Here is a 57,671-nt window from a genome sequence, read left to right as displayed (position 1 = left end):
CAGGTCGCGCAGCTCGTCACGTCGCTGCAGACGTCGCAGACGCTCGTCGCGCAGCAGCAGGATGCGGTCGCGGCCGCGCAGAAGATCGTGCAGATCGCGACCGACCGCCACCGGCGCGGCGTGCTGATGCAGAAGGACGTGGATGTCGCGGATCTCACGCTGATCGACGAGCGCGCGCAGTTGATCGCGCTGCTCGGCCGGCAGCGGACGCTGCGTGTCGGGCTGGTCGGCGCGTTGGGCGGCGGGTTCGATGCGGGCGCGGCGGTGGCGTCGGCACCGGCCATGCATCAGGCGCGCAGCGGGGCGGCAAGGCGCGGTGTGGCGACTGCTGCGGCTGCGAGCCGGGCGGCGGCCGGACCGTCGGCCGATGCGCGTCCGGGGAGCGGTGTCGTGCCGCCGGCCGCCGGCACGGCGAGTGTCGGACCCGCACGGCGCGACGAGGCAGTGCATCCGCCGACGGTCGGTGCGACGAACCCCGGCGCGACGTCTCGCGGTACCGCTGTTCTCGCGCGCCCGGCATCGGTGAGCCCGGCGCCGGGCTCGTCGGTCATGCCGGCGATACCTGTCCTCCAGCACGATCGTCTGATCGTCACGCAAAGCGACTGATGCACCACGACAACCTCCATACCGCCGCGCCGCCGGCCGCACTGAACGATCCTGCACTCGACACGCGCCGCGCGACGCGTCGCAAGCGCTTCATCGTGTTCTTCGTGGTCGTGCTGGCGGCCGCGCTTGCATGGATCGCATACTGGTTGCTGAGCGATCGCTATTACGAAGACACCGACGACGCGTACGTCGCCGGCAGCGTCGTCCAGGTCGCCGCGCAGATCCCGGGATCGGTGACCGACGTCGTAGTCGCCGATACGCAGGCCGTGCGCGCCGGCCAGACGCTCGTGAAGCTCGACGACACCGAGGCGTCCGTCGCGTTCGCGCAGGCGAAGGCGCAGCTCGCACAGGCCGTGCGGCAGGTCGCGAACGCGAAGATCTCGAACACGATGTACGTCGAGGCCGTGAACGCGCGGCGCGCCGACCTGTCGCTCGCGCAGCGCGCGTTCGCCGCGCGCTCGGGTGCATCGGTCGAGATCGTCGCACCCGAGGAACTCGCCCGTGCACGGGCGGCGGTCGCCGGTGCGCAGGCAAATCTCGCGGCCGCGCAGGCGCAGCTCGACGCGGCACGCGCGCTCGGCACCAGGCTGCCCGTCGACGAAAGCCCGGCCGTCGTGCAGGCGGCCGCGCAGTTCAAGCTCGCGTACCGCAACCTGAAGCGCACGACGATCGTCGCGCCCGTCGACGGCACGATCGGGCAGCGTTCAGTGCAGGTCGGCCAGCAGGTCGGGCCCGGCGTGCCGCTGATGTCGATCGTGCAGCTCGACCGGCTGTGGATCGAGGCGAATTTCAAGGAAGGGCAGATCCGCCACATGCGCATCGGGCAGCCTGTCGAGGTCGTGTCGGATCTCTACGGCTCGCGCGTGACCTATCGCGGCCGCGTGCAGGGCTTCTCGGCGGGGACGGGCAGCGCGTTCTCGATGCTGCCGTCGCAGAACGCGGCCGGCAACTGGATCAAGGTCGTGCAGCGCGTGCCGGTCGTGATCGCGCTCGAGCCGCGCGATCTCGCCGCGCATCCGCTGCGCGTCGGGCTGTCGATGCGCGCAACGGTCGACACGCACGACCGCAACGGCCACGCGCTCGACAGCGAGCCGCCGACGCCGGCCGTCAGCACGCGCGTGCACGACGGGGTGGCGAGCGATGCGGAGGCGGCGGCCGCGGCGGTTGTTCGCGAGAATCAGGGCGGGTAATGGGGGGTAAGGGGCGGGCGGTGGCGCGCCCCGATCGTGCAGGCGTTGCACGCGGGGCCGTTCGCGCCACCGCTGATGCGCGGGGGAACGGACGAGCGTATCGTCGCTCCCCCGCGCGCAGGCGGTCAGACTGCCCGCCTGCGCCGGGTCATGGTCAGAAGAACGCGAACTGGCCGCCGACGAGCGGCACCCGCGCCGCGTCGCCGGACGCCGTATTGCCCTTCATCGACGTCATCGCGAAACCTGCGAGTCCGCCATATCGCTGACCGTAGCCCTGCGTGTAGGCGATCCGGCTGGTGGTCGACGATGCTTGCGTCGTTCCGAAGTCCATTCCCACGATGCCGCCGAGCGTTGCATTCAGGCCGCCGCTCACGGTGCCTGACGACGACGATCGGTCGATCGTGCCGCCGTTGACGCCGACCAGGCCGCCGACCTTGGCGCGTGCGCCGCCGTTGACGCTGCCGCTTGCGTCGGACAGCACGATCGAGCCGTGCGTGTGGTTGCCGACGAGCCCGCCCGCATTGCTGTCGGCGCCGGCGGAAACGGCGCCTTGCGCATGCGACGAGGCGACCGTTCCGGTGTTGCGGCCGATCAGGCCGCCGGCGTCGCTATTGGCGAGAACCGATACCGTGCCGGACGCGTTGCCGTACTCGACGCGGCCGCCGTTCAAGCCGACGAGGCCGCCTGCGGTGCCGTTCGCGCCGACGGAAGCGCTGCCGGATGCGCTGGACCCCGACACACGACCGTCGTTGCGGCCGACGAGCCCGCCCGCCGTCGCATCGTTGCCGGCGACGGCGACCGTACCCGTGGCATTCGATTTGTCGATCGTACCGACGGCGGTGTTGATGCCGACGAGGCCACCCACCGTGCTGCGCGCACCGCCTGCGACGCCTCCGCTCGCGCGCGATGCGGCGATGGCGCCCGCGTTGACGCCGACCAGCGCACCGGCGGCGCTGGCCGTGCCGGCGGTGACGCGGCCGGACGCATCGGACCCGCCGACTGTGCCGGTGTTGCGCCCGACGAGACCGCCGACGGTTGCGCCCACGGTCGCGACCGACACGGCGCCGTGGCTCGACGAATCGCGGATGTCGCCGCTGTTGAAGCCGACGAGCCCGCCGAATCCGTTTTGTCCGTTGCTGGGCGACGTGCTGGTGGCCTGGATCGAGATGCTCGCGTCGGCACGGCTGCGGGCGATCGTCGCGGTGCCGAGCCGGCTGTCCGGCGACGTGATGTTTTCGCCGACGAGCCCGCCGAGCGCGGTCGTGTAGCGGTTGCCTTCGACGCGGCCCGACACCGATGCGCGGTCGATCGTGCCGCTCAGGTTCGTGCCGACGAGACCACCGGCGATGTTGGCGGCCGAGCCGCCGCTCGTCACGACGACATTGCGTGCATGCACGTTCGACAGCGTGCCCTGGATGTTCGCGCCGACCAGCGAGCCGACCATCACGGGCCCGATACCGTAGTTCGCCGTGCCGCGCGCCGACACCGAATCGAGCGTCAGGTTGGCAATCGTGCCGAAGTTTCCGGCGAACAGGCCCACGAACGGTCCGTCGTTGTAGACGGACAACCCGGAGATCGTATTGCCGAGGCCGTCGAACGTGCCGGTGAACGCCGCATCGCCGCCGATGCTGCGGAACGCGCCGCTGCCCTTGATCGTGTTGCCGAGCACGTAGCGGCCGTTCAGGTTCGTATCGACCGCGCGCAATTGGTCGACGTCATGGATCACGCGATAGGCCTGCCCGTTCGCGCTGAACGACGCATTCGCGCCCGACAGCGTGACGGTTGCGTTGTCGTTCAGCACATGTCCGTTACCCGAGTTCAGCGCGAGGGCAGCGTTCACGCCGGTCAGCGCGAGCGGACCGTCGATGTCGATGCGCTTCGCGGCGTTGACCTCCAGCCAAGCGCGGCTGCCGCGCGCGTTCAACGCGCGTTGCAGCTTCACGCCGCCGCGCTGCGACGCGAGCGACAGCGTGTGGTCGCTGCTCCAGTTGACGGGGCCCTCGATCGACAGATCGCCTGCCGTGTCGGTCAATGTGACGTGGGTGGTACCGAGGTTGCGCGACAGCGAGGCCGCGCCGATCGTCGCATTCGCGTCGTCGGCGACGCGCGCGTTCGCCGTATCGATCTTCCACGTGCCCGAGCGGCCGTTCGCGCCGCGCGTGTCGACCGTTGCATCGTCGGCAATGCGCACGTGCGTGCCGCGTGTCGCGACCTCGCCGCCCTGGCCGGCCGTGGCGCTCGCGTCGAGCGTGCCGCCAGCCAGCACGGTGCCGCCGTCGAGCGTGATGCGCCCGCCGCGGTTGCTCAGCCCGCGCGCCTCGATGGTGCCGGTGTTGTTGACCACCGCGTTCAGCAGGTCGCCCGCGGCGCGCGCGGTCATCAGCACCTCGCCGCCGTCGGCCTTCAGCAGGCCGCCGTTGCTCGCTTGCGCATCGACGGCGCCGCCTTCGACCTGCACGCTGAGCAGGTCGCTGCCGTCGAAGTTGACCTTGAACGCGTGGCCGGCGCCGAGCGCGATGCGGCCCATCTTCGCGTGGATCACGCCGGTGTTCGACACGCGCGCGCCGAGCAGCGCGACGCTGCCGCCGTCGGCGGCGGTGATGTTGCCGGCGTTGGCGACGGTAGCGGCGGAGGTGCCGGCGAAGCGGTAGTTGCCGGCGAGGAAGTCGGCGTCGGTGAGGTTCTGGGTGGACGCGACGAGACTGCCGACGTTGACCTGCGACCCGGCGCCGAACATCACGCCGTTCGGGTTGACGAGGAACACCTTGCCGTTGGCGTCGATGCGGCCGTCGATCTGGCTGCCGTGGGTGCCGATCACGCGGTTCAGTGCGATCGACGTGCTATCGGGTTGATGGAACGACACGCGTTCGCCGCCGGCGACGCCGAAGTCCTGCCAGTTGGTGATGAGCTTGTCGGAGTGCTGGTTGATGGACATCGTCCTGCCGTCGACCGACGTGGCGATGTCGGCCTGGCCGGCGACGACCGCGTGGCCGGTGGGCAGTGCGTGGGCGGGCAGGGCGGCGAGGCCGAGCAGCGACACGGCGCCGGCCGCGACGAGCTTGCTGCCGCCCGCCTTGCCGCGGCGGCGCGCGGTTTCCCCGACCGCGTTCCAGCACCCTTGTGCGTGATTCCATACCAATGCGTAGGTCTTGTTCATCGTTTTCGTTTCCTCGGTGATGAGTATATTGAGTTCATCAGTAAACCTAATAACCTGACTGATGAACCATGGCGCGGAATGAATTTCCGCTTCAAGCGGCGGACGATCATGCTGCCCGCCGCCGTGTGCCGGCGCAGGCGGTCAGACTGCCCGCCTGCGCCGGGTCACAGTCAGTGGATGCCGAACTGGTTGCCGACGAACGGCACGTTCATGGCTTCGCCCGATACCGTATTGCCCTGCATCGACGTCTTCGAGAAGCCCGCGATGCCGCCGTATTGCTGACCACGGCCAAACTCGTAGGCGACCCGGCTGCTGGTCGACGACGCTTGCGCGGTGCCCTGGTTCGTCCCGATGAGGCCGCCGAGGTTCGCGTACAAGCCGGCGCTCACGGTGCCGGACGACGACGACTGGCTGATCCTGCCGCCGTTGAGACCCACCAGGCCGCCGACGTTGGCGTTGCGGCCGCCCGTCGCGTTGCCGGTCGCGTCGGACAACTCGATCGTGCCGCCCGCGTGGTTGCCGACGAGCCCGCCGACATTGCTCTTGTTGCCGGCGACGACGGCCCCCGACGCATGCGAGCTTCGTACCGTGCCGCTGTTGAAGCCGACCAGTCCGCCCGCCTGGTTTGCACCGTCGGCCGTGACGGTGCCGCTCGCCCATGACGAATCGACGGTTCCGGTATTCCGGCCGATCAGGCCGCCGACCTCGCCGTTTTCGTCGGCCCGGACCGTGCCGGATGCGCTGACGTTCGTGACGCGGCCGCCGTTGGTACCGACGAAGCCGCCGACGCGGCTGGTCGCTTCGCCACGCACCGAGCCGTGTGCGGACGACGTGCTGATCGTCGAATTCGCGTCGGTGACGCCCGCAAAGCCGCCGATCGATTCGGTATCCATACCATCCACGTTGCCGCGTGCGCTGGATCCGTCGATGATGCCGCCGGCCGCGTTGCGGCCGACGAAGCCGCCCGCTGGCGCGCTTGCAAAGGTCATCACGTCGCCGCTTGCGTTCGACGCGTCGATTCTCCCTCGGTTGATGCCGACGAACCCGCCCGCGGCGCCGGCAGCGCCGCGCGCCGCCACGTAGCCATGTGCGTCCGATGCATGGATGCGGCCAGCGTTGGTGCCGACGAGCCCGCCAACCACGCCGTTATCTCCCGCGAAAACCTCGCCGGTCGCATTGGAGCGGTCGACGTGCCCGTCGTTCACACCGACGAGGCCGCCCGCGATGCCGTTTGTCGCGGCTTCGACGTTGCCGGATGCGTAGGAGCTCGTCACCTGGCCGCTGTTGCGACCGACGAGGCCGCCGGCCGTGCCGCGCACGCCGGCCGTGAGACGGCCGCTTGCACGCGATGCGGCGATGGCGCCCGAGTTGACGCCGACCAGTGCGCCGGCAGTGCTTGCTGTGCCGGCGGTGACGCGGCCGGCCGCATCGGAGCCGCCGACCGTGCCGGTGTTGCGCCCGACGAGACCGCCGACAGCTGCGCCGGCGCCTGCGACGTACACCTGCCCCTTGCTCGACGAATCGCGGATATCGCCGCTGTTGAAGCCGACCAGGCCGCCGATCCCGGTTTTCTCGTTGTTGGGAAGCGTGCCGGCGACATCGATGGAGACGCTCGCGTCGGCGTGGCTGCTGGTGATCGTCGCGGTGCCGGAGCGGGCATCGGGCGACGTGACGTTCTCGCCGACGAGCCCGCCGAGGGCGGTCGTGTAGCGGTCGCCGGCGACGCGGCCCGACACCGACGCGCGGTCGATCGTGCCGCTCAGGTTCACGCCGACGAGGCCGCCGGCGACGTTGGAGGGCGCGCCGCCGCTCGTGACGGTGACATTGCGCGCGTGCACGTTCGACAGCGTGCCCCGGACGTTCGCACCGACCAGCGAACCCACCGCCACGGGCGCCCCACGGTAGTTCGCCGTGCCGCGCGCCGACACCGAATCGAGCGTCAGGTTGGCGATCGTGCCGCTATTGACGGCGAACAGGCCGACGAACGGCGCGCTGTTGTAGACGGACAGCCCGGAGATCGTATTGCCGAGGCCGTCGAACGTGCCGGTGAACGCCGCATCGCCGCCGATGCTGCGGAACGCGCCGCTGCCCTTGATCGCCTTGCCGAGCACGTAGCGGCCGTTCAGGTTCGTATCGACCGCGCGCAATTGGTCGACGTTGTGGATCACGCGATAGGCCTGCCCGTTCGCGCTGAACGACGCATTCTCGCCCGACAGCGTGACGGCTGCGTTGTCGTTCAACGCATGCCCGTCGCCCGAGTTCAGCGCGAGGCCGGCGTTGCGGCCCGTGAGCGCGACCTTGTCGTTGACGTTGATGCGTCGCGCGGCGTTGACGGCGATCCGAGCGTTCGCGCCGCTGGCCGTCAGCGACTTGCCGAGATTCACGTCGCCGTGCAGGGACGTCAGCGTGAGGTCGTGATCGCTGTTCCAGCCGATCGCGCCGTCGGTCGTCAGCGCACCGTTGGTGCTCGTCAGCTCGACCGCGGTCGTGCCGAGGTTGCGCGACAGCGAGGCCGCGCCGATCGTCGCGTTCGCGTCGTCGGCGACGCGCGCGTTCGCCGTGTCGATCTTCCACGTGCCCGAGCGGCCGTTCGCGCCACGCGTATCGACCGTTGCATCGTCGGCAATGCGCACGTGCGTGCCGCGCGTCGCGACCTCGCCGCCCTGGCTGGCCGTGGCGCTCGCATCCAGCGTACCGCCGGCCAGCACGGTGCCGCCGTCGAGCGTGATGCGCCCGCCGTGGCTGCTCAGTCCGCGCGCCTCGATCGTTCCGCTGTTGTTCACCACCGCGTCCAGCAGCCCGTTCGCCGCGCGCGCCGTCATCAGCACCTCGCCGCCGTCCGCCTTCAGCAGGCCGCCGTTGCGCGCCTGCGCATCCACCGCGCCGCGCTCGACCCGCAGGTTGAGCAGCCCGCTGCCGTCGAAGTTGACCTTGAATGCGTGGCCGGCGCCGAGCGCGATGCGGCCCATCTTCGCCTGGATCACGCCCGCGTTCGACACACGCGCACCGAGCAGCGCCACGCTGCCGCCGTCGGCGGCGGTGATGTTGCCGGCGTTGATGACGGATGCGGCCGACGTGCCGGCGAAGCGATAGTTGCCGGCGAGGAAGTCGGCGTCGGAAAGATTCTGCGTGGATGCAACGAGGCTACCGACGTTGACCTGCGATCCGGCGCCGAACACCACGCCGTTCGGGTTCACCACGAACACCCTGCCGTTGGCGTCGATCCGGCCGTGGATCTGGCTGCCGTTCGTCCCGAGCACGCGGTTCAGCGCGATCGACGAACTGCCGGGCTGGTGGAACGACACGCGTTCGCCGCCGGCGACGCCGAAGTCCTGCCAGTTGGTGATGAGCTTGTCGGAGTGCTGGTTGATGGACATCGTCTTGCCGTCGACCGACGTGGCGATGTCGGCCTGGCCGGCGACGACCGCGTGGCCGGTGGGCAGTGCGTGGGCGGGCAGGGCGGCGAGGCCGAGCAGCGACACGGCGCCGGCCGCGACGAGCTTGCTGCCGCCCGCCCTGCCGCGGCGGCGCGCGGTTTCCCCGACCGCGTTCCAGCACCCTTGTGCGTGATTCCATACCAATGCGTAGGTCTTGTTCATCGTTTCCTCGGTAACGAATGAGTTTGTGATTGATCAGTTAACCTAATCGATCGATCGCGAAGCAGAACGGCTTCCCGCTTCATGCGGCGGACGGTCATGCGGCCCGCCGTCGGGTTGCCGGCCCGCGGCGCTGCCGGGCCGGCCGTTGGCGCCGGGCGACTCAGAAATACTGGGTCGCCTGGAGCCAGACTCCTGGCGACCGCGTGATCGCGGCCACGTCGTCGGACCTGCCGAACGGTTGCGAGACCGCGACGTTGACCTGCCGGCTCGCGCCGTACCAGCCGACGCCGACTCCGGCCGACGACAATTGCAGCGTGTTGCGTTCCCGGTTCCACGGCTGCTTGTTGAGCTGAACGCGTCCCGTATCGACGAAGGTGCTGACCTGCCACCCCGGCGCGGCGAGATAGCGCAATTCCGCGCTGGCCTGCCAGCCCTGGTCGCCGCTGCCTTCGCCCAGCGCATAGGCGCGCACGCCATACGGGCCGCCCAGGCTGAATTTTTCCGACGAGTCGAGATTGCGCGATGCGAGTTGCGCGCTGAGCTGGACGTAGAGCTGCAGCCGCGCGGTGAGGGCCTGCAGCCGCAATGCACTGATGTTCAGCTTGGCGAAGCGGCCGTGCGTTTTCGCGAGCCAATCGGATTCGAGCGGATCGTTGCCGCTCATCCGGCCGATGCCGAACGTCACGGACGCGCTGCTGCGGCCGCCGCCCAGCCAGTCGTCCTGGTTATTGCCGGTGAGGCTGAGAGACCCCATGTGGATGCGCTTCGCGCCGTGCACGTCGAATGCGTCGTAGTCGTCGCGCAGCCGCTTGTTTTCGTAGAGAAGCTGCGCGCTGACGTTCGCGCGACGGCTGCGCAGCAGCGGTTGCGCGACGAACGCGCTTTGCACCGACGCACGGCCGTGATAGTCGAGATCGTCGAAGCTCCCGCCGACCCGGTAGCGCATGTCGGAATACGCGACGCCGAGCCGCGTCGACGCGGGGCCGACGGGCAACTGATAGGCCGCGCGGTAATAGCGCTGACGCGCGTCGCTGGTCAGCCCGCGCAGCGTGAACTGATCGCCGAGCCGCAGCGGCGCCTCGACGTCGACGCTGCCGGTGGCGCGATAGCGGCCGGTGAGCGCGTCGCCGTAGTTGTCGAGATCGAGCGAGCCCGACGCGAACGGGCCGCGCTCGACGTCGACGGAGAGGTCGGTCGTGCCGGCTTCGGCACCCGGGCGCAGCGTGCCTTTCGCCGCGACGCCCGCCAGATCGTCGAGCAGCAACAGGCTGCGCTCGAGCGCGTCGCCCTGCACGGCATCGCCGTGCCGGAGGCCGGCGAGCGGCCGGCGCAGGACACTGTCCAGCACGCGCGAGCGATTGTTCAGCTCGACGGCGCCGTAGCGCCCTTCGAGCACGTCGATGCGCACGGTGCCGCCCTCGATGTCCTGCCGCGGCAGATAGGCGCGCGCGAGCACGTAGCCGTGTTCGCGGTAATACATGGAGATCCGGTCGGCGGCTTGCCGGAGTTCGTCGAAGCTCAGTTCGCGGCCGACGAGATCCGCGAGGAGCGGTTGCAGGTGTTCGGCATCGAACGCACGATTGCCGCCGATCACGAATGCATGCACCCGTACGCGCGGCCCCGCGTCGCTGGCCGGCGGTGGCTTCGCGTCGGGCGGCGGCGGGATGGCGAGATCAGGCGGCGTGTCGGCGGGGAGGGTGGGGCGTGTGGCCTCGATGTCGCGCATCGATTGCCCGGCGCTCGGCGGCAACGCGTGCGCAATGCCCGGCAGCAGCAGTGCGGCGCCGATGCGCCAGATCGAGAGCCGCTCCCATTGTGTCGTGCGGACGGCGCGGCCGGCTCGATGCCGTGGATGAGATGTGTTGCGTAACGGCAGCCGCCGGCCTGACGCCGCCGGTACGGCGGCGGCATCGGAATCGGCGTGCTGGGGGATGCTGCGGAAAGGACGAATTTTCACCCTCGACTGATTGGCGCCAATGGCGCGTTGAGCGTCGGGGATACTACGGAACGTCGCCGCCTATTCATATTGGATAAGTACTAGGCACGCGGCGTAATCGATTTGTCTCGTCAGATTTTGTCGAAAACGGGGTGCGCCGCGCCGGATGCGCGTGCAGACGCCGTCCGGCGCGCCCATGTCGGCCCGAATCAAACCCATGTCGCGTTTGAGACATCGGCGCCCCTGTCTCCGGGACTACTCTCGAACAGCACGCTGTCGCGTGCGGCAGCGCCATCCAACGAGACATGGAGACAATACGATGAGCAGCAATCGAGGTGTCGTCTATCTTGGGCCGGGCCAGGTCGAAGTTCAGAAAATCGATTATCCGAAGATGGTCGATCCGAGCGGCCGCGCGATCGGCCACGGCGTGATCCTGAAAGTGGTCAGCACGAACATCTGCGGTTCCGACCAGCACATGGTGCGCGGCCGCACGACCGCGCCGGTCGGCCTCGTGCTCGGCCACGAAATCACGGGCGAGGTGGTCGAGATCGGCCGCGACGTCGAGACGCTGAAGCTCGGCGATCTCGTGTCGGTGCCGTTCAACGTCGCGTGCGGCCGCTGCGCGATGTGCAAGGACACGCATACGGGCGTGTGCCTGAACGTGAACCCGTCGCGTGCCGGCGGCGCCTACGGTTACGTCGACATGGGCGGCTGGATCGGCGGCCAGGCCGAGTACGTGCTCGTGCCGTATGCCGATTTCAACCTGCTGAAATTCCCCGACCGCGACCAGGCGATGGCGAAGATCCGCGACCTGACCTGCCTGTCCGACATTCTGCCGACCGGCTATCACGGCGCGGTGAGCGCGGGCGTGAAGCCGGGCTCGACGGTCTACATCGCGGGCGCGGGCCCGGTCGGGATGGCGGCGGCCGCATCGGCACGCCTGCTCGGCGCGGCCGTGACGATCGTCGGCGACATGAACGCGGAACGTCTCGCGCACGCGCGGGCGATGGGCTTCGAGACGGTCGACCTGTCGAAGGACGCGTCGCTCGGCGAGCAGATCGAGCAGATTCTCGGCGTGCCCGAGATCGACTGCGCGGTCGACTGCGTCGGCTTCGAGGCACACGGCCACGGTTCGTCGGGCCACGCGGAAGAGGCACCGGCCACGGTGCTGAACTCGCTGATGGAAATCACGCGGCCGGCCGGCGCGATCGGCATCCCGGGCCTGTACGTGACGGACGATCCGGGCGCGAAGGACAAGGCCGCGCAGCACGGCAGCCTGAGCATCCGCTTCGGCCTCGGCTGGGCGAAGTCGCACTCGTTCTTCACGGGCCAGACGCCGGTGCTGAAGTACAACCGCAACCTGATGCAGGCGATCCTGTTCGACCGTCTGCCGATCGCGAAGATCGTCAACGTCGAAGTGATTTCGCTCGACCAGGCGCCGGAAGGCTACAAGAAGTTCGACGGCGGCGCGCCGCGCAAATTCGTCATCGACCCGCACGGGCTGCTGGCGGCGTAACGCGGCTGAAGGCACGGTAGACGAAGAGGGCCGGGGCGGTCGAACGCTCCGGCCCTTCGTGCATGCGGACCTAATGCCCGTGATAGAGCCGGGTAGCGTGCATCCCGTTCGACGCTTGCTGTTGCCGCGCCTGCTGTTGCCGCGCCGGCTCGGGGCGCGCGTCGACGGGGCGGATCATCGGCGGTGCGGGATGTGTCACGGAGGGCCTGTTCCGCAGTTCCGCGGTGCGGATCGGCGCGGCATGCGCCCGTGCGCAGCCGGGTGCGGCATGGGCCTTGCACGGCCGCGCGGCAACCGTCGTGCCCGGCGCGCGCGCGGCGCTCGCATGCCGCATGCCGGCCGGCGCCGCGCTTGCGATCGTCCGGTCCGCGGGTTGATCCACGCTTGGGCCGACGGCCGCGTCGGCCACGAGTTGCTCTTCGTCGAGCGCATGAAACGGATAGGCCGGCAGCTCCAGCGGCAGCACCGGATCGCCGGGCAGCGACACCAGCGGTGACGCCAGGTCCGCCGGCGTGCGCAAATCGCCGATGATCGCCGATGCACTCGGCAGGTTCGGTGCGCGGCAGGCGGGGTCCGCCTGGCACATCCTGTCGAGCGCGACGTAGCCGCCGAACACCAGCACGAGCGTCGCGAGGCTCAGCATCGGCGCCGACGACGCGCGCGGCTGATGGATCGCGGCGTGATGCAGAAAACGTGCGATGCGCGCAGGCCAGCTGTCGAACGATGGCCGCGCCGGGCCGCCGGCACGCGCATCGAACGGCCAGTTCCACTTCCCGCATACGGGGCAATGCTCGAGCGCGCGGAAAGCGACGAAGCCGCACTGACTGCAGCGATAACCGGCCGCCTGTCGCGATCTGGCATGCGCGTTCAGCGCACCCTTCAGGGTGTCGCGCGCGATGACTTTCCGGCTGAGCAGGACTTGCATCGTTCGACGAGGACGGACCCGCCCGACTGACCGAACGCAATCCGCCCGAATCCATTCATGCCGCGCGCTCCATGGCGGCGTCGTACCGACCGCGACAGGCCGCACCGTTCAGGCGCGCGCGCAGGAGCAGCGCTTGCTGCGCGTCGCGCACATTGGCCGCCTGTCCCTTCCAGGCTGCAAGCGGCGGTTCCTGCAGCGCGCGTCCATAGGAAAAGCTCAACAGCCACGGCCGTCCGGAGAGGCGATTCATCGCGTCGAGATTGGCCGTCGCTTCCTCGGGCGTCTGCCCGCCGGACAGGAAGAAGATGCCGGGGACTTCGGCCGGCACGACGCCGCGCAACAGACGGACCGTCGCGTCGGCAACCTCGGCGGGCCCTGGCTGCGCCGCGTGCTCCTTGCCCGGCACGACCATGCTCGGCTTGAGCAGCATGTGCGCCAGCACGACCCGATGCCGATGCAGCGCGTCGAACACCGCGTGCAGCACCGCGTCGGTCACGGCTGCGCATCGCGCGATCGAATGATCGCCGTCGATCAGCACTTCCGGCTCGACGATCGGCACGATGCCGGCTTCCTGGCAGATCGCCGCATAGCGTGCCAGCGACTCGGCGTTCGCCTCGATCGCGAGGCGGCTCGGCAGCGTGTCGGACACGTTGTACACCGCGCGCCATTTCGCGAAACGCGCGCCTTGCTGCTTATAGCGATCGACGCGAATCGCGAGCCCGTCCAGCCCTTGCGTGATTTCGTCGCCGGGCGCGTGCGCGAGCGGTATCTTGCCCGTGTCGACCTTGATGCCGGGCACGATCTGCTGGCGCTCGGCGAGTTCGGGCAACGGCGTGCCGTCGTCCGCGCGTTGCCCCAGCGTCTCTTCATACAGGATGACGCCGCTGATGAATTCGCCGAGGCCCGGCGTCGACAGCAACAGGCTGCGCCACGCGCGGCGGTTCTCCTCAGTCGATTCGAGCGCAATCGTCTTGAAGCGCTTCGCGATGGTCGGGCCGCTTTCGTCGGCGGCCAGCAGGCCCTTGCCGTCCTGCACGAGCGCGTCGATCGTCGCCTGGAGTTCGCTGTCGGTGCTCATCTGATCGCCTCCATGAAGACCGCGATGCAGCGCCACGCGGCCGGGTCGCTTCCACGTTGCGCGTCGCAACGTCAGTGCTCCGATCTTCATTTTTTGTCGCGCGTCGAGCAGAACGCAAGGCGCGCGATGATTTTGATTTACGCGCGATGGGCGAGGCACGTCCCGTGCTACTGCCGCTGCCGCGCCGCGAGCGCGCCGATGGTCTGCATCGCGTGCTCGACGGCCGGTGTCCACGGCCGGCCGTAATTGAGCCGAAGATAGCGGCGGAATCCGCCGGTCGCGGAAAAGATCGGCCCCGGCGCGATGCTGACGCCGTTTTCCATTGCATCGCCGAACAGGTGCATCGCGTCGACGCGCGGCGGCAGTTCGATCCACAGGAAATACCCGCCGCGCGGCGCGAACACTTCGGTGCCGTCCGGAAAATACGTGCGCACGGCCGCCAGCATCTGCGCCTGGTGCGCGGCGAGATTGCGGCGCAGCTTGCGCAGGAAGCGGTCGTATCCGCCGTCCTGCAGATAGCTCGATATCGCCAGTTGCGCCGGCACGTCGGCCGACGGCGCCGCGACGCATTGCGCGTGCCGGATCTGATGCACGTAGCGTCCGGCCGCGACCCAGCCGATCCGGAACCCGGGCGCGAGGCATTTCGAGAACGAACCGCAATGCAGGACGAGCCCGCTGTCGTCATACAGTTTGGCCGGGCGCATCGGCGCGGACCCGAAATACAGCTCGCTGTAGACGTCGTCTTCGATCAACGGCACCTGATACGCGGTGAGCAGGTCGATCAGCGCGCGCTTGCGCTCGTCGGTCAGCGTCGCGCCGGTCGGGTTGTGGAACGACGTCATGAACCAGCAGGCGCGAATCGGATGCTGGTCGAGCGCTTCGGCGAGTGCGTCGAGATCGAGGCCGGTGCGCGGGTCGACCGGAATCTCGACGGCCTTCAGGTGCAGGCGTTGCACGGCCTCCAGCGCCGCGTGGAATGCCGGTCGTTCGATCGCGACGATATCGCCCGGGCGGGTCAGTGCCTGCAGGCTGAGCGTCAGCGCTTCGAGCGCGCCGGTCGTGATCACGATCTCGTCCATCGGCAACGCCGCGCCTGCCTTCAGGTAGCGCAGCGCGATCTGGCGGCGCAGCCCTTCGTCCCCGGGCGGAAAACCGGACAGCAGCGCCGTGCGATCCATGTTGCGGGCCGCCGACGCCATCGCACGCCACAGGCCGCTCATCGGGAACAGCGAATAGCTGGCGAATGCCGACCCCAGCTGAACGATGTGCTGATCCTTGATGGAATCCATGAGCCTGGCGAGCGCATCGTCGACGCCGCTGCGTGCAGCGGGCGGCTTGCGCGGCGGGCCGTGGCTCGGGCGCGCGCGCTTATCCCCGACATCCGAAACGAAATAACCGGATCGCGCCCGCGCGACGATCAGACCCTCGCTTTCGAGCGCGTAGTACGCGCGAAACACGGTCGTCGGGCTGACCTTGAACGCCTTGCTGGCGTCGCGAATGGTCGGAATGCGCGCACCGGGCACCAGATCGCCGCGCCGAATGGAATCGGCTATCGTCTGCGCCAGCGCCGCATATCGCTTCATGCGTGTCCTCTGCCGATCCGTGCCTCGTTGAAAAAAAGAGTAGCACGGGGCATCTCGCGCACCATCTGGTCCTCATATCTGATCCGCTTGTTTTTTCAAGGCCCTGATCCTTTTCATTTGCACGGTTCACGGGCATCCTCTCGGCACCTTTTTTCATCCGGTGTCCAATCCATACGGAATTCACGCTGCCCGACGGCTGATCCGTGGTCCTGCGCGTTCGCGCGGGGCCTTGTCTGCCGGCGTCTCCACCTCTCACCCAGGAATACCCAGCGTGAAATTGAAGACTCTCGTCGCCGGCCTCGTGGCCGGTATCGCCCTCAATCTTTCCGGCGGCGCGGCCGAAGCGGCCTGCATCAGCAATCCTCCGGCCCAGTCCAACGCGTCGTTTCCGAGCGCACTGACCGGCAAGCTCGTCTATCACAGCTACGTCAAGTACGGCGACGGCACGAGCCAGCTGTTCCTCTACGACTTCTCGGCCCATACGCTGACGCAACTGAGCAAGAGCGCGTGGGGCATCACCGATCCGATGAACGGCGTGTTCAGCCCCGACGGCAAGTGGCTCGCGTTCATGGGCATCAGCAACGGCGCATGGAACGTGTTCATGCTGCAGCTCGGCGCCGGCACGCCGCCCGTCAACCTGACGAACAGCACGGGCGCCACGCGCAACGAGGATCCGAAGTTCAGCGCCGACGGCAAGACGCTCGTGTTCAAGCAGAACGGCGACGTCAAGCAGGCGACGCTGTCGTACACGAGCGCGGGCCCGGTGTTCACGTCGGTCGTGAGCCTGACGAACGCGCCGGCCGGCGCCGAATACTCGATGCCGTATCTCGCGCCCGATTCGAGCGCCGTGTACTACGCGACGGGCACCGGCGCGAACATGGGGCTGATGAAGCGCACGCTCGCGACCGGCGCGACCGCGACGTTCGACAATCCGGCCGGGCTGCAGACGTACTACCCGATCGTGCGTGCGGACGGCATGGTGTTCTACGCGCGCTGGAAAGACAGCGGCCAGGCCGACCAGATCTATACGAAGACCGCGGATCCGGCGTCGACGCCGAACGCGCTGCCGATCAACGACTGCGTGAGCAACAACTCCGATCCGGCGCCGGTGAACGGCACGAACTACGTGTTCTTCTCGTCGACGACGGCGGGCGGCTATCAGCTCTACGTCGGTGACGTGACGACCGGCCAGCGCTGGAGCCTGTCGCAATTCGGCGTGAACGCGGACACGACGAAGGCCAAGCTCGGGTCGAGCTATTACGGCGGCCCGGCCGCCGCGCAGCCGACGCTGCTGTCGCAGGGGCGCCCGGCTGCCGCGTCGGCGAGCTACAACGCGTCGCTCACGCCGGACAAGGCGTTCGACGGCAACACGACGGGCACGCGCTGGGATTCGCCGGAAGGCGCCGGTGTCGGTTCGCAATGGATCTCAGTGGATCTCGGTTCCGTGAAGACCATCAACGGCGTCGATCTGTACTGGGATGCGGGCGCGCGCGTTTATCAGATCCAGACATCGAACGACAACGTCAACTGGACGACGATCTATTCGACGAGCAACGGCGTGGCGTGGGGTCATGTCGCGATCCCGAATCTCAACGGCAGCGGTCGTTACGTGCGGATGCTCGGCACGCAGCGCGCGACGCAGTGGGGTTACTCGCTCTACGAAATGCAGGTGTGGGGGTATTGAGCGTCCAGCGCAAACGAAAAAGCGACCCGACGGGTCGCTTTTTTTACGTCATGCGATGCAGGCGTCACGCATGCATCGCGAGCGACGCCGGGAAGGCCGAACCCACGCCGCCCACCCCCTGCGCGAGCGGCGCGACCTGCTTGCGGCGTTCGCGGGTCGGCGCGACGCCGAACGCGTCGCGATAGCTCTTGCTGAAATGGCACGCCGACTGGAACCCGCACGCCATCGTGATGTGCATGATCGACATGTCGGTCTGCAGCAGCAGTTCGCGCGCGCGGCGCAGCCGCAGCGTCAGGTAGTAGTGGGTCGGCGTCATGCCGAGGTGTTCGCGGAACAGGCGCTGCAGTTGCCGCTGCGACATGTTCGCGAGCCGAGCGAGTTCCTCGCGCGACAGCGGCTCCTCGATGTTGTTCTCCATCAGCGAGATCACTTCGAACAGCGACTTGTTCGCCGAGCCGAGGCGCGCGACGAGCGGCATGCGTTGCTGCGCGCTCGTGTCGCGCACGTGTTCGACGATGAACTGCTCGGCGATCTGCGTGACGCGCGCGGTGCCCACGCGCGCGGCGATCAGGTTCAGCATCATGTCGAGCGGCGCGACGCCGCCCGTGCACGTGATGCGGTCGCGGTCGATCACGAACAGTTCCTTCAGGAAGCGCGTGTCCGGAAACTCTTCCTTCAGCGCCGACATGTTCTCCCAGTGGATCGCGCACGCGTAGCCCGCGAGCAGCCCCGACTTCGCGAGTGCATAGGTGCCCGTGCACAGGCTGCCGAGCGGGATGCCCGCGCGTGCGAAGCGGCGCAGCGTCGACAGATGGGCGGGCGTGGTCGCGCGCTGCACGTCGACGCCGCCGCACACGAACACGATGTCGGGCTGCCCCACGCATTCGGCCGGGCCCGTATCGACCGTCAGGCCGTTGCTCGCGGTGACCGGGCCGCCGTCCGGGCTGATGACCGACCAGCGGTAGAGCGGCTGGCCGCTCAGGTAGTTCGCCATCCGAAGCACCTCGATCGCATTGGTGAACGCGATCATCGTGAAATTCGGTAACGGCATGAACGCGAAGTGGGACAGCGACGCTGTGCGGTCGGGCGACATGGGGAGCTTCCTGAAATCTCTAATAGCTATAGGCCCGGGGCACGGATCGGGCTGCGGTATTGTGTGAGCCAGCGCAACAAGCGTGCCATACGGCTAAACCCTAGCTCCATACGTTGATTTGGCTCAAACGCGTTGCTGCACTGCACCGAATCCGTGACCGGCTGCACCCGCCGCGGGCGGCGGCGGCACCGCGGCAGTGCCTGCCGGCCGTTGCCGCGCTGCGGCGGCGCTGCTTGGCGATCCGAAAAAGCACGACCGGTCACTTGTATAAAACGGACGCGGATGGCGGAAAAGGCAAAGAACGCGTCTAAATTCATCAATCCGCCGAAAATCCGAACGACAAGAATAGAGCCGTCGGCAGCCTTGTACGGGACGAGCGGGAAACCCAGGCACGGCGGGCCTCAAGCATTGATTGCCGCCCACTATTCTTCGTCACGGACGCACTATGTCGAACACCCAGCCTTTCTTCTCGCAGTCCCTTGCCGAGCGCGACGCGCCGGTGCGCAGCGCCATCCTGAAGGAACTCGAGCGTCAGCAGTCGCAGGTCGAGCTGATCGCGTCGGAAAACATCGTGTCGCGTGCCGTGCTCGAGGCGCAGGGTTCGGTGCTGACCAACAAGTACGCGGAAGGCTATCCCGGCAAGCGCTACTACGGCGGCTGCGAGTTCGCGGACGAAGTCGAGGCGCTGGCGATCGAGCGCGTCAAGCAGATCTTCAATGCCGGCTACGCGAACGTGCAGCCGCACTCGGGCGCGCAGGCGAACGGTTCGGTGATGCTCGCGCTGGCCAAGCCGGGCGACACGGTGCTCGGCATGTCGCTGGACGCGGGCGGCCACCTGACGCACGGCGCGAAGCCGGCGCTGTCGGGCAAGTGGTTCAACGCGGTCCAGTACGGCGTGAACCGCGACACGATGCTGATCGACTACGACCAGGTCGAAGCGCTCGCGCACGAACACAAGCCGAACCTGATCATCGCCGGCTTCTCGGCGTACCCGCGCGCGCTCGACTTCGCGCGCTTCCGCGCGATCGCCGACAGCGTCGGCGCGAAGCTGATGGTCGACATGGCGCACATCGCCGGCGTGATCGCCGCGGGCCGCCACGCGAACCCGGTCGAGCATGCGCACGTCGTCACGTCGACCACCCACAAGACGCTGCGCGGCCCGCGCGGCGGCTTCGTGCTGACCAACGACGAGGACATCGCGAAGAAGATCAACTCGGCCGTGTTCCCCGGCCTGCAGGGCGGCCCGCTGATGCACGTGATCGCCGGCAAGGCGGTGGCGTTCGGCGAAGTGCTGCATGCGGACTTCAAGACCTACATCGACAACGTGCTCGCGAACGCGCAGGCACTCGGCGAAGTGCTGAAGGCAGGCGGCGTCGATCTCGTCACCGGCGGCACCGACAACCACCTGCTGCTGGTCGACCTGCGCCCGAAGGGCCTGAAGGGCGCGCCGGTCGAACAGGCGCTGGAGCGCGCGGGCATCACCTGCAACAAGAACGGCATTCCGTTCGACACCGAGAAGCCGACCGTCACGTCGGGCATCCGCCTCGGCACGCCGGCCGGCACGACGCGCGGCTTCGGCGTCGCGGAATTCCGCGAGGTGGGCCGCCTGATCCTGGAAGTGTTCGACGCGCTGCGCGCGAACCCGGAAGGCGACCACGCCACCGAACAGCGCGTGCGCCGCGAGATCTTCGCGTTGTGCGAACGCTTCCCGATCTACTGATCCGACCGACCCGACAATACTGGAGCCACTCATGAGCACGCTGCATCAAGACAGCATCATCATCGACGGTCTGAACATCTCGAAGTTCGAGAAGCCGGTGTTCGAAGACATGCGCCGTGGCGGCATCACGGCCGCGAACTGCACGGTGTCGGTCTGGGAGAACTTCACGAAGACCGTCGACAACATCGGCGTGATGAAGAAGAAGATCCGCGACAACAGCGAGCTTCTGACGCTGGTGCGCACGACGGAAGACATCTTCCGCGCGAAGAAGGAAGACAAGACCGGCGTGATCCTCGGTTTCCAGAACGCGCATGCGTTCGAGGACAACATCGGCTACATCGAGGCGTTCGCCGACATGGGCGTACGCGTCGTGCAGCTCTGCTACAACACGCAGAACCTGGTCGGCACCGGTTGCTACGAGCGTGACGGCGGCCTGTCGGACTTCGGCCGCGAAGTGATCACCGAGATGAACCGCGTCGGCATCATGGTCGACCTGTCGCACGTGGGCGGCAACACGTCGTCGGAAGCGATCGCGTTCTCGAAGAAGCCGGTGTGCTATTCGCACTGCCTGCCGTCGGGCCTGAAGGAGCACCCGCGCAACAAGAGCGACGAACAGCTGAAGGAGATCGCCGACGCGGGCGGCTTCGTCGGCGTGACGATGTTCGCGCCGTTCCTGAAGCGCGGGATCGAGGCGAACATCGACGACTACATCGAGGCGATCGACTACGTCGTGAACCTGATCGGCGAGGACGCGGTCGGCATCGGCACGGATTTCACGCAGGACTATGCGAAGGAATTCTTCGACATGCTGACGCATGACAAGGGCCGCTATCGCCAGCTGACGAATTTCGGCAAGGTGATCAACCCGGACGGCATCCGCACGATCGGCGAATTCCCGAACCTGACCGCCGCGATGGAACGCCACGGCTGGAAGGAGTCGCGCATCCGCAAGATCATGGGCGAGAACTGGGTGCGCGTGTTCAAGGACGTGTGGGGCGCGTAAGCGCCGCGCACGCCGCACCGCCTCACCCGCAGCAACTCAACAACAAGAATCGGGACGTGCCCGCGCAAGCCGCGCGGGCGCGCGGACGATGTCGCGCCTGCGCGCCGAGCCGCGCGGCCAATTTCCTCACGGAGTCACCACGATGCAACCGCAACTGCCGATCAACGTCGATCCCGATACCGGCGTCTGGACCACCGACGCGCTGCCGATGCTGTACGTGCCGCGTCACTTCTTCACGAACAACCACGTCGCGGTCGAGGAAGCGCTCGGCGTCGAAGCGTATGCCGAAATTCTCTACAAGGCCGGCTACAAGTCCGCTTACCACTGGTGCGACAAGGAAGCCAGGCTGCACGGCCTGACCGGCATGGCCGTGTTCGAGCACTACCTGAAGCGCCTGTCGCAGCGCGGCTGGGGCCTGTTCTCGATCATCGAGGCCGATCCGGCCGGCGCGCGCGCGCGAAGATCGAGCTGCGCCACTCGTCGTTCGTGCTCCAGCAGCCGGGCAAGGAAGGCAAGCTCTGCTACATGTTCGCGGGCTGGTTCGCCGGCGCGATGGACTGGGTCAACGACACGACGCCGGAAGGCAAGGGCGCACCGCGTGCGCAATCGAAGGAAGTGCAGTGCGCGGCCGAGCATCACGACCACTGCGTCTTCGAAGTGTCGCCGATCGCGCACTGATGCACTGATTCACCGCTACAGAACAACACCCGCAACACGAGACATTCGAACGCCAGAGGTCGCCAGCGATGCGTTATCCCCACCTGTTCAAACCCATGCAGCTGAACCAGCTGACGCTGCGCAACCGGATCGTCAGCACCGCGCATGCGGAGGTGTATGCCGAGCCGGGCGGCCTGCCGGGCGACCGCTATATCCGCTATTACGAAGAGAAGGCGAAGGGTGGCGTCGGCCTCGCGATCTGTGGCGGGTCGAGCCCGGTGTCGATCGACAGCCCGCAGGGCTGGTGGAAATCGGTGAACCTGTCGACCGACAAGATCATCGATCCGCTCACGCGCCTTGCCGACACGATGCACAAGCACGGCGCGAAGATCATGATCCAGGCGACGCACATGGGCCGCCGCTCGTCGTTCCACGGCGAGCACTGGCCGCACCTGATGTCGCCGTCGGGCGTGCGCGAACCCGTGCACCGCGGCAACGCGAAGATCATCGAGATCGAGGAAATCCGCCGCATCATCGGCGATTTCGCGGCGGCCGCGAAGCGCGTGCAGGCCGCGGGCATGGACGGCATCGAGATTTCGGCCGCCCACCAGCACCTGATCGACCAGTTCTGGAGCAAGCGTTCGAACCACCGCACCGACGAATGGGGCGGCAGCCTGGAGAACCGCCTGCGCTTCGGCATCGAGGTGCTGACGGCCGTGCGCGAGGCGGTCGGCAAGGATTTCTGCGTCGGCCTGCGCATGTGCGGCGACGAATTCCACGAGGACGGCCTCGATCACGAAGCGCTGAAGGAAATCGCGCAGGCGATGTCGGAGACGGGCCTGATCGACTACCTGAGCGTGGTCGGCTCGGGCGGCGATACGCACAACACGATCGCCAACTGCATGCCGCCGATGGCGCTGCCGCCGGAGCCGTTCGTGCACCTCGCGGCCGGTATCAAGTCGGTCGTGAAGATTCCGGTGATGCACGCGCAGAGCATCCGCGACGCAGGCCAGGCCGAGCGCCTGCTCGCGACCGGCATGATCGACCTGGTCGGCATGACGCGCGCGCAGATCGCCGATCCGCACATGGTGATCAAGATCCGCGACGGTCGCGAAGACGAAATCAAGCAGTGCGTCGGCGCGAACTACTGCATCGACCGCCAGTACAACGGCCTCGACGTGCTGTGCATCCAGAACGCGGCGACGTCGCGCGAAGCGACGATGCCGCACATCATCGAGAAGTCGCGCGGCCCGAAGCGCAAGGTCGTGGTGGTCGGCGCGGGCCCGGCGGGCCTCGAGGCCGCACGCGTCGCGAAGCTGCGCGGCCACGACGTCGTGCTGTTCGAGAAGAACGCCGAAGTGGGCGGCCAGGTGATGATCGCCGCGAAGGCGCCGCAGCGCGAACAGATGTCGGGGATCATCCGCTGGTTCGACATGGAAACGAAGCGCCTCGGCGTCGATCGCCGCCTCGGCGTGGCCGCCGACGAGAAGACGATCATGGCCGAGAAGCCGGACATCGTCGTGCTCGCGACGGGCGGGTCGAGCTTCACGTGGCAGGTGCCGGGCTGGGGCGTGGCCGAGGGCCTCGCCGTCAGCTCGTGGGACATCCTGACCGGCAAGGTCGAGCCTAAGCAGAACGTGCTGCTGTTCGACGGCGTGAGCACGCATGCCGGCGCGGGCGTGGCCGACTTCATGGCGAGCCGCGGCTCGAAGGTCGAGGTCGTCACGCCGGACGTGAAGGTCGCCGACGACTGCGGCGGCACGACGTTCCCGATCTTCTATCGCCGCCTGTATGCGTTCGGCGTGATCCCGACGCCGAACACGATGCTCGATCGCGTCTATGAAGAGGACGGCAAGCTGATCGCCGTGCTGCGCAACGAGTACACGGAAGAACTGGAGGAGCGCGCGGTCGACCAGGTGGTGATCGAGAACGGTTCGTCGCCGAACGACGAACTGTACTGGAAGCTCAAGCCGGAATCGGTGAACCGCGGCCAGATCGATCCGCACACGCTGTTCGCGGCCGAGCCGCAGCCGTGCCTGTCGGAAGAACTCGGCAACGGCCGTTTCCTGCTGTTCCGTGTCGGCGACTGCATCTCGATGCACAACGTCCACGGTGCGATCTACGACTCGCTGCGTCTCGTGAAGGATTTCTAAAAGATGAACCCGTCCTTCCTCATTACCGCCCTGTTGTGGCTGTCGGTGGCGGGGCTCGCGTTCGCGGTCGCGAAGCGCTCGTCCTACTGGCGGCTCGGCCGCGCCACGGCGCCCGGCGCGTTCGGCGTCGCGAACCTGTTCGCGATTCCGAAACGTTATTTCGTCGACCTGCACCACGTGGTCGCCCGCGATCCGTACATCGCGAAGACCCACGTCGCGACGGCCGGCGGCGCGATCGGCGCGCTCGCGCTGGTGTTCATCAACTACGGCCTCGCGATCTACTCGCCGTGGCTCGACAAGCTGATCTTCCTCGCGGCGCTCGCGATGCTGGTCGGTGCGGTGTTCGTGTGGCGCCGGCGCGCGGCGAAGGAGGACGTGCCCGCACGGTTGTCGAAAGGCCCGTGGAATACGCTGCCCTGGCTGCTCGGCTCGTTCGCGCTCGGCCTCGTGCTGTTCATGCTGGTGCCGACCGGTGCGATGTCGGGCGCGTTCGCGGTGCTCTGCGCGCTGCTGATCGGCATCGGCGCATTCACGATGACGGTCGGCGCCGCGAAGGGCGGCCCGATGAAGCATGCGATCGCCGGCCTGCTGCACCTCGCGTTCCACCCGCGCCAGGAACGCTTCGCGGCCACCCGCGAATCGTTCACGGGCAACGGCACGGCCACGCCGCCGACCGCGCTGAAGCTGCCGGACATCGAGCATCAGGAGTACGGCGTCGAGAAGCCGGTCGAATTCCGCTGGAACCAGCTGCTGAGCTTCGATGCATGTGTGCAGTGCGGCAAGTGCGAAGCCGCGTGCCCCGCGTTCGCGTCGGGCCAGCCGCTGAACCCGAAGAAGCTGATCCAGGATCTCGTCGTCGGGATGGCGGGCGGCACCGATGCGGCATACGCGGGCAGCCCGTCGCCGGGCCTCGCGGTCGGCCAGCATCGCGGCGAGCCGAACGGCCCGATCGTGTCGGGCCTGATCGAGGAGCAGACGCTGTGGTCGTGCACGACCTGCCGCGCGTGCGTGCAGGAATGTCCGATGCTGATCGAGCACGTCGATGCGATCGTCGACATGCGCCGCAACCGCACGCTCGTGCACGGCACGGTGCCGGGCAAGGGCCAGGAAGTGCTCGCGAACCTGCGCGAGACGGGCACGATGGGCGGCTACGACACGGCCGCGCGCTACGACTGGTCGGTCGACCTGAGCGCGCCCGTCGCGCAGCCCGGCAAGCCGGTCGACGTGCTGTTCGTCGCGGGCGAAGGCGCATTCGACATGCGCTACCAGCGCACGCTGCGCGCGTTCGTGAAGGTACTGAACAAGGCGGGCGTCGACTACGCGGTGCTCGGCTCTCGACCGAAACCGACACGGGCGACGTCGCACGCCGGCTCGGCGACGAAGCGACGTTCCAGCAGATGGCGAAGCGCCTGATCGGCACGCTCGGCACGCTGTCGTACAAGCAGATCGTGACGGCCGACCCGCACGTGATGCACAGCCTGCGCAACGAATACCGTGCGCTCGGGCTGCGTGTGACGGTCAAGCATCACACGACGTATCTCGCCGAACTGGCCGACAGCGGCAAGATCGCGCCGAAGGCCGTCGAGGCGCTGCAGGACAAGCGCACCACGTATCACGACCCGTGCTATCTCGGCCGCTACAACGGCGAGACGGAAGCGCCGCGCAAGCTGCTGAAGACGATCGGCATCCAGGTCGTCGAGATGGAGCGCAACGGCATGCGCGGACGCTGCTGCGGCGGTGGCGGCGGTGCGCCGCTGACCGACATCCCCGGCAAGCAGCGCATTCCCGACATCCGCATCGCCGACGCGCGCACGATCGGCGCGGACGTGGTCGCGGTTGCCTGCCCGAACTGCACGGCGATGCTCGAAGGCGTCGTGGGCCCGCGCCCCGACGTGCTCGACGTGGCCGAACTCGTCGCCGCCTCGCTGGAATCGATGAACACGATCAAACGAATCGATCCGCGCCGGCCGTTCATCATCACGGCCGCCGGCCTGAAGCGCATCACGCTCGGCGAGGAAGGCAGCGCCGATGCGAGCGCCGCGCACTGGTCCGCGCATGGTCATGGCGCGGCGGCCGCGAAGCCGCGCCGCGCGGTGCAGGATCCGAAGCACGTGATGCTGGTGGTCGCGCACGGTGAACGCGGCGCGCTCGACGATCATTCGCGGCAGGCGATCGCCGCCGCCGCATTGCTCGCCGACGCGCAGACCGAAGTCGCGCTGCTCGCGTTCGGCGAACTGAAGGACGACGTGGCCGAACTGGGCGTCGACAAGCTGCTCGAGTTGACCGCCTTCGATCGCCGCACGTTCGATCCTGAAAGCGAACTGCAAGCATTGCAGGCCTGCGTGGCCGCACTCGCGCCGAAACACGTGTTCGTGCCCGACAACGCGACGGGCGACGGCGATCTCGGCCGGCGCTACGCGGCAGCGGCCGGCGCGAGCGTCGCGACCCACGTCGTCGAGATCGACGCGAAGCATGTCGGCGCGTATGCGCAGGCCGGGCGCGCCTTTGCCACCCGTGCGCTGCCCGACGTGATCCTGCTCGCGCAGAACGCGGTCGACGCTAAGCTGCCGTTCGTCGGCGCGGGCGAGCGTCTCGCCGCCGACTTCATCCGCCCGGCGCACGACGCCGCGCAGCCGTATCGCGATCTCGGCCTCGACGAAATCGACGCGGCCCAGGTCGCGCTCGAGGAAGCCGATTTCATCGTGTCGGCCGGCAACGGCGTATCCGACATCGGCGCGTTCGAGCGGCTGGCCGGCGTGTTCGGCGCGGCGATCGGCGCGAGCCGCGTTGCGGTCGACAACGGTCACTTCACGCGCGACAAGCAGGTCGGCGCGACCGGCAAGACGGTCGAGGCGAGCGTATACATCGCGTTCGGGATCTCGGGCGCGGTGCAGCACCTGCAGGGGATCAAGGACTGCCGCCACGTGATCGCGGTGAACCTCGACGGCAGCGCGCCGATCGCGAAGCGCGCGAACCTGACGGTGGTGGGCGATGCGCAGGCGACGATCGCCGCGCTGATCGAACAGGTGCAGGCCGCGCGCGCCGCGCGTGGCGAATCGCCGGCCGCGGTCGGCACCCGTGAACCGGAAGGAGTCGCCGCATGAACGCCCCCCGCCCCTTGCAACGCATCGCGGTGCTCGTGTCCGTCGGCCGTCATCCGGTCAGCGGCGTTCGCGCGCTACAGCCGCAACGACGCGGCCGCGCTCGAAACCGGCCGCCAGCTCGCGGAGCGGCATCGCGCGAAGCTCGACGTAATCCATGCGGGCGATCCCGCGAACGCGGCGCTTGCCGAATATCTCGCGCTCGGCGCACGGGAGGTCGAGGTGCTGGCCTGCCGCGATGGCGACGATGCCGTGCATGCACTCGCCGCGCGTATCGACGGCTACGACCTCGTGCTGACCGGCACGCGCGCCGAGGGCGCGTACGACACCGGCATGCTGCCGTACCGCATCGCAGCAGCGCTCGGCTATCCGCTGGTCGGCTCGGCCGTCGACGTGACGGTCGAGGGCGGTCGTGCGGCGGTCCGGCAATTTTTGCCGAAGGGGCTGCGGCGGCGCGTGGACGCCGCCCTGCCGGCCGTCGTCGCCGTCCATCCGCTCGCGAATGCCGAGCCGCGTTATGCGTATGCACGGCTGCGCGCCGGCGCGATCCGGCCCGCGCTCGCGGCGCCCGGCGCGGACGCCGACGCGGCCGCGTGGACGGTCGGCCCGGTCGAGCGTAAACCCGTCAAGCTGGTCGCCGCCGAGAAGCGCTCCGGGCATGCCCGGATGCTGTCCGCGACGACGACCGAAAGCCGTGGCGGCAACGTCGTAAATGAAGGGAGTTCGGTCGAAAAAGCACAAGTGATCCTCGCGTATTTGCGCGAGCATCAGCTCATCGACTACTGATTTTGATGCCTGTCGGCAAGAACCCAGGGATGCAAGGAATCCGGAGCAAACGATGAAAGTATCGGCAGACATTCGTGCATTGATCGAGCGGCGCAAGGAAGGTTACAGCCTCGAAGCGCCGTTCTATACGAGCGAGGACATCTTCGCGCTCGACATGGAGGCGATTTTCCGCCAGCACTGGATCCAGGTGGCGATCGAGCCGGACATTCCCGAGCCGGGCGACTACGTGACCGTGGAGCTGGGGAGCGATTCGATCCTGATCGTGCGCGACGACGACATGGCGATCCGCGCGTTCCACAACGTGTGCCGTCACCGCGGCGCGCGCCTGTGCAACGAGGACAAGGGCTCGGTCGGCAACATCGTGTGCCCGTATCACAGCTGGACCTACAACCTGACGGGCCAGCTGATGTTCGCCGAGCACATGGGCGAGAAGTTCGACCGCTGCAAGCACAGCCTGAAGTCGGTCCACGTCGAGAACCTCGCGGGCCTGATCTTCATCTGCCTCGCCGACGAGCCGCCGGCCGATTTCGCGCAGCTGCGCGCCGAGATGGAGCCGTACCTGCTGCCGCACGACCTGCCGAACACGAAGATCGCCGCGCAGATCGACATCATCGAGGAAGGCAACTGGAAGCTCACGATGGAGAACAACCGCGAGTGCTATCACTGCGTCGCGAACCATCCGGAGCTCACCATCTCGCTGTACGAATACGGTTTCGGCTACCAGCGTTCCGACGCCAACGCCGAAGGCATGGATGCGTTTGCGGAAACCTGCGTGCGGCGCGGCAAGGAGTGGGCCGAGATGGGCCTGCCGTCCGCCGAGATCGAGAAGCTGCTCGACGTGACGGGTTTCCGCACGCAGCGCCTGCCGCTCGATCGCCACGGCGAATCGCAGACGCTCGATGCGAAGGTCGCGTCGAAGAAGCTGCTCGGCGGCTTCGACAAGGCCGACCTCGGCGGGCTGTCGTTCTGGACGCAGCCGAACTCGTGGCACCACTTCATGAGCGATCACATCGTGACGTTCTCGGTGATCCCGCTGTCGGCCGGCAAGACGCTCGTGCGCACGAAGTGGCTCGTGCACAAGGACGCGAAGGAAGGCATCGACTACGACGTGAAGAACCTCACGGCCGTGTGGAACGCAACCAACGACCAGGATCGCGCGCTCGTCGAATTCTCGCAGCGCGGCGCGACCAGCAGCGCGTACGAGCCGGGCCCGTATTCGCCGTTCACGGAAGGTCTCGTCGAAAAATTCTCGGCCTGGTACATCGGCCGGCTCGCCGAAAAAACCGGCGAATAGTATCGAGCAGCGTACAAGCGGAGTCACTGATGAAACAACCCCCACGCTCACTTCGTTCGCTGCCCCCCAAGGCGGCGGTCAGCCACATTGGGGCGGCCCTGCGGAGGCTGACATGATGCGAGATGCAGCCAACTTCGAGCCGGCGGACAGCCGGGTGACGCGCCCGGCGTTCTGGAACGCCCTTCCCGAGCGCTGGACGAGCGACGTCGAGGAAACGCTGGTGTGTTGCCACGTGCGGCAGGAAACGCACGACGTGAAGAGTTTCTTCTTCCGTTCGCCGCAGGGCCGCTCGTTCTCGTTCGAGCCCGGGCAGTTCCTCACGCTCGAACTCGACATCGACGGCGAAACGATCAACCGCTGCTACACGATCTCGTCGTCGCCCGCGCGGCCGCACACGGTGTCGATCACGGTGAAGCGCGTGCCGGGCGGCAAGGTGTCGAACTGGCTGCATGACAACCTGCAGCCGGGCGCGCCGGTGCGCGTGCTCGGCCCGGCCGGCGAATTCACGTGCGCACGGCATCCGGCGCGCAAGTACCTGTTCCTGTCGGCGGGCTCGGGCGTCACGCCGCTGATGTCGATGAGCCGCGCGCACCACGATCTCGCGGAGGATCGCGACATCCTGTTCGTGCACAGCGCACGCACGCCGGACGACATCATCTTCGCGCGCGAGCTCGACCTGATCGCGTCAAACCACACGAATTTCCGCACGTCGTTCGTCGTCGAGCGTGTCGGCGCGCGCACCAACTGGCCGGGCGTCACGGGCTTCCTGACGCTGCCGCTGCTGAAGCTGATCGCCCCGGATTTCATGGAGCGCGAGATCTTCACCTGCGGCCCCGCGCCGTACATGAAGGCCGTGCGCGACCTGCTCGACGAAGCCGGCTTCGATCGCAAGCAATATCACGAGGAGAGCTTCTCGTTCGAAACGCTCGCGCAGACCGCAAGCGACGAACTGGCGGCCGACCTTGCGCCCGCCACGAACGGCGACGGCACGGGCAGCGACAAGGCGGCGACACAGTTCACCGTCAGCTTCGCAAAGAGCAATCGCGAGATTTCATGCGGCTCGGAGCAGCACGTGCTGGATGCGGCACGCCAGTCCGGCGTGCGGCTGCCGGCCTCGTGCACGCAGGGCATGTGCGGCACCTGCAAGGTGAAGCTCGTGTCGGGGCAGGTTGAGATGAAGCACAACGGCGGCATCCGCCAGCGCGAGATCGACCAGGGGATGGTGCTGCTGTGCTGCAGCAAGCCGCTGTCGGATCTCGTGATCGACAAGTAGCCGCCGGCGTCGCAACTGGACAAGCGCGCGTCGGAAAACAACGATACCGCGGATTTGTGGTTGAAGAACCTAGAGAGGCATGGGGGCATTCGCGCCCGATTCAAAGGAGATCGACCATGAAGCTGTTCGGAAAACTGATGTGGACCGGCGCACTGTCGGCGATGGTGGCACTGAGCGCATCGGCGCTCGCCGATACGAAGCCCACGCTGAAGATCGGCTACGTCGAAGGCTGGGACGACAGCGTGGCGACGTCGAACGTCGCGGCGCGCGTGATCGAGAAGAAGCTCGGTTACCAGGTCCAGCTCGTACCGGTGGCGGCCGGGATCATGTGGCAAGGCGTGGCGCGCGGTGACCTCGACGCGACGCTGTCCGCGTGGCTGCCCGTCACGCACGGTTCGTACTGGGGGGAGTACAAGACCAAGGTCGTCGATCTCGGCGCGAACTTTCCCGACGCGAAGATCGGCCTGATCGTCCCCGACTACGTGAAGGCGAAGAGCATCGACGACCTGAATGCCGAAAAAGGCAGCTTCGGCGGCCGGATCGTCGGCATCGATGCGGGCGCGGGCGTGATGCGCAAGACCGACGAAGCGATCAAGAACTACGGCCTGAGCTATACGCTGATGCCGAGTTCGGGCAGTGCGATGACGGCCGAGCTGTCGCGCTCGGTCGGCGCGAACAAGCCGGTGATCGTGACCGGTTGGGCGCCGCACTGGATGTTCGCGAAGTGGAAGCTGCGCTTCCTCGAGGATCCGAAGAAGGTGTTCGGCGGCGCCGAGCACGTCGACAGCGTCGTGAATCCGGGGCTCGAAACCAAGGCCAAGCCGGTCGTCGCGTTCCTGAAAAAATTCCAGTGGAAGCCGGGCGAGATCGACAGCGTGATGCTCGCGATCCAGAACGGCTCGAAGCCGGAAGCGGCTGCCGATGCATGGATTGCAGCGCATGCGGACCGCGTGAATTCGTGGACGGAAGGCGCGCAGTAATTCGTCGCAAAAAAACATAAAAAAGACCTCCGGGAGTGATGCGCAGGATTCCGAATAAATTCGGTGTGACTGGCGTCATATCCCGGAATTGTTTTTCTGATTCTGCAGAAAAGTGCGTAAGTTGTTACACTAGCGCCCTTGTGCGGAGTCATCACAGGAGGAATTGGATGAGTCAGGCAGGACTGCGTGCGAATCGCACCAGTGATGTTGAGGCAACCATCTCACATGATTCGACGGGCCACACGCTGCATCGTGGCCTGACTTGGAAAGACGCTTTTTGGGTAACGAGCGGCGTGCCGGCAGGCGTGCTGTTCACGATCGGCGGCGTATGCGCGACGATCGGCCAGCCCGCGTGGGCGATCTGGATCGCCGCGATCACGATGGGGCTGGTTCAAAGCGCGACTTATGCGGAAATATCGGGGCTATTTCCCCATAAATCGGGCGGCGCGTCCGTATATGGCGCGATCGGCTGGGTCCGTTACAGCAAGCTGATTGCCCCGGTTTCCGTGTGGTGCAACTGGCTCGCGTGGTCGCCGATGCTCGCGCTCGGCTGCGGCCTCGCGGCGAGCTATGCGCTCACGAGTCTCTTTCCCGCCGACGCGGCGGTGCTGCACTGGCAGCTCAAGGTTGCGGATCTCGGGTTCATCAAGCCGGGTCTGTCCCTGCGGATCAATGCGACGTTCATCATCGCGACGATCCTGCTTCTCATCACGTTCAAGCTTCAACACAGCGGTGCATCGAAGGCGGCGCGCACGCAGCGCATTCTCGGCATCGCGTCGCTCACGCCGCTGTTGATCGTCGGCATCGTGCCGTTCGTCACGGGCGACGTGCCGATGTCGAACCTGCTCCCGCTGCTGCCGCTCGGTCACGACGCGCACGGCAATCTCACGACCGCGACGTTCGGCGCGTGGAACGGGCAGGGCGTCACGATGGCGCTCGGCGCGATGTTCATGGCCGGTTGGGCGTCGTACGGCTTCGAGACGGCCGTCTGCTACACGCGCGAATTCCGCGACCCGCGTCGCGATACCGCCAAGGCGATCTTCTGGTCGGGCGCACTGTGCCTCGTCGTGATGACGCTCGTGCCGATGGCGTTCCAGGGTGCGCTCGGCACGCAGGCGATGCTCGATCCGTCGATCGGCGACGGCACCGGCGTCGCGGCCGCGATGGCGAAGATCGTCGGCGGCGGCGCGTGGGTCGCGAACGCGGTCGTCGTGATGCTGATGCTGTCGATCCTGCTGATCGTGATGACGTCGATGATGGGCTCGTCGCGCACGCTGTACCAGGCATCGGTCGACGGCTGGCTGCCGAAGTACCTGTCGCACGTGAACGAGCACGGCTCGCCCACGCGCGCGATGTGGACCGATCTCGGCTTCAACCTCGTGTTGCTGATGATGTCGGACTACATGACGGTGCTGTCGATCTCGAATGTCTGCTACATGCTGTTCGTATTCCTGAATCTTCAGTCGGGCTGGATTCACCGGATGGACCGCGGCAACTGGGATCGCCCGTTCCGCTGCCCGACCTGGCTGCTCGTCGCCGGCTCGATCTGCGGCTACGCGAACCTCGTTTATGTCGGCGCGGGTGCGAACCTGCAAGGCGAAGGCACGCTGCGCAACGGGCTGATCGCGATGCTGCTGATCGTGCCGGTGTTTCTCTACCGCCACTACTGGCAGGATCGCGGCCGGTTCCCCGCGCAGATGCAGCGCGACATGGAACTCGAAGTGCCGAAGCGCGCGATGTGGCTCAACCTGATGCCGTATGCGGCGCTGGTCGGGGCAGGGTTGACGATCTGGTTGTCGTATTACTTTGCGTGGGTAAAGTGAGCGGCTGACGTTTCGATCGTCGGGACGACGCTGTATCGTCAACGAAGCCCGGTCGGCCGATGCCGCCGGGCTTTTGTCATTCGACGGCGGGCGTATCGCACGCGGCGGTCATGCGCCGCGCGTTTCGTCGAGCGCGGTCGTATCGTCGTCGAGCGTGCGCATGAAGCGCGTCGGCACCATGATGGTCGGATGCGGCGTCGTGTCCGGCGCATCGAGCAGCGCGAACGCTTCCGCGATCATTTTCTGCACGTCCTGACGCAGCATCGTCACGTCGAACGGCAGTCGTGCGGCGAACGGATCCCAGTCGAAGCAGCCGACGGCCGTGCGCTGCCAGATGTCCCACGGCAACCCCGACGCGAAGCGCACGAGCCCCTCGAACGCCGTGATCGAATTCATCAGCATGCCAGCCGGCAGCCGGCCGAGAGTCGCATAACGTCTCGCGAGCGCCTGTCGCGCCGCGTCGGGGCTATAGCCGCAGCATTCGATCGCGTGCGCGGCCGGCGGCTTCAATCGCCGCGCGTCGAATGCGTCGCGAAACCCGGCGATGCGCATCTCCGTCGCGTATTCGCCGTCGATCCCGCCGAGCAGAATCAGCTCGGCTAGCGACGCGCCGCGCGCGAGCATCTTGTCGATCAGTCGGTCGGTCAACGCGCGAGCCCCGCCGCGGTTGTCCGACACGATCGACGGCGCACCGGGGCCGGGCAGGTCCAGATTGATCGACGGCACGCCGGCCTTGTCGCACAGCGCGTTCAACGGTGCGGGGTCGCGCACGCCGGCGACGAACAGCCATTCGACCCGTTGCGCGAGCAACGTTTGCGTGACGCTCAGTTCGACGGCCGGATCGCGCTGCGTGCCGACGACGATCGGACACAGGCCGCGGCGACGCGCTTCGTCCTCGAACGTTTCGGCCAGTCCCGCGAAGAAGCGGTTGCGATAGTGCGGGATGATCATCCCCGCCAGCCCCGAGCGCGACAGCCGTAGCCCGCGCGCGCTCAGGTTCACGTTGTAGCCGAGCGCCTGCGCGCACGCGAGGATGCGGTTCGCCGTATCTTCCTTGATCCGGTAGCGCGCCCACGTGCCGTTCAGCACCATGCTGACGGTCGACGTAGACGAGCCGGTCGCTTTTGCGATGTCGTAAATCGTGGACTTGCGTCCGGTGGTGTTGCGGGCCATCTGCGTCGGTTCCCCTGGCGTCGTTCTTTTCTGTCACCCGACGGTATTCGCTTTACGTTGCGTCTCCCTATTCGGGTTTTCCCGTGCTTCTCAACCGAGCTAAATCCATTCAGCATAAGCGAAACGGTTTGCTGAATGGATTTAGCAACTGGCCGGACGTGCCTCCCGTCGATGGAGACGCGACGGTCGCCTTCCGATGGAGGAGACATGTCAGGAAACTTCGTGCGCACGCTGTGCGCGGGCTTGACCGCATTCGTTCTCGCGACGGGCGTTGCGATGGCATCGCCGGACAAGCCGGTGATCGGAATCGTCGTGAAGATCGGCGGCATTCCGTGGTTCAACGCGATGGACGCCGGCATCCGCAAACGGGCAGAGCAGCTCGGCGTGAAGGCGTTCATGGTCGGGCCGACGAGTGCCGATCCGGCGCTGCAGGTTCGCGCGATCGAGGATCTGATCGCGCAGCGCGTCGACGTGATCGGCGTCGTGCCGAACGACGCGAAGGTGCTCGAGCCGGTGCTGCAGCGCGCCCGCGCGGCCGGCATCAAGGTCGTCACGCACGAGTCGCCGAACCAGCAGAACGTCGACTGGAATTTCGAGCTCGCATCCGCGAAGGGCTTCGGCCAAGCGTATGCGAAAAGCCTCGCGAGCGCGGCGGGCGGCAAAGGCGACTATGCGGTGTTCGTCGGCTCGCTGACCGTGCCGTTGCACAACGCGTGGGCCGATGCGGCGATCGCGTACCTGAAGGCGAATGCGCCCGACATGAAGCTCGTCGGCGATCGCTACGGTGTCGCCGAGGATGTCGACGCATCGCGCAAGACTGCGCTCGATCTGATGCGCGCGCATCCGAACCTGAAGGCGATTCTCGCGTTCGGCAGCCAGGGGCCGATCGGCGCCGCGCGCGCAGTCGCGGAGCGGCAGGCGAAGGGCAAGGTCGTCGTGCTCGGCCCGTTCTCGCCGGGGCAGGGCCGCCGGCTCGTGCACGAAGGCGTGCTGACGGGCGGCTACATGTGGAATCCCGAGCAGGCGGGCGAAGTATTCGTGACGCTCGGCACGATGCTCGCGAAGGGACAGCCGGTGAAGGACGGCGCGACGATTCCCGGGCTCGGCGTCGTGCATCCCGAAGGACACAACCTGATCGTCAACCAGCTCGTCGAGCTCAACGAAAAGACGGTCGACACGCTCGCCAAGCAAGGGCTTTGACCTGTCGATACCGGCCGCACAGGAGCGTTGCGATGATGTCAGCCCATTCACCCGGTCGCGCCGCGTTCGCGCGATCGGCGTTGCCGCCGGCCGCGGATGCGGTGGACGCGCCGGCGTTGCTCGAACTCGAACGCGTGTCGAAGGTGTTCGGCGGCGTGCAGGCGTTGCAGAACGTGCGTTTCGACGTGCAGCGCGGCGAAGTGCTGTGCCTCGCGGGCGAAAACGGCTGCGGCAAGAGCACGCTGATCAAGATCGTCAACGGCGTGTATCGGCCCGAGCCCGGCGCGTCGATCCGCTTCGACGGCCGGCCTGTTGCGGAGCTGAACCCGGTGCGCGCGCGCGAACTCGGCATTCAGGTGATCTGGCAGGATCTCGCGCTGTTTCCGGAGATGACGGTCGCCGAGAACATCGCGTTCGAGCAGAACCTCGGCGCGCGGCCGCGGCTCGTCGATTACCGCCGGATGAGGGCGGCCGCGCGGCAGATTCTGGCGCGGCTCGGCGTGCCGCTCGACCTCGAGCTGCCGGTGCGCCGGCTGTCGATCGCGCAACGTCAGGTGGTGGCGATCGCACGCGCGCTCGTCGCCGATGCGCGGCTCGTGTTCATGGACGAGCCGACCGCGTCGCTGAGCCACGCGGAGACCGACGCGCTGCTTTCGATCGTGCGGCGCCTGTCGGCCGACGGCATCGCGGTCGTGTTCGTCAGCCATCGGCTCGCCGAGGTGCTCGACGTGTGCAGCCGCGTGACCGTGATGCGCGACGGCCGCTACGTCGGCACGTTTCCGACCGCCGGCATGACGCAGACGCGGCTCGCCGAGCTGATGACCGGGCGCACGTTCGACTACGCGGTGCGCACGACGGACCTGTCGGCCGCGCCGATCGTGTTGCGTGTCGACGGCCTGTCGCGGCGCGGCGAATACGACGGCGTGTCGCTGACCGTGAGGCGCGGCGAGATTCTGGGCATCACGGGCCGCCTCGGCGCGGGGCGTACCGAACTCGCGCTGTCGCTGTTCGGCATGTCGCGGCCGCACGCGGGCACGATCGAGCTCGACGGCAAGCGGCTCGCGTGCCGCTCCAATCGCGACGCGATTCGGGCGGGCATCGCGTACGTATCGGAAGACCGGCTGCAACTCGGCCTCGTGCAGCAGCAATCGATCGGCGACAACACGGTGATCACGGTGCTCGACGAACTGCTCGGCGCCGCGCGGCTGATTTCGCCGCGCCGGCGCGATGCGCTGATTCTCGACTGGATCGACCGGCTCGCAATCAAGATCGGCCGGCCCGGCGACGCTGTGTCGACGCTGTCCGGCGGCAACCAGCAGCGCGTCGTGCTCGCCAAATGGCTCGCGACGCGGCCGAAGCTGCTGATTCTCGATGCGCCGACGGTCGGCGTCGACGTCGGCGCGCGGGCCGGCATCTTCGCGATCATTCGCGAGCTGGCCGCGGCCGGCATGGCAATCATCCTGATCTCGGACGAGATTCCGGAAGTCTATTTCAACGCCGACCGGGTCCTGCACATGCGCGACGGCCGCATCGTTGCCGACTATGTGCCGGGCCGCACTTCCATCGATCAGATCGAGCGAGACGTCCATGCGTAACCTGCACACAATCGGAATCGGCTCGATCGAGGCGCTGCTGCTCGTCGTCATTGCGGCGATGGCGATCGGCCTCGGCCTGTCGACGTCGACGTTCCTCACGTTGCCGAATCTGTTCGACCTGTTGAACCAGAGCTCCGTGAACCTGATCTTCGCGGCCGGACTGCTGGTCGTGCTGGTGGCGGGCGGCATCGACATTTCGTTCGCGGTCGGCGCGTCGGTGGTGCAGTATCTGACCGCGCTCGCGATGCTGCGGCTCGGCGGCGGCAACTGGGCGCTGGGCGTCGCCGCGGCAGCCGGCTTCGGATTCCTGCTCGGCGCCGTGAACGCGACGATCATCCATCGGTTTCGCGTCGTTTCGATCGTCGCGACGATCGCGACGTTCAACGTGTTCTTCGGCGGACTGATGTTCGCGACGGGCGGCGTGTCGATCTACGACCTGCCGGACTGGTGGATGAACCGGATTTCGCTGGTGCACGTCGACACGCCGAGCGGCGCCGCCGATCTCGCGCTGCCGGTCGCGGCGATGGTCGTCGCGGTCGGCGCGACCTGGTTCCTGCTGCGACGCACGACGCTCGGCCGTCAGCTCTTCGCGGCCGGCGACAACGCGGAGGCCGCACGGCGCGTCGGCATCGATCTGGGCGCGATCCACTACGTCGCATACGGCTGGCTCGGGATGATGGCCGGCATCGCCGGCCTGATGCAGGCGCACTACGTGCAGGAAGTGGTGCCCAACGCGCTGTACGGCCGCGAACTGGACGTGCTGGCCGCCGTCGTGCTCGGCGGCGCGCGACTCGGTGGCGGCCGCGGCACGGTGCTCGGCGCGATCCTCGGGATCGTGCTCGTGTCGATCGCCGCGAATGGCCTGAACCTGCTCGGCGTGTCGCCGTATGCGTTCAAGATGATCGTCGGCGCCGTGATCCTGATCGCGATCACGCTGTCGAGCGATCGTGTCGCGCGACTCATCGGTTCGCGCTTTCCATCGTCGAATGCGAGGGCGCAATCATGAGGATGCGTTTTCCCCGGCCCGCTGCGGCGCCGCTGATTCCGGCGGACGTCGCCGGCCTGCTCGGTTTTCTCGCGCTCGTCGTCGCCGCGATGAGCGTCGCGTCGGACCAGTTCCTGAAGGGCGGCACGTTCGTGTCGATCGCGTTCCAGCTTCCCGAGCTGGGACTCTTCACGCTGGCGATGCTGATGCCGCTGATCTCCGGCGGCTTCAACCTCGCGGTGACGTTCACGGCCAACATCGCCGGGCTTGCGATGGCATGGGTGATCCAGTCGCACGGCGGCGCGGACGCCGGCGTCGGCACGATCGCGCTCGGCATGCTCGCCGCGCTCGCGACAGGCGCGGCGGCCGGCTGGCTGATGGGCGCGGTCATCGCGCATACGGGCGCGAGTCCGATTCTCGTGTCGCTGTCGGCGATGATCTTTCTGCGCGGGCTCGGCGAATTCCTGACGCGCGGCGGCGACATCTCCGGATTCCCGCCGCTCGTGCGCGCGATGGGCAACGGCCTGTGGCTCGGCGTGCCGGTGCCGCTGTGGATCTTCGCGGGCTGCGCGCTCGGCTTGCATGTGCTGATGACGTATTCGCGGCTCGGCTTCGTGACGCGGATGATCGGCTCGAACGTCGACGCAACGCGCTATGCGGGGATCGCGACCGCGCGCGCGATCACGCGCGTCTACATGCTGTCCGGGCTGATGTGCGGCGTCGCGGGCATCGTGATGCTGTCGCGGTTCAATTCGGTGCGGGTCGGGCACGGCGAAGCGTTCCTGCTGATTTCCGTACTCGCGTGCTTCCTCGGGCGCGTCGATCCGTTCGGCGGGTTCGGCCGCGTCGTGCCGGTCGTGATCGCGCTGGTGATCCTGCAGGTGATCGCGTCCGGGCTCAACCTGCTCGGCGCGAGCCAGCACCTTGCCACCGCGCTGTGGGGCGCGTTCCTGCTTGCCGTGATGCTCGCCCGCTGGGCATGGGCGCACGGTGTTGACCCTTCCGTTCGCCGACTACGCGCGGGGTTCCGCGCTCGGCGGCCCGGCACACCTTCGACGAAAGGAGAATGAATGAACAAGCTTGGCGTACATGCACTGGTCTGGGAGGCCGGCTGGAGCCGCGACGAATGCGCGCGCGCAATCGCGAGCACGGCGGAAACCGGGTTCGACTTCATCGAGGTGCCGGCGCTCGATCCGGCGTCGATCGACACCGAATTCACGCGGCGCGAACTCGAGCGGCACGGCCTCGGTGTCACGTTTTCGCTCGGGCTCGATGCGCAGACGGACATTTCGAGCGGCGACCCGACGCGCGCGGCGCGCGGCAAGGCGAAGCTGGACGACGTGCTGCGCGTCGCGCGCGACTGCGGCGCCACGCACGTGTGCGGGATCCTGTATTCCGCATTCCAGAAGAACGCGGTGCCGACGACGCGCACCGGCGTCGCGATGGCCGCGGACATCCTCGGGCAGGTCGCGGACACGGCCGCGCAATACGGAATCACGCTCGGGCTGGAGGTCGTGAACCGCTACGAGTCCAACGTGCTCAATACCGCGTCGCAGGGCGTCGAGCTGTGCGATCGCATCGGCCGGCCGAACGTCAAGGTGCATCTCGACACCTATCACATGAACATCGAGGAGTCGGACATCATGTCGGCGATCCGCGATACCGGCGAACACCTCGGCTATTTCCACATCGGCGATTCGCATCGCGGCTATCTCGGCTCGGGCAACGTCGACTTCACGGCCGTGTTCCGCGCGCTGGTGTTCAGCGGCTATACGGGGCCGATCACGTTCGAGAGCTTTTCGTCGCGCGTCGTCGGCCAGCCGCTCGAAGGCATTCTCGCGATCTGGCGCAATCTGTGGGAAGACAGCCGCGATCTCGCATCGCATGCGCTGGCGTACACGCGCGTGCAGCTGAAGTCCGCGCAGGAGGCGTTGAAGCAGGCCGAACGGAGCCGTTTGCCGTGAGCGGCGCGATCGCCGGCGAGCAGCTGATCGATTTCACCGCGTTGGCCGATCATCTGCGCCGGACGCAGCGCGCGACGCGACGCGTCGTGGCGATTGCGGGGCCGCCGGGCGCCGGCAAGAGCACGTTCGCGGAGCGACTGCGCGCCGATCTTGACGCGCGCGCGCCGTGCTCGGCGGCCGTGCTCGCGATGGACGGCTTCCATTTCGACGATCGCGTGCTGATTGCGCGCGGCCACCGCGCGCGCAAGGGGGCGCCGCATACGTTCGACGTCGACGGCCTCGCGGTGCTGCTCGGCCGGCTGCGCGCGGACGATGGCCGTGATATCGCGGTGCCGGTATTCGACCGCGATCTGGAAATCGCGCGGGCCGGCGCCGCGATCGTGCCGGCGTCGACACGGCTCGTGCTTGTCGAAGGCAACTACCTGCTGCTCGACGCGCCGCCGTGGCGCGCGCTGCGCCCGCTGTTCGACGTGACGGTGATGCTCGACTTGCCGCGGTCCGTACTCGCCGAGCGGCTGGCCCGCCGGTGGCAGCGGTATGGGATGGATGCGGCCGCGGTGCGTGCGAAGCTCGACGGCAACGATCTCGTCAACGTCGACACGGTGCTGTCGCACAGCGTGCCGGCCGACTTCCGCGTTCGCAACGACTGACGGGAGCCGTGCGTCGGCCGCGCACGGCGACCCGTGAACCGCCTGCGCGCGCTCCTTCTACGAAATCTACGAAAACACCACCGTCCGGTCGCCGTTCAGGAACACCCTGCGCTCGATGAACGCCTTCACCGCACGCGCGAGCGTGATGCATTCGACGTCGCGCCCCACCGCGAGCAGTTGCTCGGGACGCAGCGCGTGATCGACGCGCTCGACGACCTGCTCGATGATCGGGCCTTCGTCGAGATCGTCGGTGACGAAGTGCGCGGTCGCGCCGATCAGCTTCACGCCGCGCGCATGCGCCTGGTGATATGGCTTCGCGCCCTTGAAGCCGGGCAGGAACGAATGATGGATGTTGATCGCGCGGTTCGCGAGCTTCGCGCTCGTCTCCTGCGACAGCACCTGCATGTAGCGCGCGAGGATCACGAGTTCGGCGCCGCTCGACTCGAAGAAGTCGAGCCATTGCGCTTCCTGCTGCGCCTTCGTATCGGCCGTGATCGGGAAGTGGCGGAACGGCAGCCCGTGCTGTGCGGCCAGCGGCTCGAAGTCGGGATGGTTCGACACGATGCCGACGATGTCCATCTTCAGCTCACCCATCCGCCAGCGGAACAACAGATCCGCGAGGCAGTGCTCGAGCTTCGACACCATGATCAGCACCTTCGGCCGTGCATTCACGTCGTGAATCGCCCATTGCAGGTCGCTGCCGAGGTCGGCCGCGATCGGCCCGAATTCCTGGCGCAGCGCATCGATCTGCAGCGTTTCATCGGTCGGATGAAACACGCAGCGCACGAAGAAATGGTTGCTGAGATCGTCGTCGAACACGTTCAGCGCATCGACGTAGCAGCGATGGCGCTCGAGAAAGCCGACGACGGCGGCGACCTGGCCGGCCGCGCTCGGGCACGACAGCGTCAGGACGAATTGATCGGGACGTTGGACGTCGCTCATGGGGCTCCTCTGGTCTCGGTAGGCGGTTCGCGGCCGCGAAGCGCGATGCGCTAGTAAATCAGGCCAGATTGCGAGCGGATAGAACCAACCCGCCGTGTGGCTGGTATCGGCACGCCAGCGGGCGGGCGATGTGGAGATCGGGGAAGCGCAGCCGTGCTGGTTTTACACGCCAGCGCCCGCGCCCGCGCCCGCGCACGCGCACGCGCACGCGTCGAGCAGCCAGCGCCGGAACACGTGGGTCGCGTCCGGCTCGGGCCGCTGCGGCGGCCGTACGAGGAAGTAGCCGCGCGACGTGACGACCGGCGCGTCGACGAGCTTCACGAGCTGCCCGGACGCGACGAGTTCGTCGACGAGCGGCGCCCAGCCGAGCGCAACGCCTTCGCCGAGCAGCGCCGCATGGATCACGAGCGCATAGCTGTTGAAGGTCACGCCGCGCGCGGCGGCAGCCGTGTCGAGGCCGTGCGCGTCGAACCAGCCGGACCACGACAGCCAGCGCTCGGGGCGCGTCGGCTGCACGTGCAGCAGCGGCAACGCGAGCAGGTGGTCGGCCCGGGCGACGTGCGGGTGCGCGTCGCGGAACGCGGGCGAGCACACGGGCGTGACCGATTCCGGAAAGAGCCGCGCGGCCGTGCACGACGGCCAGTGGCCGTCGCCGAACAGGATCGCGATGTCGCCGTGGTCGCGCTGCGCGTCGTAATCCTGTGACGTGACGACCCGCACGTCGACGTCGGGCATCACGCGCTTCAGCCCGGCCAGGCGCGGCATCAGCCAGTAGGTGGCGAAGCCGAAGTCGGTGACGATCGTGAGCGCGCCGTGCTCGCGGCGCGCCCGCAGTGTCGCGGTGGCGCCGCGCAGCGTGTCGAGGCTCAGCCGCACCGCTTCGTACAGGCACTCGCCGTCGGCCGTCAGCGTGACGCCGCGCGGGCTGCGCTCGAACAGCGGCACGCCCAGTTCGGCCTCGAGCTGGAACACCTGCTGACTGACGGCCGGCTGGGTGGAGCCGAGCTCGCGCGCGGCAGCCGTGAAGCTCGCGAGCCGGGCCGCCGATTCGAACGCGCGCAGCGCCTGCATCGACGGTAACGGTTCGGATTTCGACATAAGTCCCTCTAATGGCCCCATAAGGGCCGGACGCCTTCCCGCGCGAATTCGGGCGGGCGATAGTGCATCGGACGGCACGGCGCCGCGCCGGCCCTTCCGCGATTCTAGCCAGTCGCGACGGGCATGCGCGGGACTTTCTTCAGGCCGCGTCCGCGATGCCGGCTGCGCTGCCGCTCGAACGGTGCGCGACTCCAATCGAACACCGTTTTCTCCACGACTGCCGATGACGAACCCGACACCCAACATCCTGATCCTGATGGCCGACCAGCTCACGCCGTTCGCGCTGCCGGCCTACGGCAATCGCGTCGCGCGCACGCCGACGCTGGACCGTCTTGCCGCGCAAGGCGTGGTGTTCGACGCCGCCTACTGCGCGAGCCCGCTGTGCGCGCCGTCGCGTTTTTCGCTGCTGACCGGCAAGCTGCCGTCGGGGATCGGCGCCTACGATAACGCCGCCGAATTGCCGGCGCAAACGCTGACGTTCGCGCATTACCTGCGCGCGGGCGGCTACCGGACGATGCTGTCCGGCAAGATGCATTTCTGCGGGCCCGACCAGTTGCACGGCTTCGAGGAGCGGCTCACGACCGACATCTATCCGGCCGATTTCGGCTGGGTGCCCGACTGGGACAGCCCGGCGGAGCGGCCGAGCTGGTATCACAACATGAGTTCGGTGCTCGACGCGGGCCCGTGCGTGCGCACCAACCAGCTCGATTTCGACGACGAGGTCACGTTCGCCGCGAAGCAGAAGCTGTACGACGTCGCGCGCGAGCGGGCGGCCGGGCACGATGCGCGGCCGTTCTGCATGGTCGTGTCGCTGACCCATCCGCACGATCCGTATGCGATCACGCGCGAATACTGGGATCTCTATCGCGACGACGAGATCGACCTGCCGGCCGTGCGCCTCGACGCGGCGGAAAGCGACCCGCATTCGCAGCGGTTGCGCTTCGTCTGCGAGAACGACCGGACGCCCCCCACCGACGAACAGATCCGCGCCGCACGTCGCGCGTACTACGGCGCCACCTCGTACGTCGACACGCAGTTCGGCAGCGTGCTGACCGCGCTCGAACAGTGCGGATTCGCCGACGACACGATCGTGATCGTCACGTCCGACCATGGCGACATGCTCGGCGAACGCGGGCTCTGGTACAAGATGACGTTCTTCGAGGGCGGCTGCCGCGTGCCGCTGATCGTGCATGCGCCGGGCCGCTTCGGCGCCGCGCGCGTGCGCGGGCCGGTGTCGCACGTCGACCTGCTGCCCACGCTCGTCGACCTCGCCGGCGCCGCCCCCGCCGGCGGCTGGCCGGACCCCGTCGACGGTGCAAGCCTCGTGCCGCACCTGAACGGCACGCCGGCGCACGACGTTGCGCTCGGCGAATACCTCGCGGAAGGTGCGGTCGCGCCGGTCGTGATGATCCGCAGCGGCGACTGGAAGTACGTGCATTGCCCGGCCGATCCCGACCAGCTCTATCACCTTGGCGACGACCCGCGCGAGCTGACGAACCTCGCCGGCACGCTGGAAGCCGCGGACGTGCTCGCCGCGTTCCGTGCGCAAGCCGCGCAGCGCTGGAACCTGCCCGAACTGGACCGGCAGGTGCGCGCGAGCCAGCGGCGCCGGCGCTTCCATTACGCGGCGACGACGCAGGGCCGCATCCACGCGTGGGACTGGCAGCCGTTCACCGACGCGAGCCAGCGCTACATGCGCAATCACATCGAACTCGACACGCTCGAGGCGATGGCGCGCTTTCCGCGCGTCGGGCGCTGAGCGCCCCGCATCGCGATCACTGAAGAACGACGGAGGAAGCGGACGATGGAACGGCAATGCAATGCAGCAATCCGGATCGGCGCGGCGCTCGCCGCGGCCGCCTGCGTGATGACGACGCAGGCCGCGCACGCGGCCGACCCGCAGACATGCGGCGACGTGAAGATGGCGGCGCCCGGCTGGACCGACATCGATGCGACGAACGCGATGGCGGGCGTCGTGCTGAAGGCGCTCGGTTATCGGCAGGACGTGGCGAACCTGTCGGTGCCGATCACGTACCAGGGGCTCAAGAAAGGGCAGGTCGACGTGTTCCTCGGCAACTGGATGCCCGCGCAGGCGCCGCTCGTGAAGCCGTTCGTCGACGAGAAGTCGATCGACGTGCTGCACGCGAACCTGAGCGGCGCGAAGTTCACGCTCGCGGTGCCCGACTACGTGGCCGCCGCCGGCGTGCATACGTTCGCCGATCTCGCGCGCCATGCGGACCGCTTCGGCGGCAAGATCTACGGGATCGAGCCCGGCGCGCCCGCGAACCAGAACATCAAGCGGCTGCTGTCCAACCATGTGCTCGGATCCGCGAACTGGTCGCTCGTCGAATCGAGCGAGACGGGCATGCTCACGCAGGTCGAGCGCGCGGTGCGCGACAAGCGCTGGATCGTGTTCCTCGCGTGGGAGCCGCACCTGATGAACACGAAGTTCCACCTGACCTACCTGTCGGGCGGCGATGCGTATTTCGGCCCGAACTACGGCGGCGCGACGGTCAATACGGTCACGCGTGCCGGGTTCGCCGGCCAGTGCGCGAACCTGGCGCGGCTGTTCCGGCAGATGACGTTCTCCGTCGACGTCGAGAACCGGATGATCGCCGACATGCTGAACAACAAGACCCCGGCGCCGCTTGCTGCCCAGCATGCATTGAAGGCCGAGCCGTCGCTCGTCGCGGGCTGGCTGGACGGCGTGACGACGGCAGCCGGCGCACCGGGCCTGCCGGCCGTGCGCGCGGCGCTGGAGGGCCGCTGACGGGCCGCTGACGGGCCGCGCGGCGCGGCCGTCGGCCATCCGTGTTTTCCCGGCCGGTCGTAACCAGACCATTTGGTGTCGCCTTCAGACGGGTGACGCGAAATATGGGTTTGTATTTTTCGCCAATGGCTGCGTTATTGCGGAAAACGAAATGGCGGGGCCATCAGACGTACTGAATGCAAATCAGGCGGCGCTCGACGCCGCCAACGAGGTCTGGGGTTCTTTCCATCGAACGGTTCAGGGAGGGTGGTCGACAATGAAGCATACGAAAGTTGCCGTAGCCGCCGCGCTTGCATGCGCGGCGGCCTGCGCACCGGCAGTGAGCCATGCGCAGAGCAGTGTGACGCTGTACGGGATTCTCGACGCGGGCATCACGTACGTGAACAACACGGGCGGCTCGCACGTGGTCAAGTTCGACGACGGCGTCGCGTACGGAAACCGTTTCGGCCTGAAGGGCACGGAAGACCTCGGCGGCGGCCTGAAGGCCGTGTTCACCCTCGAGAGCGGCTTCCACCTCGGCAACGGGCAGCTCGGCTTCGGCGGCGCCGAATTCGGCCGGCAGGCGTATGTCGGCCTGCAGAACGACTGGGGCACGCTGTCGTTCGGCAACCAGCTCGACATCACGAACGAACTCGTGTCGATCTACAACATCTCCGCGTGGGGCAGCGGTTATGCGATCCACCAGGGCGACTTCGACCGCTTCAACGGCGACCGCCTGCCGAATTCGGTGAAGTTCCTGTCGAACGACCTCAGCGGCTTCAAGTTCGGCGCGATGTACTCGTTCGGCAACGTCGCCGGCAACTTCCACCGCAACAGCGCGTGGAGTGCGGGCGCGAGCTTCACGAAGGGCGACTTCTCGATCGGCGCGGCTTATACGCGCCTGAACAACCCGAACGGCATCTATGCGTTCGACCCGTACGCGATGATCGGCACGCATACGTTCCTCGGCCAGCAGACCGTCACCGTCGATCCGGCGACCGGCGCGCGCACCGACCTGTTCGCGAACACGCCGATGGATGTCGACAGCCAGGGCACGTTCGGCATCGGCACGAGCTACACGATCGGCAAGCTGACGCTCGACGGCAACTTCTCGTACACGACGATCAAGGGCTTCGGCCAGTCGTCGCACATGCAGGTCTACGAAGGCGGCGGCTCGTACCAGTTCACGCCGGCGCTGAGCCTGATCGCCGGCTACCAGCACACGCGCTTCGAAGGCCATCACTGGAACCAGGGCACGGCGGGCCTGCACTACATGCTGTCGAAGCGCACCGACGTGTACATCTCGGGCGATTACCTGCGCGCGTCGCAAGGCGTGGACGCGGTGATCGGCTACAGCTTCACGCCGTCGACGACGCAGACGCAGGCCGACGTGCGGATCGGGATGCGGCATTCGTTCTGAGCGACGCAAGCGCCGCGGCATCCAGTCTTCAGCGAGGTCTCTCTTTGGCGCGAACTCCGGTTCGCGCATTTTTTTGCTCGAGAGCGGCGCGCCGCGTCAGAACTTGCGCGCCAGCGCGCGCGCCGCTTCCGCCGCGGCGCGCCGACCTGTTCGGCCGTCGTCGCCGAGCAGCGTCTTCTCGACCACGATGCCCTGCACGTCGGTCACGCCGACGAACTTCAGCCACATCTCGACATAAGGCCGCTGCAGATCGTATTCGCGCGCCGGCGTGAACGATCCCGGCGACGCGTAATCGAGCCCGCGCGCATAGACGACCGCCGCCTTCCTGCCGGCGAGCTTGCCGGCGAACCCCGTGCCGTCGAACGTGAACAGCACGTCCTTCTGCGAAATGACGTCGATCAGGTGCTTGAGCTTGTACGGGATGCCGAAATTCCACAGCGGGATGCCGAATAGCAGCTTGTCGGCCGCATGAAACGGCGCGGCGAGCGCCTCGATGCGCGCCCAGGCCGACGCCTGGGCCGGCGTCAGCGCGGCGCCCGAGAGCCCCGCGTACTTGGCCGCCAGCGCGTCGCCGTCGAATTCCGGCAACGCGAGATCCCAGACGTCGAGCGTGTCGACGCTATCCGCCGGGTGGGCTGCGCGGTACGCGTCGAGAAAGGCGCGGCAGATGTCGATGGATGCGGAATCGCGCTTGCGCGGCGAGCATTCGATATAGAGCAGTCGAGCCATGTCGGTCATTCCTGTGCAAGGGGGAGAGGAGGGCGCGAGCCGATGCTCGCGAAGACAGCGACAAGGCTAGCGGGTCGACGTATCATCCGGAAACGATATTAATTGTTCTGACTTACCCGTTTTGGTGATGAATGAATGCGCCACTTGACACCGCACTGCTCCACACCTTCGTCACGGTCGCGGACGCGCGCAGCTTTACCGGCGCGGGGCGCCGGCTGCATCTGAGCCAGTCCGCCGTCAGCGCGCAGGTCGCGCGGCTCGAGGAGCAGGCCGGATGCATGCTGCTGATGCGCAATACCCGCACCGTGTCGCTGACCGACCAGGGCATGCTGCTGCTCGGCTATGCGCGCGCGATGCTCAATCTCAGCGCCGAGGCCAGGGCTTGTCTCGGCGGCGCGGGCGCACCGGGGCGGCTGCGCGTCGGCGCGTCGGACGAGTTTGCGTGCGGCTGGCTGCCTGACATCCTGCGCCGCTTCGGCGCGCGTCATCGCGGGCTGGCGCTCGAGCTCGCCGTCGACGTGCCGGGCAATCTGGTTCAGGCGTTCGACGCGGGACGCTTCGATCTGGTGGTCGGCAGCCGTTGCGAACGCGGCGAGCGGGGCATCCGCCTCGGCGCCGAGCCGCTCGTGTGGGCGTTCGCGCGCCACGAGCCGTTGCCGGACGGCGCGCTGCCGCTCGCGTGCATTCCCGAGCCATGTCCGTTCCGCGAGGCGGCGCTCACGGCGCTCGCACGCGCCGAGGTCGCGTCACGCATCGCGTGCGTCAGCCCGAGCATGGCCGGCGTGAAGGCGGCGGCGCGGGCCGGGTTCGCGGTGACGCCGCTGCCGCGCAGCGCGATCGACGACGGGTTGCGGGAGCTGACGGCGGCGGACGGCCTGCCGCCGCTCCCGAGCGTCGAATACGTGCTGATGCACGATACCGGCGGCGCGCTCGTGCGCGAGCTCGCGCAGACGATCCGCGACGAGTTCGAGATGCGGCCGCTCGGCAGCGCGGTTGCCGCGCATGCGCGCGGGGCGGCTTGAGCGAAGCGCGCGCTCAACGCGCCGGCGCATCCGGTTCTCCGCCCGCCTCGTCCAACAGCCATTGCCGGAACGCCACCAGCTTCGGCAAGTGCAGCTCGCTGCTGCGACATGACACGAAGTGCGTTTCGCGCTCGAACTGGACGAAGGACGGCCCGCCGATTTCGACGAGGTCGCCCCGCGCGAGCTCGCGCTCGGCGAAGCGGACGCTTTCGAGCACGAGCCCCATCCCGTCGACCGCCGCGGCAACCGCAAGCGCGGCGCGGTCGAACGAAGGCCGCGGCCGATCGGGCATCGGCATGTCGTTTGCGTTGAACCAGTCACGCCACGTCACGGCGCTCAACGTCGTGTCGATAAGCGTCGCCTGATCGAGCAGTTGTCGGACGTCACTCGCTTCGTGAAGCAGGCGCGGCGCGCACATCGGCACGTGACGCTCGCGCCCGAGCGACACCGTGTGGATTCCCGGCCGGTTGGGCGCGCTTCCATATGAAATCGCGACGTCGACATCCTGGACTCGTGTGAGATCGAGCGGCTCAGGGCCGGTCGACAGTCGAATGGTGATGCGCGGATGGAGTTGAGCGAACGCCGGCAGCCTCGGGCCCAGCCACTTCACGGCGAAGCTGGGCGCGCAATGCACGGCGAGCACCTGTGACGCCGGCGCCAGCGACACTTCGGCGCAAGCCGATTCGATCACGCTGAACACGCGGCCCAGCGTGTCGACGAGGCGCAGCGCTTCCGGCGTCGGCTCGATTCGGCGATTGCGCCGGATGAACAACGCGCGGCCGAAGTATTGCTCCAGCTCCTTGACCTGATGGCTGATTGCGGACGGGGTCAGGTGCAGTTCCTGCGCGGCGAGCGCGAAGCTGTGCAGCCGGGCGGCTGCTTCGAAGGCCCGCAACAGCACGAAATTAGGCAGTCTGCGCAAGCCGGCACCCCAAACAGGTGAATGTGATTCATGTTTTCATGAACAACGATCGATTGTCAACGCGCGATCCTGACACGACCATCATGTCTCGTTCAAACGGTAATCGCTTCGAGAAACGAACATGTCTGACGTAATCGATCATCCCCTCAAAACCATCGACCTGAAGGGTCGCGTGTCGATCTACCAGCCCGAGCAGGAAGGTCTGATCTTTCCGCAGTTGCCTGCCTTTTCCACGCATGCCGAGCATCGCCGCCATCTGCAGGAGCGCCTGGTCGGCGCGTGCAGGGCATTCGCGCTGCAGGGTTTCGATTACGGTTTCGCAGGACACCTGACGGTGCGCGATCCGGAGCATCCGGAGCTGTACTGGACCAACCCGATGGCCGTGCATTTCTCGCAGGTCAGGCTGTCGAACCTGATCCTCGCCGATCATGAAGGCCGCGTGGTCGAAGGTCGCCATGCGATCAATCGCGCGGGATTCGTGCTGCACGCGGCCGTGCACGACGCGCATCCCGACATCGTCGCGATGTGCCATGCGCATACCGTGTACGGCACGGCGTTCGCGGCGCTCGCCAAGCCGCTTGCGCCGATCAGCCAGGACGCGGCGGCGTTCTTCGAGGATCACGTCGTGATCGGCGACGAAGCCGGCCAGGTCGCGGTCGAGGTGAGGACCGGGCACAAGGTTGCGCGTGCGTTCAAGGGCGTCAAGGCGGCGATTCACCAGAACCATGGGCTGCTGACGGCCAGCCGGCACAGCATCGAAGCGGCCGCGTTCTGGTTCATCGCGCTGGAGCGCTGCTGCCGGCAGCAATTGCTGATCGAGGCAACCGGCATCAAGCCGCGGCTCGTGCCGGAAGACCGCGCGCGCTACAGCCGCGAGCACGTCGGCAGCGAATACATCGGCTGGCTGCACTTCCAGGCGATCTGGGACCAGCTCGTCAATACGCAGCCCGACATGTTCGACTGACGCCGACGGCTGCCCGCCTGAGCGGCACGGCCGAAGTGCGCGTGCCGACGATCACACGAAACCGGAGACACACATGATTACGTCGAGGCACGCCATCGCGCCGCCCCGCACCTTCACGGATGCCGAGCATGCGCAAGCGGCGCTGTATTCGAAGGTCACCTGGCGCCTGATCCCGCTGCTGTTCCTTTGCTACGTCGCCGCTTACCTCGACCGGGTGAACGTCGGTTTCGCCAAGCTGCAGATGCTGAAGGACCTCGGCTTCAGCGAGAGCATATACGGGCTCGGCGCGGGCATCTTCTTCATCGGCTACTTTCTGTTCGAAGTGCCAAGCAACGTCATCCTTCACAAGGTCGGCGCGCGGATGTGGATCGCGCGGGTGATGATCACATGGGCCGTCATCTCGGCGGCGATGATGTTCGCGAAGACGCCCGCATTGTTCTATACGTTGCGCTTCGCGCTCGGTCTGGCCGAAGCGGGGCTGTTCCCCGGCGTGATCCTCTACCTGACCTACTGGTATCCGGCCGAGCGGCGCGGCAAGATCATCGCGCTCTTCATGACGGGCATTCCGATTTCCGGCGTGCTCGGCGGCCCGCTGTCGGGCTGGATCCTGCATGCGATGACGGGCGTGCACGGTCTCGCGGGCTGGCAGTGGCTGTTCCTGCTCGAAGCGGTGCCTTCGCTGGTGCTGGGCGTGGTCGTCGTCCTGTTCCTCGACAAGGGCATCGAACAGGCGAAATGGCTGACCCATGACGAGAAGACCACGCTGATCCACAACATCGCGATGGACGCGTGCGGCGCGCCGTCCCATTCGTTCCGCGACGGGCTCACGCATCCGCTCGTGTGGGTGCTGAGCGGGATCTACCTGTTCTTCATCATGGGCCTGTACGGCGTCGGCTTCTGGCTGCCGACGCTGATCAAGGGCTCCGGCGTGACGGACACGCTTTCCATCGGCCTGCTCACGACGGTGCCCTACGCGGCGGCGGCGATCGCGATGATCTGCGTCGGGCGCAGCTCGGATGCGCGGCGCGAGCGTCGCTGGCACGTCGCGGTGCCGGGTCTGATCGGCACCGCCGGCTGGGTGCTCGCGGTGTCGGCCGGCAGCGGCAACGTCACGCTCGCGATGATCGGCCTGACGGTCGCGACGATGGGCGTGATGACGACGCTCTGCCAGTTCTGGTGCCTGCCGACCGCCATCCTGGCTGGCGCCGCTGCGGCGACCGGCGTCGCGGTCGTCAATTCGCTCGGGAATCTCGCGGGCTTCGTGAGCCCTTACGTGATCGGGTGGATCATCGACAAGACGCACTCGACCGACCTCGGCGTCTATACGCTCGCCGCGTGCCTCGCGATCGGCGGACTGCTCGTGCTCGCGCTGCCGAAGCGGCTGGTGAACCGTTGAGCGGCGTGCGCGGACAGGAGATCGACATGTTGAGTGCACACGAGTTTGCGACGCTGATGCTGGTCAAGGACGCGCCGGGCCGGGTCGATCCCGGCCGGGCCGAGCTCGACGTGCTGCTCGAACGCGAGCTGGTGAAGGTGGAGGATCGCGCGTCAGCGTTCGCGCTGCCGCGCGTCACGCCGCTTGGCGATGCGCTGCTGCAGGCGATGGCGCGATTGTTTTGACACGGGCATGCGCGCCCGCCCGATTCACGCCGGCGCGCGCGCCACCCGCACGGCCGTGCCGTAGCAGATGACTTCCGTGACACCCGAACCGATCTCGGTCGAGTCGTAGCGCATCGCGACGATCGCGTTCGCGCCGAGCTTGCCCGCGTCGGCGAGCATCTTGTCGAAGGCCTGCTGGCGGGCCTTTTCGCACAGCGACGTGTACAGCGTGATGTTGCCGCCGAAGATCGTCTGCAGCGACGCGCCGAACGAGCCGACGATCGAGCGCGAGCGCACGACGATGCCCTGTGCGACGCCGAGCGAGCGAACGGTCGTGTGGCCGGGCAGGTCGAACGCGGTGGTCACGCGTTCGGGCGCGAGGTCGTCGAGGGAGCGGTCGGTATCTTTCATGGTCGATGGGCGCACGGCGGCGCGTGGAAAGCGAGCGGTGATTCTATCGGATGCGACGACGGGCGCGAACAGCCGCTCGCGCCCGTTTTGCGCCCGTTTCGCTTTCGCGCCTGCGAGCGGCTCAGCCGCGCGCCGTCATGGCCTCACTGCCGTGCCGCCGTCGCCGAGATCGACCGCGTAGGCCAGCGCCAGCTTGCCGAACTTCAGCGCGTGGTTCGCCTGCCGGTCCGAATTCTCCAGCGTGTCGTTCACGGTATGGATATACGGACTGTCGTTCTGATCGGCCTCGAACGGGAACGACGCCGGATACCCTTGCGCATTCCACGACGCATGATCCGAGCACGCATACCCGCACTGCGACGTGCCGATCGCGAGTTCCGGCAGGTAGGTCTTCGCCAGGTTCGTCAGGTAGGTGTTCTGCGACGCGTTCGTGTAGTCGGTGATCAGGTAGATGTCCTTCGGGTCGCCTTTGTAGTTCGTCATGTCGAGCTGCAGCACGCCGACCACGTTCACGTTTTGCGTACGAAACTGCTTCGCGATCGCCTTCGAGCCGAGCAGGCCGGCTTCCTCGGCCGCATACCCGACGAACTTGATCGTCCGCTTCGGCCGGTAGTTGTTCGCCAGCAGCACGCGCAGCGCTTCGGTGAGGCTGGCGATGCCCGACGCATCGTCGTCCGCGCCGGGCGAGCGCGTGTTTTCCGTCGTGCGCCCGACCGTCGAATCGAGGTGGCCGCCGAGCACGACGGTGCCCGCGGCCGGATCGCTGCCGCGGATCGTCAGGATCACGGATTTCTGCGGAAAGCCCGTGTGTGAGAACTGCTCGACGGTGATGTCGGCGCGCGAACCGGCCAGCTGTTTCCACTGCAGCGCGAGCCAGTCCGACGCGGCGACGCCGTGCGACGTCGTGTAGTAGCGGTTCGTGAAGCCGGACAGCGACGTGATCGTGCCGACGATGTTGCTGGCCTGCAGCTGCTGGACCCAGTTGCGGATCTGCTGGGAGTCCGCGACCTTGTACTCGGGCGCGGCCTGTTTCGCGAGCGGCAGCGGCTGCAGTGCCTGGCGCGCGTCGTCGAACGAGTCGTGTACGACATAGCCGGGCCCGTGGCCGCGGCTGCGGTGCACCGCGTGCGCGAGCTCGCCCAGCACGGCGTCGTCGACCTGCACGACGTGGACGGTGTCGCGGCGGGCGGTGCCGTCGGCGGCCTGGCCGGCCGGGACCGTCGTGGTGTACCGCGCCGTCGCGCCGGCATCGATGCGCTGCAGCTGGCGGTAGGCGCCGTCGCCGAGCGTGATCCACACCGGCGTCGCGTGCGCGGCGGCGGTCAGCAGCATGCCGCCCAGCGCGGCGCTCAATTGTTTCAGCGATGAAGTAGGCATGTTCGATCTCATCAGGGTAGTGATGTCGAGAAATCGGGGCGCCTCGCAGGTCGTGCGATGCGCCCCCGCCTGCTGCGGGATTACGACTTCTTCGGTACGGTCACGCCGTACGTGCAACTCTGGTTGTACGCATTGCCGATCGCGGTGAGCTGCGCGTTGCTGTAGCCGAGCGCGGACGCGGCCGTCAGCACCGCCTGCGCGGCGGCCTTCTGGTTGGTCGAGCTGTTGGTCATCGACAGCCCCTTCAGGAACGCCTTGTCCATCGCCTGCGCACCGATCGCGTCGCGCGCGACGAGGTTGCACGACGCCCAGTATTGGCCGGCCGTATGGATCTCCGCGCCGCGCGCCTGCGCATAAGTGCGCCCGACGTTCCAGTTGGTCACGCGGCCGCCCCAGAACTCGTTGTGGCCGTCCCAGTTATAGACCCAGTGGTACTGCGCATCCGACGGGCTCCACTGGTTGAAGTCGCGGCTGTACGCGGCGGCGAGATAGTCGCCGGTGCCTTCCGACAACCCTTCCTGCTGCGACAGGCCGCCGTTCGTCACCCAGTCGTGGATACCGTGGCCGAGCTCGTGGATCACGACGTCCGCGTCCTCCGCGTCGTCGACGCCGCCTTGCCCGAAGGTCAGCCGGCCGCTGCTCGACGAATACGACGAGTTGTCGTCGCCCGATTCGCCGTGCGGATCGTACTGCACGCCGCCCGTGTACTGGTATGGCAGCGCCTTGATGCCGAGCGTCTGGTTCACGTAACGCAGGAACGTGTCGATGTGGTAGTACGCGTTCACCGCCTCGAAATACAGGTTGCCGCGCGTGAATTCGAACGTGGGCGTCGACTGCACGGGGCATGCGTTGTCGCGCGGCGCGTCGAAATCGACGCAGGACGCGTAGGGGCCGGAGAGCTTGTAGGTCGAGCCCGACTGCGCGAGATCCTTCAGCGTCACGCGCACGCGCGCGGCGGTGAGTTGCGACGAATCGGCGTCGTTGCCGTCCTTGTAGCCCGTGCTGCCGTAGCTGCTCTTGGTCGGCGACAGCGGGTCGGGCCGGAACACGAAACCCGTGCCGTCGGTCGCGTAGAACGCCTTGTCCTCGGCGCGCAGCACTTCGCCGCTGCCCGAGTCGATCAGCAGTTCCCAGTCGCCTTTCGGGCCGTCGTTCGGGCGGCCGCGCACTTTCCACGCGGTATGCGTGCCGGCCTTGTCGACGAAGGCGACGAGCTGCGCATCCAGGTTCGTGAAGCCGCTCACGCCGAGATACGCGCGTGCGCGGTCGAGTGCCTGCTGCTGGTCGACGGCCTGCGTCTTGCCCGACTTCGCGACCACGCCGTTGATCGTGTTGCTCGCGACATAGAGGATGCGGCCGTCCTTCGCGACCGTCACCGCGATGTCGCTGCCGTACACGGGCAATCCGGCTGCCTGCTGCTGCAGGCGCACGACGGTGAAGTCGGCGTCGCTGCGCTCCGACGTGACGACGAGGCTCGCGAGCGCGGTCGCGTCGAGCCCGAGCTGCGCGGCCTGCGACGCGACGAAGTCGCGCGCAGTGGCGGCGGGCGTCGCGGCGGCCTTCTTCGCGCGATACGCGGGGTTGTACAGCGTGACGGCGACGCCGTCCGCGCGGAACTGACCGTTCGGCGCATCCGATTTCGCGGCCGGCGGCGCGACGCCGCGTGTCAGGCTTTCGCGCAGGCTCGACGCCTGCGGGTCCCCGTTCTTGTGGTCGGCGGCGGAGCTGGTTGCGACGCCGAAACCCAGCGCGATGCTCAGTGCCAACGGCAGTGCTTTGCGTGATGTCTGCATACGTGATCCTCGATTCAACGGTTGGGGAAGCCCGCGCCCTCGCGAGGCGCAGGCACGACACGGCCCGCGCGCCGGCTTGTGAAAGCCGGCGCGTCGACGCGCGTTGCGGCGCTGCGACTGACTAAGGAGAGCTAAGCGTCAGGTCGAAGCGAAACAGGAAAGAGGTGGAATGCGAACGGACCGCCGGACGGCGAAAGACGGGGAGAAACGGACGGCAGGCAGGTGCGGCGACGGCGAATCGAGCATCGTCATGTCATACCCCTCGGATCAAAGTTGGAGTGGCAGCCTGCATGCTCGACTCGCGTCGGCCGGCGTGTTCGCCTCGTTAGGCTGCCTATCTATTTTTTTTACATGTTACAGAACATTTTCGTGAACATTGCAAATTATTTTCGAAGCACGCTTCGATTCGTCGAGCAATTGGCGTGATTGTTCATCGAGCGGCTGGAAATGATGCGGAATTGCGCAATATTCCGCTGTTTTGTGCGCGGGCGCGTCAGCGCAGCGCGCGACGGTCGCTGCGCGGGCTCAGGCCAAATCGCGCGCGATACGTGCGCGAGAAATGCGACGGCGATTCGAACCCGCACGCGACGCACACCGACGTGATGCTCATGTCGGTCTGCTGCAGCAGTTCACGCGCGCGATCGAGCCGCAGGTTCAGGTAGAAGTGCGTCGGCGTGTCGTTCAGCGTCGCGCTGAACAGCCGTTCGAGCTGGCGCCGCGTGATCGACACCTCCTGCGCGAGCGCATCGGAGCCGAGCGGGTTTTCCATGTGCCGCTGCATCGTGCCGATCACCTGGATCAGCTTGCGGTTGTGCACGCCGTAGCGTGCGGCGATCTCGAGCCGCTGGCTGTCGGAGCGCTGCCGGATCCGGCTGACCACGAACTGCTCGGAGATCGCCGCCGCGAGATCGGCGCCGTGCCGCCGTCCGATCAGGTCGAGCATCATGTCGATCGACGCGGTGCCGCCCGCGCACGTGATGCGCCGGTCGTCGATCTCGAACAGCTCCTGCGTCGCATTCAGGCCGGGGTAGCGTTCACGGAACGCGGCCAGTGCTTCCCAGTGCAGCGTGAGCGGCTGCGACGCGTCGAACAGCCCGGCTTCCGCGAGCACGAAGCTGCCCGTGTCGATGCCGCCGAGCGTTGCACCATGACGGTGCTGGCGGCGCAGCCAGTCGCCGATCGCGCGCGTGTAGCACACGAGCGGATCGAAGCCGGCGACGACGAACACCGTGCCGACGCGCTCGACGTCCGCATACGCGGCCTCCGCGGCGACCGGAATGCCGTTGCTCGCGGCGACGGGCGCGCCGTCGGCGCTGATCACGTGCCAGCGGTAGAGCTCCGTGCGAAAGCGGTTCGCGACGCGCAGCGGTTCGACCGCGGACATGAAGCCGAGCGCGGAAAAGCCGGGCAGCAGCAGGAAGTGGAAATCCTCGGGCATGGTGGCGGGCAGGGTTGGACGACCGCAGCGTAGCGCCGGCGGCGCAACGGGACAAGCGCGGACAATATTCGACCGGCCGCTCGTCCCCGCCCGACAAGGCCGCCAGTCGATCTAGTGGTTTCTCCGCATAGTCGCACCCAGTCAAGAAAATGTCGCCGGCGGTCGCCTTGCGGCGAATATGGCCCGTTACTTTTGAGTCCACGATGCAGGCCGGGACGCATCCCGCACACCCGCTGCTCACTGAGTCGAACCGGGAGGGAACCATGAAGTCGAGAACGATCGCCGTGCTCTGCGCGGCTTTGCTGGCGGCAGGTGTGTGGTCGACCGCTGCGCAGGCCGACGCGGACCCCGTGACCTGCCGCACCGTGCGTTTCGCGGATATCGGCTGGACCGACATCACGTCGACCACGGCGCTCGCGTCGACCGTGTTCGAGGCGCTCGGCTACAAGCCGACCACGACGATCGCGTCGGTGCCGATCTCGT

Annotated in this window: 42 protein-coding genes and 3 pseudogenes (2 of these 45 cut by a window edge); 29 read left to right on the top strand and 16 right to left on the bottom strand. The window is 67.4% G+C overall.

The window, feature by feature from the left end; all coding sequences use genetic code 11:
- Together WT26_RS32115 and WT26_RS32110 are read left to right on the top strand one after the other, a co-directional pair.
- Positions 1 to 606, top strand: the final stretch of a protein-coding gene (locus WT26_RS32115; protein ID WP_420480958.1) for an efflux transporter outer membrane subunit. It extends 1,197 nt beyond the left edge of the window; 606 of the gene's 1,803 nt are visible here — the last part of the coding sequence; the start codon falls outside the window, past its left edge; it ends in the stop codon at positions 604 to 606.
- Positions 606 to 1,796 (top strand): efflux RND transporter periplasmic adaptor subunit, encoded by a 1,191-nt coding sequence (locus tag WT26_RS32110; protein WP_059525185.1) that lies wholly within the window; start codon positions 606 to 608, stop codon positions 1,794 to 1,796. Before WT26_RS32115 ends, WT26_RS32110 begins: the two co-directional genes overlap by 1 nt.
- A 154-nt stretch (positions 1,797 to 1,950) precedes the next feature.
- Here WT26_RS32110 and WT26_RS32105 read toward each other — a convergent pair whose 3' ends face one another.
- The 3 genes from WT26_RS32105 to WT26_RS32095 form a co-directional block, all read right to left on the bottom strand.
- On the bottom strand, positions 1,951 to 4,953 hold the full coding sequence (locus WT26_RS32105; RefSeq protein WP_069271609.1) for a filamentous hemagglutinin N-terminal domain-containing protein: 3,003 nt from the start codon (positions 4,951 to 4,953) through the stop codon (positions 1,951 to 1,953).
- A gap of 170 nt (positions 4,954 to 5,123) precedes the next feature.
- A complete protein-coding gene (locus tag WT26_RS32100; protein WP_069274822.1) occupies positions 5,124 to 8,552 on the bottom strand; it encodes a GLUG motif-containing protein in 3,429 nt (1,142 codons plus the stop codon).
- Positions 8,553 to 8,712: 160 nt separating this feature from the next.
- Entirely contained in the window at positions 8,713 to 10,509 is a 1,797-nt protein-coding gene (locus WT26_RS32095) for a ShlB/FhaC/HecB family hemolysin secretion/activation protein (RefSeq protein ID WP_335622469.1), read from the bottom strand.
- A gap of 298 nt (positions 10,510 to 10,807) precedes the next feature.
- On the opposite strand from WT26_RS32095, the gene fdhA reads away from it, so the two are divergent.
- Complete coding sequence (gene fdhA, locus WT26_RS32090; RefSeq protein WP_059525191.1) at positions 10,808 to 12,004, top strand: formaldehyde dehydrogenase, glutathione-independent; 1,197 nt, start codon at positions 10,808 to 10,810, stop codon at positions 12,002 to 12,004.
- A 70-nt stretch (positions 12,005 to 12,074) separates the two neighbouring features.
- On the opposite strand, the gene WT26_RS32085 is transcribed toward fdhA, so the two are convergent.
- The 3 genes from WT26_RS32085 to WT26_RS32075 form a co-directional block, all read right to left on the bottom strand.
- Positions 12,075 to 12,929, bottom strand: coding sequence for a hypothetical protein (locus tag WT26_RS32085; protein WP_069271607.1), 855 nt, complete (start codon positions 12,927 to 12,929; stop codon positions 12,075 to 12,077).
- Between the two features lie 55 nt (positions 12,930 to 12,984).
- On the bottom strand, positions 12,985 to 14,007 hold the full coding sequence (locus WT26_RS32080) for a class I fructose-bisphosphate aldolase (protein ID WP_059803455.1): 1,023 nt from the start codon (positions 14,005 to 14,007) through the stop codon (positions 12,985 to 12,987).
- A gap of 167 nt (positions 14,008 to 14,174) precedes the next feature.
- Complete coding sequence (locus WT26_RS32075; RefSeq protein WP_069274821.1) at positions 14,175 to 15,590, bottom strand: PLP-dependent aminotransferase family protein; 1,416 nt, start codon at positions 15,588 to 15,590, stop codon at positions 14,175 to 14,177.
- 271 nt (positions 15,591 to 15,861) lie between these two features.
- On the opposite strand from WT26_RS32075, the gene WT26_RS32070 reads away from it, so the two are divergent.
- On the top strand, positions 15,862 to 17,274 hold the full coding sequence (locus WT26_RS32070) for a discoidin domain-containing protein (protein WP_069274820.1): 1,413 nt from the start codon (positions 15,862 to 15,864) through the stop codon (positions 17,272 to 17,274).
- Positions 17,275 to 17,338: 64 nt separating this feature from the next.
- On the opposite strand, the gene WT26_RS32065 is transcribed toward WT26_RS32070, so the two are convergent.
- Positions 17,339 to 18,367 (bottom strand): GlxA family transcriptional regulator, encoded by a 1,029-nt coding sequence (locus WT26_RS32065; RefSeq protein ID WP_069274819.1) that lies wholly within the window; start codon positions 18,365 to 18,367, stop codon positions 17,339 to 17,341.
- 445 nt (positions 18,368 to 18,812) lie between these two features.
- Here WT26_RS32065 and WT26_RS32060 point away from each other — a divergent pair, with 445 nt between their 5' ends.
- The 11 genes and pseudogenes from WT26_RS32060 (at position 18,813) to WT26_RS32010 (ending at position 33,157) form a co-directional block, all read left to right on the top strand.
- Entirely contained in the window at positions 18,813 to 20,087 is a 1,275-nt protein-coding gene (locus tag WT26_RS32060; protein ID WP_048026434.1) for a serine hydroxymethyltransferase, read from the top strand.
- 31 nt (positions 20,088 to 20,118) lie between these two features.
- The gene (locus WT26_RS32055; protein ID WP_021160631.1) at positions 20,119 to 21,090 is read left to right on the top strand and encodes a dipeptidase; all 972 of its coding nucleotides are present in this window, start codon (positions 20,119 to 20,121) and stop codon (positions 21,088 to 21,090) included.
- Positions 21,091 to 21,232: 142 nt separating this feature from the next.
- Positions 21,233 to 21,768 (top strand): annotated as a pseudogene (locus WT26_RS32050) (DUF5943 domain-containing protein).
- A 68-nt stretch (positions 21,769 to 21,836) separates the two neighbouring features.
- Positions 21,837 to 23,900 carry an NADH:flavin oxidoreductase gene (locus tag WT26_RS32045; RefSeq protein WP_069274818.1) on the top strand — a complete coding sequence of 688 codons (2,064 nt, stop codon included), beginning with the start codon at positions 21,837 to 21,839 and terminating at the stop codon, positions 23,898 to 23,900.
- A 3-nt stretch (positions 23,901 to 23,903) separates the two neighbouring features.
- Positions 23,904 to 25,831, top strand: a pseudogene (locus WT26_RS32040) ((Fe-S)-binding protein); the annotation flags it as partial.
- A 3-nt stretch (positions 25,832 to 25,834) separates the two neighbouring features.
- Positions 25,835 to 27,004: an electron transfer flavoprotein subunit alpha/FixB family protein gene (locus WT26_RS32035; RefSeq protein WP_059525207.1), complete on the top strand. Its 1,170-nt coding sequence runs from the start codon at positions 25,835 to 25,837 to the stop codon at positions 27,002 to 27,004.
- Positions 27,001 to 27,787: pseudogene (locus tag WT26_RS32030) on the top strand (electron transfer flavoprotein subunit beta/FixA family protein). The gene WT26_RS32035 and the pseudogene WT26_RS32030 overlap by 4 nt, the downstream one beginning before the upstream one ends.
- Before the next feature lie 52 nt (positions 27,788 to 27,839).
- On the top strand, positions 27,840 to 29,081 hold the full coding sequence (locus WT26_RS32025; RefSeq protein ID WP_059730759.1) for an aromatic ring-hydroxylating oxygenase subunit alpha: 1,242 nt from the start codon (positions 27,840 to 27,842) through the stop codon (positions 29,079 to 29,081).
- Positions 29,082 to 29,193: 112 nt separating this feature from the next.
- Positions 29,194 to 30,354, top strand: coding sequence for a hybrid-cluster NAD(P)-dependent oxidoreductase (locus WT26_RS32020; protein ID WP_069274817.1), 1,161 nt, complete (start codon positions 29,194 to 29,196; stop codon positions 30,352 to 30,354).
- A 116-nt stretch (positions 30,355 to 30,470) separates the two neighbouring features.
- Positions 30,471 to 31,334, top strand: a complete 864-nt coding sequence (locus tag WT26_RS32015; protein ID WP_059525214.1) for a glycine betaine ABC transporter substrate-binding protein — start codon at positions 30,471 to 30,473, stop codon at positions 31,332 to 31,334.
- 167 nt (positions 31,335 to 31,501) lie between these two features.
- Positions 31,502 to 33,157: an APC family permease gene (locus WT26_RS32010; protein ID WP_059525216.1), complete on the top strand. Its 1,656-nt coding sequence runs from the start codon at positions 31,502 to 31,504 to the stop codon at positions 33,155 to 33,157.
- Between the two features lie 108 nt (positions 33,158 to 33,265).
- On the opposite strand, the gene WT26_RS32005 is transcribed toward WT26_RS32010, so the two are convergent.
- The gene (locus WT26_RS32005) at positions 33,266 to 34,330 is read right to left on the bottom strand and encodes a LacI family DNA-binding transcriptional regulator (RefSeq protein ID WP_069271601.1); all 1,065 of its coding nucleotides are present in this window, start codon (positions 34,328 to 34,330) and stop codon (positions 33,266 to 33,268) included.
- A gap of 207 nt (positions 34,331 to 34,537) precedes the next feature.
- Here WT26_RS32005 and WT26_RS32000 point away from each other — a divergent pair, with 207 nt between their 5' ends.
- From WT26_RS32000 to WT26_RS31975, 6 genes are read left to right on the top strand one after another with little or no spacing between them, the layout of a single operon-like run.
- A complete protein-coding gene (locus WT26_RS32000) occupies positions 34,538 to 35,530 on the top strand; it encodes a substrate-binding domain-containing protein (protein ID WP_069271600.1) in 993 nt (330 codons plus the stop codon).
- A gap of 32 nt (positions 35,531 to 35,562) precedes the next feature.
- A complete protein-coding gene (locus WT26_RS31995; protein ID WP_069271599.1) occupies positions 35,563 to 37,125 on the top strand; it encodes a sugar ABC transporter ATP-binding protein in 1,563 nt (520 codons plus the stop codon).
- A complete protein-coding gene (locus WT26_RS31990) occupies positions 37,118 to 38,131 on the top strand; it encodes an ABC transporter permease (protein ID WP_069271598.1) in 1,014 nt (337 codons plus the stop codon). Before WT26_RS31995 ends, WT26_RS31990 begins: the two co-directional genes overlap by 8 nt.
- Positions 38,128 to 39,180 carry an ABC transporter permease gene (locus WT26_RS31985; RefSeq protein WP_069271597.1) on the top strand — a complete coding sequence of 351 codons (1,053 nt, stop codon included), beginning with the start codon at positions 38,128 to 38,130 and terminating at the stop codon, positions 39,178 to 39,180. The genes WT26_RS31990 and WT26_RS31985 overlap by 4 nt, the downstream gene beginning before the upstream one ends.
- Entirely contained in the window at positions 39,181 to 40,074 is an 894-nt protein-coding gene (locus tag WT26_RS31980; RefSeq protein WP_059534896.1) for a sugar phosphate isomerase/epimerase family protein, read from the top strand. It abuts the gene before it with no gap.
- The gene (locus WT26_RS31975) at positions 40,071 to 40,724 is read left to right on the top strand and encodes a nucleoside/nucleotide kinase family protein (RefSeq protein ID WP_059589007.1); all 654 of its coding nucleotides are present in this window, start codon (positions 40,071 to 40,073) and stop codon (positions 40,722 to 40,724) included. The genes WT26_RS31980 and WT26_RS31975 overlap by 4 nt, the downstream gene beginning before the upstream one ends.
- Positions 40,725 to 40,790: 66 nt before the next feature.
- Here the strand turns inward: WT26_RS31975 and purU are convergent, their stop codons facing one another.
- Both purU and WT26_RS31965 read right to left on the bottom strand, forming a co-directional pair.
- Positions 40,791 to 41,666: a formyltetrahydrofolate deformylase gene (gene purU, locus WT26_RS31970; RefSeq protein WP_069274816.1), complete on the bottom strand. Its 876-nt coding sequence runs from the start codon at positions 41,664 to 41,666 to the stop codon at positions 40,791 to 40,793.
- A gap of 162 nt (positions 41,667 to 41,828) precedes the next feature.
- Positions 41,829 to 42,764, bottom strand: coding sequence for a choline sulfate utilization transcriptional regulator (locus WT26_RS31965; protein WP_069274815.1), 936 nt, complete (start codon positions 42,762 to 42,764; stop codon positions 41,829 to 41,831).
- A gap of 223 nt (positions 42,765 to 42,987) precedes the next feature.
- Between WT26_RS31965 and betC the strand changes: the two genes are divergently transcribed.
- The 3 genes from betC to WT26_RS31950 all read left to right on the top strand — a co-directional run bounded on the left by betC (position 42,988) and on the right by WT26_RS31950 (position 46,933).
- A complete protein-coding gene (gene betC / locus WT26_RS31960; protein ID WP_069274814.1) occupies positions 42,988 to 44,523 on the top strand; it encodes a choline-sulfatase in 1,536 nt (511 codons plus the stop codon).
- A gap of 45 nt (positions 44,524 to 44,568) precedes the next feature.
- Entirely contained in the window at positions 44,569 to 45,534 is a 966-nt protein-coding gene (gene choX / locus WT26_RS31955; protein ID WP_069274813.1) for a choline ABC transporter substrate-binding protein, read from the top strand.
- 256 nt (positions 45,535 to 45,790) lie between these two features.
- Positions 45,791 to 46,933: a porin gene (locus WT26_RS31950; RefSeq protein ID WP_069274812.1), complete on the top strand. Its 1,143-nt coding sequence runs from the start codon at positions 45,791 to 45,793 to the stop codon at positions 46,931 to 46,933.
- Between the two features lie 96 nt (positions 46,934 to 47,029).
- Here WT26_RS31950 and WT26_RS31945 read toward each other — a convergent pair whose 3' ends face one another.
- Entirely contained in the window at positions 47,030 to 47,662 is a 633-nt protein-coding gene (locus WT26_RS31945) for an FMN-dependent NADH-azoreductase (RefSeq protein ID WP_069271914.1), read from the bottom strand.
- 131 nt (positions 47,663 to 47,793) lie between these two features.
- Between WT26_RS31945 and WT26_RS31940 the strand changes: the two genes are divergently transcribed.
- On the top strand, positions 47,794 to 48,684 hold the full coding sequence (locus WT26_RS31940; RefSeq protein ID WP_069271594.1) for a LysR substrate-binding domain-containing protein: 891 nt from the start codon (positions 47,794 to 47,796) through the stop codon (positions 48,682 to 48,684).
- A gap of 13 nt (positions 48,685 to 48,697) precedes the next feature.
- Here the strand turns inward: WT26_RS31940 and WT26_RS31935 are convergent, their stop codons facing one another.
- Positions 48,698 to 49,606, bottom strand: a complete 909-nt coding sequence (locus WT26_RS31935) for a LysR substrate-binding domain-containing protein (protein ID WP_042588467.1) — start codon at positions 49,604 to 49,606, stop codon at positions 48,698 to 48,700.
- A gap of 121 nt (positions 49,607 to 49,727) precedes the next feature.
- Here WT26_RS31935 and WT26_RS31930 point away from each other — a divergent pair, with 121 nt between their 5' ends.
- The 3 genes from WT26_RS31930 (at position 49,728) to WT26_RS31920 (ending at position 52,190) form a co-directional block, all read left to right on the top strand.
- Positions 49,728 to 50,570 carry a class II aldolase/adducin family protein gene (locus WT26_RS31930; RefSeq protein WP_042588466.1) on the top strand — a complete coding sequence of 281 codons (843 nt, stop codon included), beginning with the start codon at positions 49,728 to 49,730 and terminating at the stop codon, positions 50,568 to 50,570.
- Between the two features lie 73 nt (positions 50,571 to 50,643).
- A complete protein-coding gene (locus tag WT26_RS31925; RefSeq protein WP_069274811.1) occupies positions 50,644 to 51,966 on the top strand; it encodes an MFS transporter in 1,323 nt (440 codons plus the stop codon).
- Positions 51,967 to 51,992: 26 nt separating this feature from the next.
- Entirely contained in the window at positions 51,993 to 52,190 is a 198-nt protein-coding gene (locus WT26_RS31920) for a hypothetical protein (protein WP_042588464.1), read from the top strand.
- Positions 52,191 to 52,214: 24 nt separating this feature from the next.
- On the opposite strand, the gene WT26_RS31915 is transcribed toward WT26_RS31920, so the two are convergent.
- The 4 genes from WT26_RS31915 to WT26_RS31900 form a co-directional block, all read right to left on the bottom strand.
- Entirely contained in the window at positions 52,215 to 52,580 is a 366-nt protein-coding gene (locus WT26_RS31915; protein WP_069274810.1) for a YbjQ family protein, read from the bottom strand.
- Between the two features lie 135 nt (positions 52,581 to 52,715).
- Complete coding sequence (locus tag WT26_RS31910; RefSeq protein ID WP_069274809.1) at positions 52,716 to 53,957, bottom strand: M20/M25/M40 family metallo-hydrolase; 1,242 nt, start codon at positions 53,955 to 53,957, stop codon at positions 52,716 to 52,718.
- 80 nt (positions 53,958 to 54,037) lie between these two features.
- Positions 54,038 to 55,750 carry a M36 family metallopeptidase gene (locus tag WT26_RS31905; protein WP_069274808.1) on the bottom strand — a complete coding sequence of 571 codons (1,713 nt, stop codon included), beginning with the start codon at positions 55,748 to 55,750 and terminating at the stop codon, positions 54,038 to 54,040.
- A 493-nt stretch (positions 55,751 to 56,243) separates the two neighbouring features.
- Positions 56,244 to 57,188, bottom strand: a complete 945-nt coding sequence (locus WT26_RS31900) for a GlxA family transcriptional regulator (RefSeq protein WP_069274807.1) — start codon at positions 57,186 to 57,188, stop codon at positions 56,244 to 56,246.
- Between the two features lie 263 nt (positions 57,189 to 57,451).
- Between WT26_RS31900 and WT26_RS31895 the strand changes: the two genes are divergently transcribed.
- Positions 57,452 to 57,671, top strand: partial view of a choline ABC transporter substrate-binding protein gene (locus tag WT26_RS31895; protein WP_069274806.1) — the 5' end (the start) only. 734 nt of this gene lie beyond the right edge of the window; 220 of the gene's 954 nt are visible here — the first part of the coding sequence; its start codon is at positions 57,452 to 57,454; its stop codon lies off the right edge, out of view.

The sequence above is a fragment of the Burkholderia cepacia genome (genome assembly GCF_001718835.1).
Taxonomy (GTDB): Bacteria; Pseudomonadota; Gammaproteobacteria; order Burkholderiales; family Burkholderiaceae; genus Burkholderia; species Burkholderia cepacia_F.
Note: the sequence above shows the minus strand (reverse complement) of the source record. Positions and strands in the feature narration are given on the sequence as shown.

Excerpts from the sequence above, each read along its gene's own strand:
- WT26_RS32110 (WP_059525185.1), top strand. The coding sequence starts at position 606 with ATGCACCACGACAACCTCCATACCGCCGCGCCGCCGGCCGCACTGAAC.
- WT26_RS32105 (WP_069271609.1), bottom strand. The coding sequence starts at position 4,953 with ATGAACAAGACCTACGCATTGGTATGGAATCACGCACAAGGGTGCTGG.
- WT26_RS32100 (WP_069274822.1), bottom strand. The coding sequence starts at position 8,552 with ATGAACAAGACCTACGCATTGGTATGGAATCACGCACAAGGGTGCTGG.
- fdhA (WP_059525191.1), top strand. The coding sequence starts at position 10,808 with ATGAGCAGCAATCGAGGTGTCGTCTATCTTGGGCCGGGCCAGGTCGAA.
- WT26_RS32085 (WP_069271607.1), bottom strand. The coding sequence starts at position 12,929 with ATGCAAGTCCTGCTCAGCCGGAAAGTCATCGCGCGCGACACCCTGAAG.
- WT26_RS32080 (WP_059803455.1), bottom strand. The coding sequence starts at position 14,007 with ATGAGCACCGACAGCGAACTCCAGGCGACGATCGACGCGCTCGTGCAG.
- WT26_RS32075 (WP_069274821.1), bottom strand. The coding sequence starts at position 15,590 with ATGAAGCGATATGCGGCGCTGGCGCAGACGATAGCCGATTCCATTCGG.
- WT26_RS32065 (WP_069274819.1), bottom strand. The coding sequence starts at position 18,367 with ATGTCGCCCGACCGCACAGCGTCGCTGTCCCACTTCGCGTTCATGCCG.
- WT26_RS32060 (WP_048026434.1), top strand. The coding sequence starts at position 18,813 with ATGTCGAACACCCAGCCTTTCTTCTCGCAGTCCCTTGCCGAGCGCGAC.
- WT26_RS32055 (WP_021160631.1), top strand. The coding sequence starts at position 20,119 with ATGAGCACGCTGCATCAAGACAGCATCATCATCGACGGTCTGAACATC.
- WT26_RS32045 (WP_069274818.1), top strand. The coding sequence starts at position 21,837 with ATGCGTTATCCCCACCTGTTCAAACCCATGCAGCTGAACCAGCTGACG.
- WT26_RS32035 (WP_059525207.1), top strand. The coding sequence starts at position 25,835 with ATGAACACGATCAAACGAATCGATCCGCGCCGGCCGTTCATCATCACG.
- WT26_RS32025 (WP_059730759.1), top strand. The coding sequence starts at position 27,840 with ATGAAAGTATCGGCAGACATTCGTGCATTGATCGAGCGGCGCAAGGAA.
- WT26_RS32020 (WP_069274817.1), top strand. The coding sequence starts at position 29,194 with ATGATGCGAGATGCAGCCAACTTCGAGCCGGCGGACAGCCGGGTGACG.
- WT26_RS32015 (WP_059525214.1), top strand. The coding sequence starts at position 30,471 with ATGAAGCTGTTCGGAAAACTGATGTGGACCGGCGCACTGTCGGCGATG.
- WT26_RS32010 (WP_059525216.1), top strand. The coding sequence starts at position 31,502 with ATGAGTCAGGCAGGACTGCGTGCGAATCGCACCAGTGATGTTGAGGCA.
- WT26_RS32005 (WP_069271601.1), bottom strand. The coding sequence starts at position 34,330 with ATGGCCCGCAACACCACCGGACGCAAGTCCACGATTTACGACATCGCA.
- WT26_RS32000 (WP_069271600.1), top strand. The coding sequence starts at position 34,538 with ATGTCAGGAAACTTCGTGCGCACGCTGTGCGCGGGCTTGACCGCATTC.
- WT26_RS31995 (WP_069271599.1), top strand. The coding sequence starts at position 35,563 with ATGATGTCAGCCCATTCACCCGGTCGCGCCGCGTTCGCGCGATCGGCG.
- WT26_RS31990 (WP_069271598.1), top strand. The coding sequence starts at position 37,118 with ATGCGTAACCTGCACACAATCGGAATCGGCTCGATCGAGGCGCTGCTG.
- WT26_RS31985 (WP_069271597.1), top strand. The coding sequence starts at position 38,128 with ATGAGGATGCGTTTTCCCCGGCCCGCTGCGGCGCCGCTGATTCCGGCG.
- WT26_RS31980 (WP_059534896.1), top strand. The coding sequence starts at position 39,181 with ATGAACAAGCTTGGCGTACATGCACTGGTCTGGGAGGCCGGCTGGAGC.
- purU (WP_069274816.1), bottom strand. The coding sequence starts at position 41,666 with ATGAGCGACGTCCAACGTCCCGATCAATTCGTCCTGACGCTGTCGTGC.
- WT26_RS31965 (WP_069274815.1), bottom strand. The coding sequence starts at position 42,764 with ATGTCGAAATCCGAACCGTTACCGTCGATGCAGGCGCTGCGCGCGTTC.
- betC (WP_069274814.1), top strand. The coding sequence starts at position 42,988 with ATGACGAACCCGACACCCAACATCCTGATCCTGATGGCCGACCAGCTC.
- choX (WP_069274813.1), top strand. The coding sequence starts at position 44,569 with ATGGAACGGCAATGCAATGCAGCAATCCGGATCGGCGCGGCGCTCGCC.
- WT26_RS31950 (WP_069274812.1), top strand. The coding sequence starts at position 45,791 with ATGAAGCATACGAAAGTTGCCGTAGCCGCCGCGCTTGCATGCGCGGCG.
- WT26_RS31945 (WP_069271914.1), bottom strand. The coding sequence starts at position 47,662 with ATGGCTCGACTGCTCTATATCGAATGCTCGCCGCGCAAGCGCGATTCC.
- WT26_RS31940 (WP_069271594.1), top strand. The coding sequence starts at position 47,794 with ATGAATGCGCCACTTGACACCGCACTGCTCCACACCTTCGTCACGGTC.
- WT26_RS31930 (WP_042588466.1), top strand. The coding sequence starts at position 49,728 with ATGTCTGACGTAATCGATCATCCCCTCAAAACCATCGACCTGAAGGGT.
- WT26_RS31925 (WP_069274811.1), top strand. The coding sequence starts at position 50,644 with ATGATTACGTCGAGGCACGCCATCGCGCCGCCCCGCACCTTCACGGAT.
- WT26_RS31920 (WP_042588464.1), top strand. The coding sequence starts at position 51,993 with ATGTTGAGTGCACACGAGTTTGCGACGCTGATGCTGGTCAAGGACGCG.
- WT26_RS31915 (WP_069274810.1), bottom strand. The coding sequence starts at position 52,580 with ATGAAAGATACCGACCGCTCCCTCGACGACCTCGCGCCCGAACGCGTG.
- WT26_RS31910 (WP_069274809.1), bottom strand. The coding sequence starts at position 53,957 with ATGCCTACTTCATCGCTGAAACAATTGAGCGCCGCGCTGGGCGGCATG.
- WT26_RS31905 (WP_069274808.1), bottom strand. The coding sequence starts at position 55,750 with ATGCAGACATCACGCAAAGCACTGCCGTTGGCACTGAGCATCGCGCTG.
- WT26_RS31900 (WP_069274807.1), bottom strand. The coding sequence starts at position 57,188 with ATGCCCGAGGATTTCCACTTCCTGCTGCTGCCCGGCTTTTCCGCGCTC.